We start from the raw sequence: 56,946 nt of genomic DNA, 5'->3' as shown, positions 1-56,946 counted from the left end.
CCACGATAATCAGCACTGCCTGTCCCTCACGAATGACCGGCGGGGAGACCGCCGTTAATCAGGTTTACGGCAGTCGGCAGGAAAACTTTGGCGGTCGCGCCGCGACCGCGCGGCGGTGTTTACCAGCAGGCCCCGGCCGGTTCGCGCGGCGCGCGGCAGGCGTGCGGAAGGCGTGCGGCTCCCGCCCGGCCCCGCCCGGCGGCGTTCAGGCCGCGGCGGTGGCCAGCCCGGCGCGTGCGGCGGCCGCCTTGCGGGTCTTGCCCGCGCGCGACGGCGGCTGGCACAGGCCGCACACGAAACCTTGATGCGGATCATGCGCATGCGCGACGAAATGGCCGCCGCAGCGCGTGCACGGCGTCATCTGCAGCATCCCCGAGTCGAAGAACCGCACCAGCGTCCACGCGCGCGTGAGACTCAGCGCGGCCTCGTCGCCGGACAGGTTCACGTGCTCCAGATAGAGCCGGTACGCCTTCACGATCGACTGGATCGGCTCGCAGCGGCCGTGGTCCTGCATGAACCGGTAGATGTTGTAGAACAGCGACGAGTGGATGTTCGGCTGCCACGTCATGAACCAGTCGGTCGAGAACGGCAGCATCCCCTTCGGCGGCGACGCGCCCTTCAGTTCCTTGTACAGCTTGATCAGGCGGTCGCGCGACAGGCTCGTCTCCGCCTCCAGCAGCTGCAGCCTGGCGCCCAGTTCGATCAGTTCGATGGCGAGGGTGATTTCCTTCACCTCGATCACGACGCTTTTGCTTGCCATGGTGAATAACCGTCCGCTTGACGTTGTTCGGATGAATCGCCAATACGCCGCCCGCCGACGCGGCGCGCCGGCACGAACGCAAGGCGGGGAGGGATCAGCGGACGCTTTCGACCGGCTGGCCGGCCATCAGGATCGCGGAATGCGCATGCGTGACGACGTCGCTGCGGCCTTTGTCGGCGAGCGACGACAGCAGCGCGTGATCGTCGAAGCGGAAACGGCACAACATCTGGTTCGATGCCGCGAGCTTCACGGTCTGGGCGAGCGTGAGATTCGCGAGCACGTCGGCCAGTTCCTGGGAAACTCCCATGCGGAACATGCCCATCGCCTTGTCTTCCCGCAGCAGGCGCTGCGCGAGGAGGAGGTACGACAGGTTGACCTCTTTGATCTCACTGAGCATTTCGCTGGTGGCGCTCATGATTCCCCCGTTAAGAGCTTTTGCTTTGGCCTTTCATTGTGAAAACGTTTGCTCGATCAGGCGCCTGCTGACGCGCTGCCGGCACGTTTATAGTCTTACAGGGCGAATTCTGGCCAAACGGCATTTATGCCGGTATCAGCGAAGTGGCGCACGCCACGCAGGAATTGTCTGTAAACCGTGTAGGAATTTTTCCGACAAGGCGAATTGAAAGGGAACGAACGGCGGGGGCGAATGGGGCGCGAATGCGTCGGCGATGCGGTCCGCATGGGACGAATCCGGCTGAAGGCCATCCGGCAAGGCTGCCGGAAGTTGAATCGGTAAAAATTATAGTGGTTTTTCATGATAGCGCAACAATTGTGGTGGCTATCTCGTTTTATGTTTTCGCACCCTTTTTATCGGGGTTTTCTCGTATTTCATGGTGTAACAAGCCTTAAGTGTTTGAAAAAACACTCGAACCCCTGAAGGCGATATCGATAATGGACTCAAATGGGCGGCGGCGGGAGCCGCGCCGGCCCGCCCCGCAGCTTGCCGCCCGGCGTCCCGCGCACCCCGCCACGGACCCGGCCACGCACCGCAGACAGCGTGCGTCGGCGAGTTCCGCAACCCTGCAGCGGACCAGCATGCGCGCTCGAGCGCTTTGCGCTGGTCGACACCGGAGAACGTCCATGCGTATTGCCCAGATCGCGCCGCTTTACGAAGCTGTCCCGCCGAAACTCTATGGCGGCACCGAGCGTGTCGTGTCCTACCTCACCGAGGCGCTCGTCGAGCTGGGGCACGACGTGACGCTGTTCGCGAGCGGCGACTCCGTCACGTCCGCCCGTCTCGAGGCAGCATGGCCGCGCGCACTGCGGCTCGACCCGTCGATCCGCGACTCGATGGCGCCCCATATGCGCCTGATCGAGCAGGTCGCCCGTGTCGCGCACGAATTCGACGTGCTGCACTTCCACCTCGACTACCTGCCGTTCCCGCTGATGTCGCGCCTCGACACGCCGTACGTGACGACGCTGCACGGCCGCCTCGACCTGCCGGAGCTGCAACCGGTGTTCGACGCGTTCCCGGACGCGCCGGTCGTGTCGATCTCGAACAACCAGCGCAAGCCGCTGCCGCAGGCCGCGTGGGCCGGCACCGTGTATCACGGGCTGCCCGACACGCTGCTCACGCCGCAACCGGACGTGAAGCCCGAATATCTCGCGTTCCTCGGCCGGATCTGCCCCGAAAAGCGGGTCGACACCGCGATCCGGATCGCCGCGCAAAGCGGGCTGCCGCTGAAGATCGCCGCGAAGGTCGACAAGGCCGACGCCGACTACTTCAAGGAAGTGATCGAGCCGCTGCTCGGCGAGGCGCATGTCGAATTCATCGGCGAGATCAACGAGGCGCAGAAGCCAGCGTTCCTGTCCGGCGCCAAGGCGCTGCTGTTCCCGATCGACTGGCCGGAACCGTTCGGCCTGGTGATGATCGAGGCGATGGCCTGCGGCACGCCGGTCGTCGCGTTCAACCGCGGCTCGGTGCCAGAAGTGATCGAGGACGGCGTGACCGGCTTCATCGTCGAGGACGTCCAGGGCGCGGTCGGTGCGCTGCACCGGATCGACAGCCTGTCGCGCGACGCGATCCGCGCGCGCTTCGATACGCGCTTCAGCTCGAAAGCGATGGCACGGCGCTATGTCGAAACTTACGAATCGCTTTGCGCGACGGCAAAGCGGCCGACCTTGCGTCGCGTCGCGAGCGCGTGACGGCGAAATTCGTCAGAAATATTCGGTGAAATTCGCGCCGAAATCGGCGCGTAAAACCCAAAGGCGCCAAAGAGCCGCAGTCGATGCGGCTCTTTCTTTTTGCGCGCTCATTCGATCAGGAAACGATCGCGGTTTTTTCCGACGATCCAATTCGGCGGCTTGCCGCGCCCGCTCCAGGTTGCACCCGACTTCGGGTCGCGGTATTTCGGGGGGAGCGGTGCCTTTTTCGGCGGACGGCCGCGCCGCGCTCGCTCCGCGAAGCCCAGATCCTGGGCCGTCAGGCCATATTCGGCAATCATTCGCTGGACGTCGGCGATCACCGCCGCCACTTCCTGGCGACGCACGTCATCCGCCTGGGCCTGCAGATCGGCGATCTGCGCCTTGAGTTTCGCGTATTGAGACATTTTTCGGCTCCCTTTTCCATGATGCGGCGCCGGCAGTTCCGGCCGGAACGCCAACACCCGTTACGTCATCCGCACTGCCGCCCTGCCCTTCAAAATTAATGCTGCCATCTTTAACCGAATCGGCTATATCGAGAATGCGGACTTATTCTAATAAAAGCCATTCGTCAGCCATTCGAATTTAACAATCGTTGACCCTCACCCAGCCGATTCATTTCCTATAATCCAGACCAATTCGGGGTGACGGAATAAATCATCCGGTCATCCGTTTGTCTTCAACCCACTTGAACGGGATCCTTACATGAATCTTTCTCAGCGTCTGGCTGCAGAGGTATTCGGCACGTTCTGGCTGGTGCTCGGCGGGTGCGGAAGCGCCGTGCTGGCCGCAGCCTTTCCGGGCCTCGGCATCGGCTTCGCCGGCGTCGCGCTCGCCTTCGGCCTGACCGTGCTGACGATGGCATTCGCGATTGGCCATATTTCGGGTTGCCACCTGAATCCGGCCGTCAGCGTGGGCCTGACGGTCGCCGGCCGCTTCCCGGCACGCGATCTCGCGCCGTATATCGTTGCGCAGGTCGTCGGCGCGACGCTCGGTGCGTTCGTGCTGTACCTGATCGCGACCGGCAAGCCGGGCTTCGACGTCGTCGGCAGCGGCTTTGCGACGAACGGCTTCGGCGAGCGCTCGCCCGGCCACTACTCGCTCGGCGCGGCGTTCATCTGCGAAGTCGTGATGACGGGCTTCTTCCTGTTCGTGATTCTCGGCGCCACCGACAAGCGCGCGCCGGCCGGCTTTGCGCCGATCGCGATCGGCCTGTGCCTGACGTTGATCCACCTGATCTCGATCCCGGTCACCAACACGTCGGTGAACCCGGCCCGCTCGACCGGCCCCGCGCTGTTCGTGGGCGGCGAGGCGATCGGCCAGCTGTGGCTGTTCTGGGTCGCGCCGATCATCGGCGCGGCAATTGCGGGGATCATCTACCCGCTGATCGCGGGGCGCGACGATGCCGTCGGCCTCGTGCCCGCATCCGCTCGCACTAGCGAATAAAACACTACGGGGTCACGCGAGCAGAGCAGCGAGCCTCACGCTGTCGAACAACATCGAGGCAGGTAATTTGAACGGGCGCCGCTGGCGCCCGTTTTTCATGGCCGCTCAGGAAGCGGCGACGCCGTCGAGCGTACCTTCCAGCGCGAACAGCGTGCGCAGGTGGCGGGCGACGCCCGCATCGAAGTTGTTGCCGATCCGCGGGATGTGCGGCAGGTGCGCGATCAGGTCGGGGTTCGCGTTGTTCATCATGAACGCGTGGCCGGCCGTTTCGAGCAGGTCGATGTCGTTCATGTTGTCGCCGAACGCGATGCAGTGGCCGGCGTCGACGCCGAGTCGCGCGAGCACCGTACGCAGCGCGCGGCCCTTCGACACGTTGGCGGTCATCACTTCGAGACAGTCCGGCAGCGAGTACGTGACGTACAGCGCATCGCCGAACCGCACGCGCATCTGCTCCGCGACCACCGCCAGATCGGCCGGCTCGCCGATGTACAGCACCTTCGCGATGTCGGCGCCGTCGTGCGCGGCCATGTCGATCACGTCGTACCGGAAGCCCGAATCCTGGTGGAATTCGAGCAGGTGCGGCGCGTCGCGGTCGATCAGCCAGCCGCGGTCGGTGAACAGGTTGACGATCACGCGCCCGTGCGCACCGGTCACGCCCGGCTGCACGAGGCTGCGGACGATCGCGGGATCGATGTCCTGCGCATGGATCGCCGTGTCGTCCGGCGCATGCACACGCGCGCCGTTCGACGTGATCAGGTACGGCCGGATGCCCAGCACGTCGCGGATGCCGGCGACGTCCGCGTAGTGACGCCCCGTCGCGATCACGAACTGCAGGCCGTCGCGGTCGAGCCGGCGGACGGTCTCGATCGTGTACGAATCGAGCTGGTGGTCGCTATTCAGCAGGGTGCCGTCGAGATCGGTGGCGATGACTTTGTACATGGGGATGGGGGAGTGGCGCGCAGGACGCTGCGGAGCCGCCATTTTAACGTCGTGCCCGGGGGCGCGCCGGGTGGCTGGGAAATGGGGGCGGGTTTCAGGCCGTTCGGGTTTCGGTGCGTCGCTGGTTCGGCCGGGGCAGGCTGTTTGCTCGGTTTGCTCGGTTTGCTCGGTTTGCTCGGTTTGCTCGGTTTGCTCGGTTTGCTCGGTCCAGTTTGTCCGCGCAACATGCCCGCCCGTCGCTTTACCCGATCCGCCCGATCGGCCCGCCCGGCCTGCTCGGCCCACTCACCGCACGCCGCCCACGCGCCTCTTTCACCCCGCTTCAGCCGCCCTCAACGCCTGCAGCGCGAGCCGCAACGCGCCGTGCGCGGAATCGTCGAGCGGCGCGCGCAGCCGCGCCGCATGGCGTGCCGGCACGGCCGGTGCCAGCGCGTCGGCCAGCCCGCCGCACAGCGCGACCGGCAGCGCCTGCTGCGGATCGAGCGCGTCGATCATCTTGCCGATCTCGTCGCCGGCCTGCGCGATCAGCGCCGCCGCATAAGAATGGTCGCGGTGCGCGAACACGATCGGCGCGAGGCGCGCGTAGATCGTCTGGTTCGCATCGCACGACCACTGGACGAGCGCGTCGCGATCGTGCGCGCCCGTTTCCGCGAGCAGCGCGCCGGCAAACGCGTCACGCGGCACGCGGCCGTCGAGCGCCTGCTGCGCGTACGCGAGCGCGCGCATGCCGAGCCACGCGCCGCTCGCCTCATCGCCGGACGGAAAGCCGAAGCCGCCCGCGATGCGGCAGTCGCCCGCGGCGTCGAGCGCCGCCGCGATGCTGCCCGTACCGAGCGCGACGATGAGCCCCGGCGCACCGCCGTGCGCGCCGACGACGGTCGTATAGGCGTCGCTCTCGATCGCCAGTGCGTCGAGCGGCGCCTGCGCGCGAAACGCGGCGAGCCACGCGGCATTGTTGACGCCCGCGAGCCCGCAGCCGAGCGCGCACTGCGACCAGTCGAACGCGAGCCCCGCCCGCGTGAATGCGTCGGCACAGGCCGCGCCGATCGATGCCCACGCGCGCTCGATGCCGAGGCCGAGCCCCGACGGGCCGCCGCGCCCCTGCGCGAGTTCGCGCCCGTGCCGGTCGGCGAGTACCACGCGGGTACCCGTGCCGCCGCCGTCGATGCCGATCGCAAAAAGGAATGCCGTCATGCGTTGATCCTGCTGATTCGAACAGGCGCCAAGCTTAACCGGATCGGCGCCGCGCGCCCATCTGCCGTTCGGCCAGCTATACCGTGAATGGGCGTTCCGCTATGCTGGCACGATCGAATCGACACTGGAACGAGGCCGGCGATGTCGCAGCGGTGCAATTGGGTAAAGACGGAAGCGGATGCTCACTATCACGATACCGAGTGGGGCGTGCCGTCGCATGACGATCGCCATCTGTTCGAAATGCTGATTCTCGAAGGCGCGCAGGCGGGGCTGTCGTGGTCGACGATCCTGAACAAGCGCGCCGGCTATCGCGAGGCGTTCGCCGACTTCGATGTCGACGCGGTCGCGCGCTTCACGCCGAAGCGCATCGAGAAGCTGCTCGAGAACCCCGGCATCGTCCGCAATCGCGCGAAGGTGGAATCCGCGGTCACCAATGCACGGGCCGTGCAGCGCATTCGCGAGGATCACGGATCGCTCGCGCAATTCCTGTGGTCGTTCGTCGACCACACGCCGGTCCAGAACGCGTGGCAGTCGTATCGCGACGCGCCCGCGTCGACTGCCCAGTCGGATGCGCTCAGCAAGGCGCTGAAGGAGTACGGCTGCAAATTCGTCGGCTCGACGATCTGCTATGCGCTGATGCAGGCGACCGGGATGTTCAACGACCATGAGACCGGTTGCCCGTGTCACGCCCAATGCGCGGCGCTCGGCGGCAAGCAGCAGCCGGCACGGCGCCGCAAGGCGGGCTGACGGCGAAGCTCACGGGCTGGTCGGCTTGCCGCACCGGCACGTCAGCACGCGCCGCCAGGTGATCCGCGCAAGGCGAGCCCGAACGCGGCGCCGATTTCCCGGTGAACACGTCGGCGGCCTTGCCCCGTTGGCTGCCGGCGGAACCGCCGTGCGGCCATTCGACCGTCCGGCAGTCGATCGGCCACTTTTCCGCCACGATCTGCAACCTTTTCCGGCCCCGAAAAGCAAAACGGCGGAGCGGCTTCTTTCGAAGCACGCTCCGCCGTTTCGCGGCGAACCGTAGACGCTCTTAGTGGAGCTTCTTCGGCAGCATCTGGCTGCGCAGGCGCTTGTGCAGGCGCTTGACGGCTGCTGCCTTCTTGCGCTTGCGGACTGCGGTCGGCTTTTCGTAGGACTGGCGTTCGCGCAGTTCAGCGATCAGGCCATTTTTTTCGATAGCACGGCGAAAGCGGCGAATCGCCACTTCGAACGGCTCGTTTTCCTTCAGAAGAATCGTCGTCATGTCGTTCCTAAATTGCTTAAACGGTCAAAAACGTAGCGGCCAAGCGCCACGCACCGGCCATCCGGGCGTCCCCACAACAGGCGAAACGAGCGGAAATACGGCCTCGGAGGCCGGAAAAGAGAGGCACAAAGCACCGCGGGTACGCTTCACAAGCCGCGTGCAGCGCCGCGTTTGACTGCCAGCAGGAATGCCGAGACGGCATAGGCGTGACAGAAAATCTCAATTCAGCCCGCCATCATACCAGTTAAACGCAGCTTCGCCTACAGGTTTACCGCTTTTCCGTTGCAATTCAGCACGAGCCGCTCGCCATGTCCGATCGGCGAAGGCCAGGCGCGCCCTCCCATGCGTGCCGACCTCACTGCCCGACGAAGCGCATTGCCGCGCCACGATGCGCCGCACCCCACCGAGGCGACACGCACGAGACACATGCGCGGCATCGCGCCGCAAGAATAGTGTTCGATGCGGCCCTAAAGTTTCCCCGAATCAGCGCCGACAACCAGGAAAGGCGGGCAGCGCGGGACACGGAAAGCGCGACGCCGAACCCCGAATCCAGTCAATCAAACGGCGTTTTCCAAACGAGGATCCAAATGCTGAACATCAACACCAACATCTATTCGCAGACCGCTCAAACGAACCTCTCGTCGACGCAGAACGCGCTGTCGCAAGCGATCAACCGCCTGTCGTCGGGCAAGCGCATCAACTCCGCGGCAGATGATGCGGCAGGCCTCGCGATCTCGACGACGATGCAAGCGTCGATCAACGCATACACGCAGGGTGTGTCGAACGCGAACAACGCCGTGTCGATGGCTCAGACCGCATCGAGCGGCCTGTCGGCAATCACCGCCAACCTGCAGCGTATCCGCCAGCTCGCTGTTCAGGCATCCGATTCGTCGATCGGCACCGCTGCTGCAAGCAACCTCGACACCGAAGTGCAAGCGCGTATCACCGAAATCGGCCGTATCGCGAGCCAAACGACGTTCAACGGCATCAACCTGCTCGACGGCAGCGCGAACGCCGCAGGCACGCCGCTGACCTTCCAGATCGGCGAAAAGTCCGGCCAGCAACTGTCGCTCGACCTGAGCGGCAAGTACGACACGACGACGCTCGCCCTGACCGGCGGCGTGACGACCGTCACCGCCGCGCAAACGATGATGAACACGATCGACACCGCGCTCGGCACCGTCAACACCGCGCAAGCTCAGCTCGGTTCCGACATCAACATCTATCAGGCAGCGATCTCGCAGACCACGGCGCAATCGACGAACCTGAACGCAGCAAGCGCGCAGATCACCGACGCGAACTTCGCGCAGGAGACCGCCAACCTGTCGAAGGCACAGGTGCTGCAACAAGCCGGCATTTCGGTTCTCGCACAAGCGAACTCGATGCCGCAGCAAGTGCTGAAGCTCCTGGGCTAAGCAAGCCGGACGGCGCGCGCCGCGGGATCGCGAACGACGCGGCGGCGCCATCGGAACGGGAATGCCCTTCCTCCCAATGCTTATCCGATTACGTCGGGTAAGCATTTTGCTTTTCGTGCTTCGCGCATTACGTCGCCCTGCCCGACCGTTGCGCAGGACTAATCTCATCGAATGGAGTCCTACATGTCGACGACTACCACCACATCGGCGAACAGCGCACTGGCGGCAGCCGCCCAATCGATCATCAGCGGTGTGACGAATTCGAATACGGACGTCTCGTCGCTCGTGTCCGCGCTGGTCGCAGCGAAGACGGCCGCACAAACGACCCAGAACACCAATCGGCAGACGCTCGACAACACGACGCTGTCCGCGATCGGTTCGCTCAAGTCGTCGCTTTCGTCGCTGCAAAGCGCACTGTCCGGCCTTACGGACGGCTCGGCGCTGTCAAAATTCACGGCATCCGCGAGCGGCAGCGGCCTCACGGCCACGACGTCGACGGGGGCGGTCGCGGGCAGCTATTCGGTCGCAGTGACGCAGGTAGCGACGGCGCAAAAGCTCTCGTCGATCACGGGAATTCCATCGACGAAACAGGTCGGCACCGGCAACCTGACGATCCAGCTCGGCAGCGGCACGCCGATGACCGTCGCGATCAAGTCCGGCACCAACACGCTCGCCGACATCGCAAATGCGATCAACACGGGAAGCGGCAATCCGGGCGTGACCGCCACGGTCGTTACCGGCACGGACGGCTCGCACCTCGTGCTGACGTCCAACGTCACGGGCGCGGCGAACACCATCAAGGTGTCGACCAATTCGACCGACGGGCTGGCTGCGCTGGCAACCGTCGATAACACGGGCGCAGCGACAAACAATTACAACGAGACGATCCCCGCGCAGGACGCGCAGCTTTCGATCGACGGCACCAGCGTGGTTAGCGCGAGCAACACCATCACGGGCGCGATTACGGGCGTGACGATCAACCTGTCTGCTTCGTCGGCCAAGACGACCCAAACGCTCTCGGTCTCGCCGGACAACACCTCCGCCACCAATACGATCAACGCGTTCGTCTCCGCATACAACTCGTTCGTCAGCACCGCATCGTCGCTGTCGAGCTTCAATTCGAGCGCAGCCGCCGGTAGCCAGGGGGGCCCGCTCATCGGCGACTCGATGCTGAATTCGATCGTCAACACGCTGGCCACCAAGGTGGCCCAGGGCGTAACGAGCGGCGGCAGCACGGTCAGCCTGAGCGCGATTGGCCTCAACCTTCAGCCGGACGGCACGCTCAGCGTCGACAGCGCGGCCCTGTCGTCGGCGCTGGCGAACAATCCGTCATCCGTGGCGACCGCGTTCAACGCGACCAACGGCGTAGGCGCGACGCTCAACAGCAACATCACGACATTCCTGCAGACGGGCGGCATCATCGACACGCGCGTCACGGCGTTGAACCAGGATCTCGCCGCTGCGAAAACGCAGGCCACGGCGCTGCAGGCATACGCCAGCCAGCTCACCGATCAGTACAATACGCAATTCACCGCGCTCAATACGCTGATGGCAAAGATGCAAAACAATTCGCAGTACCTGACGCAACTGTTCGGCGGCACCAACAGCGCGGGCGCGCTGGCCACGAACAAGGCATAGCGGCAGGCGATGCCGCGGCCGGATCAACATGGGAGAGAACATGACGACGGACCCGATCACTCTGCTGGAGCGCGTGTGGTCGCTCACGCAGGCAATCGAACATGCGGCATCGATGGCCGACTGGCCGGGCGCGGCGAGCCTCGTCGAACAGCGCTCGCCGCTGCTGATGTCCCTGGCCGCCCCGCAATCGCCCGACGCGCTGGCGATCCTGAAGCGCATCGAGGCGATCGACGCGGCCGTGATGGCGGACGCACAAACGACACAACGAGAGCTGCAGGCCGAGTTCAAGACGGCTATCGGCCGCACGGAAGCAGCGCTGCAATATCAGCGGATCGCGGGTTTCTAAACGAACGCCCCGGTGCCCGCCGCGCGTGATGATCTCGCGTCATCGCCCGGCGGGAATCGCTCGCCGGGCGAGCGGAGTCCACTCATTACCGGTTCATCGTGTTTACCGTCATCATCGCCACCCACGACCGGCCACTGCTGCTGCGCCGGACGTTGCAGTCCCTGATCGACCAGACGTGGCAGGACTTCACCGTCATCGTCGTCTCCGATAGCGCGACATACATGCCGCCATTCGAGGAGCTTTCCGCATTGCAGGGGCGCTACGTCCACGTGATCCGCAGCGGCGCGCCCGGGCCGGCCGAAAGCCGCAACATCGGACTCTCGCTCGCCAAATCGCGCTACGTCATGTTCCTCGACGACGACGACACGCTTGAGCCGACGCACCTCGACGCGCTGGCCCGAAGCATCGGCGCCGACGAGCCGGAAATCCTGTTTTGCGATTTCAAGGTGTGTTACGAGGATCGCACGACGCATCCGCCACGCACGACCTCGATCGAAACGGTGCGCATCGGCGATGTCGACGCGGACAGCGTCTACGTGCTGAATCGCGTGCCGAACAGCTGCATCGCGTATCGCGACGACGTCGTCGCGCGCGTCCGATATGCGACCGATCTCGAGATTTACGAAGACTGGGACTTCCTGCTCGCGTGTCTTTCCGGACGCGCAATGGTTCATGTCCCGCTCAGCTCAGTCGTCATTCACAAGAGCCCGGCCGGCGCGCAGGAGAATATGCGACGCGGCAATACACGCGACGACCTGATCGCCTCGACGATGCTCGCGCTTTACCAGCGGCATCCAGCCCCCAATACGGACGTCCGCCTGAACCGCCAGCGGCTGATGGCTTCGGCGGGCATCGTGCTGGATCTCGACCGCTTCTGACCTGCGGCGCGATCCGGCGATCGGCCTGCCCGGGGAGGCGGCCGACCGGCGCGCCGATCAGTCCAGCGCGCCGACGAGACGCGAAAAATGCGCCTCGAGATTGTTGACGAATCGCGGCGTGTCGAACAATACGCCATCCCTGCGCTCGGCGTTCAGCACCTTTCGCAGGCGCTCGCACTCATCCGGCGCACTGGCGAGCGCCACCGCCTTCTCCTCGTATGCGTGCAGATCGTAGGTGATCAATTCCTCGATGCCCGCGGCGGACAACATCGCACCCGCCATCCGCGATGCGAAGCTCCTGCCCGAGAGTGTCAGAACCGGCAGCCCCATCCAGAGCGCGTCGTTCGCCGTCGTGCCCGCGTTGAACGGGAAGGAATCGAGGAACAGATCCGCGACCGCAAACCGGGCAAGATAATTCTCGGGCGAGACGCGAGACGCAAACACGAGGCGTCCGCCGTCGATGCCGTGTCTGGCCGCTTCCTTTCGCAGATTGGCTTCGGCCCATGGATTGTCGGCAAGCAACCAGAGCACGCTTGCCGGCACCCGCTGCAGGATCCGCATCCAGGCGCCGAACACCTCGGGCGTGAACTTGTAATTGTTGTTGAACGAACAAAAGACGAAGCCGTCTTCCGGCAGGCCGCAGTTTGCGCGCGACGGCGCCGGCGCACTGACCCGCTTGCGATCGCTGACCTGGTAGATGTCCGGCATGTACAGCGGCTTCTCCGAGTAGAAGTGCGCGTACGCTTCCGGAATCAGGAACCGGTCGGCGATCACATAATCGATGTACGGCAGGCCGGTCGTGGCCGGCAAGCCCAGATACGTGATCTGGATGGGCGCCGGCCGATAGGCAAGCAAGTCCGTGCGTGCGCCGAGCGTCTGCCCGTGCAGGTCAACGACGATGTCGATCTCGTGTTCACGGACCAGCCGAGCGGCGGCCTCGTCGCTCATCGCGTCGATGCGATGGAAATGATCCATCGACTGGATAATCCGCTTGCGCAGCGCGGAGCCGTCGTCGCGCGACCAGCAATAGCCGTACACCTCGAAACGCCGCCGGTCGTGCAATTCGAACAGCTCGGCCGTGAGCATCGAAACGGGATGCAGGCAGAAATCCGACGAAAGATACGCGATCCTGATCTTCTCGTGACCATATGCCTTGTTGCCGGACAACGCGGGCACGTCGACGTTGATCTTGGTGTCGACGTAATGCCGGGCCGCCGACAATTGCTCCGCCGGATCGTCCGACTGGCTGATCATCGCCAGCGCGGAAGTCGACTGTCGCATGAGGTCCGGATCGACGCCCTCGACGGGCGCAAACACGGGCCACTCGCACTGCTTGCCCCGCAGGAACACCCAGTGGTGCAGCACGTCCGGCTGGTTCGGCTCCATCCGCAAACTTTCCGTCAGGCACGCCAGCGCATCGGCGTAACGCCGCTGGTTTTCATGGACGCGCCCGAGGTTGTTGAGCGCGGACAGCCGCAGCGGCCGTTGCTCGGGATGATCAGCCGACGCGTGCTCCACGACCCACGTCCATTCCGCGATCGCCGTGTCGAGCTCGTTGATGCGCTCGCACATGACACCCAGATTGAAATGCGGATGAATGAAATCGGGCGCGAGTTCGATGGCCGTGTAGTGTGCCTTTTTCGCGGCCTCGATGTCATTGGCGTTGAAAAGCGCGACGCCAAGGTTGAAGTACACGAAATGATTGAACGGCGCGACGTTGCGCTCGAGCCAGGTCCGGTAAAGGACCGCCGCCAGCTCGAACTGCCGGTTCGCTTCGAGCGCGCCCGCGCGCTCGAAGAGACCCGTCATGTCGATCTTGCCGTGCCACGCGAGCAGAAGATCGGCAGCAAAATTTTCTTCAGACGAAACCATGACTTCACTCATACGCAATACCGTAAAGTACGGCAGTCCGCCGGACGGCTGCCCGTCAGCCGCCGCGCGGGCACGACGGCGCGCCGCCTCCTCGCCTGCCCGTGACGCGCGGCTGCCGCCACGTCACGCGTGGCCGGCAGTTTAACCTGCCAGTACTCACGCCTTGCCCGATGCCGGCGAGGCGGGATGGCGCCGGGAACCCCGGCGCCATGCAACGCGACTGATCAGAAGTGGAGCTGCTGGATCTGATCGGTCGTCATTGCCCCCACCTGCGCCGACGTCAGCGCATGCACCTGGGTCGTCGTGAACGCAGCCACCTGATCGGTCGTCAGGTTATGCACCTGGGCCGTCGTCAGCGCAATCACCTGGCTCGTCTTCAACGCCACGATCGACGCCGTGGACAGCGCCGCGGTCTGCGTCGTCGTCAGCGCCGCGAGGTCAGCCGTCGTCAGTGCCGCCACCTGCCCCGTCGTCAGCGCCTTGACCTGATCGGTCGACAGGCCGTTCTGCACCTGGTTCGTCGTCAGCGACGCGATCTGCGTGTAGCTCAGCGCTGCCGCCTGAGCCGTCGTCAGGTTCTGCAGCTGGTCCGTGCGCAGTGCCGCAACCTGATTCGTCTTCAGCGCGGCCACATCAGCCGTCGTCAGCGCGCTCGATTGCGCCGTCGTCAGCGCCACGACGTCGGCCGTCGTCAACGCGGCCGCCTGCGCGGTCGTCAGCGCCTTGACCTGGTCGGTCGTCAGGCCGTTCTGCACCTGATTCGTCGTCAACGCTGCCACTTGTGCGGTCGTCAGCGCGCCGGCCTGCGCCGTGCTCAGGTTGGCGATCTGCGCCGTCGTCAGTGCCGCGACCTGCGTCGGCTTCAGCGCCGCGAAGGCGGCCGTCGTCAGCGCGTTCACCTGGTCGGTCGTCAGCGACTTGACCTGATCAGTCGTCAGCGACGTCACCTGCGCGGTCGTCAGTGCCTTGACCTGGTCGGTCGTCAGGTTCTGCACCTGCGTCGTCGTCAACGCTGCGATCTGCGTCGCCTTCAGCGCCGCGACGTCGGCCGTCGTCAACGCCGACGCCTGCGCGGTCGTCAGCGCCGCGACGTCAGCCGCCGTCAGTGCCGCTGCCTGCCCCGTCGTCAGCGCCTTGACCTGATCGGTCGACAGGCCGTTCTGTACCTGGGCCGTCGTCAGCGATGCGATCTGCGTGTAGCTCAGTGCTGCCGCCTGAGCCGTCGTCAGGTTCTGCAGCTGGTCCGTGCGCAGTGCCGCAACCTGATTCGTCTTCAGCGCGGCCACGTCAGCCGTCGTCAGCGCGCTCGATTGCGCCGTCGTCAGCGCGGCGACCTGCGCGGTCGTCAACGACGCCGCCTGCGCGGTCGTCAGCGCCTTGACCTGGTCGGTCGTCAGGCCGTTCTGCACCTGATTCGTCGTCAACGCAGCCACTTGCGCGGTCGTCAGCGCGCCGGCCTGCGCCGTGCTCAGGTTGGCGATCTGCGCCGTCGTCAGTGCCGCGACCTGCGTCGGCTTGAGCGCCGCGAAGGCGGTCGTCGTCAGCGCGTTCACCTGATCGGTCGTCAGCGACTTGACCTGATCGGTCGTCAGCGACGTCACCTGCGCGCTCGTGAGTGCCTTGACCTGGTCGGTCGTCAGGTTCTGCACCTGCGTCGTCGTCAACGCTGCGATCTGCGTCGCCTTCAGCGCCGCGACGTCGGCCGTCGTCAACGCCGACGCCTGCGCGGTCGTCAACGCCGCGACGTCAGCCGCCGTCAGTGCCGCTGCCTGCCCCGTCGTCAGCGCCTTGACCTGATCGCTCGACAGGCCGTTCTGCACCTGAGCCGTCGTCAGCGCCGCCACCTGCGCGCTCGTCAGCGCACCTTCCTGCGCCGCGCTCAGATTGGCGATCTGCGCCGTCGTCAGTGCCGCGACCTGCGTCGGCTTCAGTGCCGCGAAGGCGGCCGTCGTCAGCGCGTTCACCTGGTCGGTCGTCAGCGCCGCGACTTGCGCCGTCGTCAGCGCGCCCGCCTGCGCGGTCGTCAGCGCCTTGACCTGATCGGTCGTCAGGTTCTGCACCTGCGTCGTCGTCAGCGCGACGATCTGGGGCGTTTTCAGCGCCGCGATGTTCGCCGTCGACAGCGCCGTGACTTGCGCAGTCGACAGCGCCGTTACGTCAGCGGCCGTCAGCGCCGCGGCCTGCGCGGTCGTCAGCGCCTTGACCTGATCGGTCGTCAGGCCGTTCTGCACCTGAGCCGTCGTCAGCGCGGCCACCTGCGCGGTCGTCAATGCACCTTCCTGCGCCGCGCTCAGATTGGTGATCTGCGCCGTCGTCAGCGCCGCGACCTGCGTCGGCTTGAGCGCCGCGAACGCGGCCGTCGTCAGCGCGTTCACCTGGTCCGTCGTCAGCGCCGCCACTTGCGCCGTCGTCAACGACTGCGCCTGCGCGGTCGTCAGCGCCTTGACCTGATCGGTCGTCAGGTTCTGCACCTGGGCCGTCGTCAGCGCCACAATCTGGCCCGTCTTCAGCGCCGCCACGGCGGACGTCGTCAGTGCGGTCGCTTGCGCGGTGGACAACGCCGTCACGTCAGCCGCCGTCAGCGCCGCGGCTTGCGCGGTCGTCAGCGCCTTGACCTGATCGGTCGTCAAGCCGTTTTTCACCTGCGCGGTCGTCAATGCCGCGACCTGGGCAGTCGTCAGCGCGCCTTCCTGCGCCGCGCTCAGGTTGGTGATCTGCGCCGTCGTCAGTGCCGCCACCTGCGTCGGCTTCAGCGCGGCGAATGCGGCCGTCGTCAGTGCGTTCACCTGGTCCGTGCTCAGCGCCGCGATCTGCGCCGTCGTCATGGCCGACGCCTGCGCCGTCGTCAGCGCCTTGACCTGATCGGTCGACAGGCCGTTCTGCACCTGCGCCGTCGTCAGCGCGGCGATTTGCGTGCTCGTCAGCGCCGCAGCCTGAGCAGTCGTCAGGTTCTGCACCTGGGCCGTCGTCAGCGCCGCAATCTGAGTCGCTTTCAACGCGACCACATCGGCCGTCGTCAGCGCGCTCGACTGCGCCGTCGTCAGCGCGGCGACCTGCGCCGTCGTCAACGCCGCGGCCTGTGCCGTCGTCAGCGCCTTGACCTGGTCGGTCGTCAGGCCGTTCTGCACCTGATTCGTCGTCAGCGCCGCCACCTGCGCGCTCGTCAGCGCACCTTCCTGCGCCGCGCTCAGATTGGCGATCTGCGCCGTCGTCAGTGCCGCGACCTGCGTCGGCTTCAGCGCCGCGAACGCGGCCGTCGTCAGCGCATTCACCTGATCGGTCGTCAGCGCCGCCACTTGCGCCGTCGTCAGCGAGGCCGCCTGCGCGGTCGTCAGCGCCTTGACCTGATCGGTCGTCAGTTTTTGCACCTGCGTCGTCGTCAACGCAGCGACCTGGTTCGTCTTCAGCGCCGCGACATCGGCCGTCGTCAGCGCCGTGACTTGCGCCGTCGTCAGCACCGCGACGTCGGCCGTCGACAAGGCAGCGGCCTGCGCCGTCGTCAGCGCGTGAATCTGGTCCGTCGTGAGGCCGTTCTGTGCCTGGCTGGTCGTCAGCGCCGCCACTTGAGCGCTCGACAGCGCACCGGCCTGGGGCGCGCTCAGCTTCGAGAGTTGATCGGACGTGAGTGCTGCAATCTGGTTCGTCTTGAGCGCGGCAATGTCCGCCGTATTCAGCGAGCCGAGCTGGTCGGAGCTGAGAATCGCGACAGCCGTCGTGCTGAGGCTGACGACTGCCGACGTGGTCAGCGCAGCCACCGAGTCGGTCGTCAGCGCCTTGACCTGGTCGGTCGTCATTGCACCGATGTCAGTCCCTGTAAGCGCGTGCGCCTGCGCCGTCGTAAGCGCCGCGATTTGCGCCGTAGACATGCCCGTTACGATCGAAGTCATGCTTCATCCTTTCCAAGTTCGTTGTTCAGAAGCGGCATGTCCGAGACTGCCCCCCGTCAGCCGACGCTTTACTTTGATTTGGCCCTATCCTGCACCCGACTGATTAACGACCATGGAGCGACAAACTTTAGATAGATCAGGCGATCGATCGCATGTCACCGGGACATGCGCGAGACGCTGCCGATGCAGCGGCAGGATTTGAATGCGTTCTGAAAGATTTCACGAGCGCGTGACGGCCATTTCGCATCCGGTGTCGGCGGGTGGCTGCGTGCGCAGGCTTGTGTTGAAGTGAAGCGGCGGAAGCGTCTGGATCGCTCGCGCACGGGCTAGCGGCGCGGCGCAAGCTGCCGTATCAGTGACTCGCGCGCTGTCGATGCCCGAGCCAACCGGCGCGCGTTGCCCTCACGTTGCCGTGGTCAGGCACGCGAGATGAACGATCAAAAAAAGGAAATCGATACGAAGAATGCTCGATCAGGCTTGGCGCGCCCGGCTGGGATCGAACCAGCAACCCCTGCCTTCGGAGGGCAGTACTCTATCCATTGAGCTACGGGCGCATATGACAGTGACGACAGTGAAACGACCCCAATAAACTGGCCGCCCACCATTGACAAGACCGCAAGGATACCCGGTTTCCCAAAACGCGTCCACCTTGCCCGCCGAAACCTCGTCAGACCCGCAATTCGTGCGGGTAAACACGCGCCTTCGCGCCGCTCGCCGTGATGTAAACGTTCCGTCTATAATCGTCCGGACTCATTGGATCGCCAGCCATTTTGCCGTTGCACCGCGCTCACAATTCCTAATCACGGAGACGAGGCAAGCATGAGCGAAGCACCCCACGAATCTCCCGTCAAAACACCCGGGCAGCTGATTGCCGTCGTCATCGCCTCATTCGCGATTCCGATCGCCCTGATCGTCCTGTTTGCCACTTATGCCAACCATGCGTTCCGTTCGGGCGCCGGCACGGATGCGCTATCCGACGAACAGGTCGCCGCGCGGATCGCACCGCTCGCGAAAGTCGACGTGAAGGACGCCAATGCGCCCCGCACGTACAAGACCGGCGAGGAAGTCTACAAGGCCGTGTGCGTGACCTGTCACGGCACGGGCGCCGCGGGCGCGCCGAAGTTCGGCAACAAGGACGACTGGGCACCGCGCATCTCGCAGGGCTTCGACACGCTGCTGAAAACGGCGCTGTCGGGCAAGGGCGCGATGCCGCCGCGCGGCGGCACGAGCCCCGACGACGTCAGCGACTATGAAATCGCGCGTGCGATCGTCTACATGGCGAACAACGACGGCGCGAACTTCCCCGAACCGGCTGCCCCGGCCGCCAATGCGGCACCGGCGGCGAGCGGCGCAGCGGGTGCGGCAGGCGCTTCGGGCGCCGATGCATCGAACGCGCAGGCCGCCGCTGCAATGGCCGCGATCGCCGCGATTCCGAAGGCCGGCGAAAAGCCCGCGGCCGCGCCGGCCAGCGCCGACGCCGCCTCCGCCGGCAAGGCGCTGTACACGCAGGTCTGCCAGGCGTGCCACGCGGCCGGCGTGCTCGGCGCGCCGAAGTTCGGCAGCAAGGAAGACTGGGCGCCGCGCCTGAAGGACTCGATGGATACCGTCTACAACTACGCGCTGCACGGCAAGGGCGCGATGCCGCCGAAGGGCGGCTCGAGCGCGTCCGACGCCGACGTGAAGGCGGCCGTCGACTACATGGTCAACGCGTCGAAGTAACGCCTGCCGGCCAGAAAAAACCCCCGCGGCGCACACGCGTCGCGGGGGTTTCGTTTATCCGGATCGCCGGGGCGTCCGTGCGCCGAAGCGCGCCGCCTCACTTCTGCAACAGCGCCTTCAGGCTCGCGAGCCGGTCCTTCGGCGTCATCGGCGCTTCCTCCGGCGTCGGCGGCGGCGCTTCGTCGAGCCCCATCTCGGGAATGAAGCGCGACGGCTCGCACACGACCGTCTCGCGCGCCCGCTTGCGCTTCTTGCACCAGTTCAGGTGCAGGCTGCGCTGCGCGCGCGTGATCGCGACGTACATCAGCCGGCGCTCCTCCTCGATCCGCTCGTTGTCGATCGGGCCGTCGTCCTCGCTGCCGCCGCGGTGCGGCATGATGCCCTCCTCGACGCCGACCAGGAACACGTGCGGATACTCGAGCCCCTTCGACGCATGGACGGTCGACAGCCGCACGGCGTCCGGATCCTCGTCCTTGCCTTCGAGCATCGACATCAGCGCGACGGTCTGGATCAGGCCGAGCAGGTTCTTGCCGGTATCCGCAAGCCCGTCCGCGTTGTGGAAGCCGTCGGCCTCGCCGTCGACGGCTTCGGTCTCGGGCTTGGTGCCCTTGCGCTTCAGCCATTCGAGGAATTCGAGCACGTTCTGCCACTTCGACTGCGCCTGCCGCTCGTCGAACGCATCGTACAGGTAGGCCTCGTAGTGAATGGCCTCCATCATGTCGTCGAGCACGACGGTCGCGGGCTCCTTGTCCGCGCGATCGGTCAGGCGCTGGATGAAGTCGCAGAACATCCTGAGCGGCTCGACCTGCCGCGCGGACAGCCGCGCCTCGATCCCGCCCATGTACACGGCCTCGAACAGCGACACCTTCGCCTGGCCCGCGAACGAGCCGAGCGCCTCGAGCGTCGTGTTGCCGATGCCGCGGCGCGGCGTCGTGACCGCGCGGATGAACGCGGGATCGTCGTCGGCGTTCGCAATCAGCCGCAGGTACGCGCACAGGTCCTTGATCTCGGCCTTGTCGAAGAACGACTGGCCGCCCGACAGCACGTATGGAATCCGCTCGCGCCGCAGCACCTGCTCGAAGATCCGCGCCTGGAAGTTGCCGCGATACAGGATCGCGTAGTCGCGGAACTGCGCGCGCCGCTCGAACTTGTGCGCGGACAGCCGGAACACGACCGATTCGGCCTCATGCTCCTCGTCGTTGCACGGCGTGACGGTGATCGAGTCGCCCATCCCGTGCTCGGACCACAGCTTCTTCTCGAACAGCTTCGGGTTGTTCGCGATCACGTTGTTGGCAGCGGTCAGGATCCGCACCGTCGACCGGTAGTTCTGCTCGAGCTTGATCACGTGCAGCTTCGGGAAATCCTTGCCGAGCTGCGCGAGGTTCTCGAGCGTAGCGCCGCGCCAGCCGTAGATCGCCTGGTCGTCGTCGCCCACCGCCGTGAACGCGGCGCGCGGGCCGGCGAGCAGCTTCAGCAGCTCGTACTGGCACGCGTTGGTGTCCTGGTATTCGTCGATCAGCAGGTAGCGCAGCTTGTTCTGCCAGCGGTCGCGCACCTGCTCGTTCTTCGCGAACAGCTCGGCCGGCAGGCGGATCAGGTCGTCGAAGTCGACCGCCTGGTACGCATGCAGCGTCGCGACGTAGTTGCGGTAGACGAGCGCCGCCTGGTGCTCGTCCTCGTTGGCCGCGATCGTCATCGCCTCCTCGGGCATGATCAGGCCGTTCTTCCACAGCGAGATGGTGCTCTGGATCTTGCGGATCAGGCCCTTGTCGGTGGTGCCGATCTGCTCCTGGATCATCCCGAAGCAGTCGTCCGAATCCATGATCGAGAACTGCGGCTTCAGGCCGACGTGCTCGGCCTCCTGGCGCAGGATCTGCACGCCGAGCGAGTGGAACGTACACACGGTGAGCTGGTTGACGGGCACCTTGCGGCCTTCCTTGCCGGGCGTGGTGAGCGTCTTGCCCTCGAGCAGCTTCGACACGCGCTCGCGCATTTCGGCGGCGGCCTTGTTCGTGAACGTGACGGCCGCGATGTGGCGCGGCTCGAAGCCTTTCGCTTCGATCAGGTGCGCGATCTTCTGCGTGATCACGCGGGTCTTGCCGCTGCCCGCGCCGGCGAGCACGAGGCAGGGACCGTCGAGGTAGCGCACCGCTTCGTTCTGAGCGGAGTTGAGGCCTGCGGACATGATGGCGGATGATGTTGCGGTTGACGGCGAACGCCGGGAGGATGCCGCGCGCGACAGGCCTGGAATGCAGGCGGACACGCGGGGCAGGACGCGCATGTTAACACGTCGGCGACGCGCTTTTCGGGAGCGCCGCCAGACGGGGCCGGGCGGGCAGGCGGTCGTTTCTCGGGCGGGCGTGTGCCGGCTTTTCGTGCGGGCAAGCTGCCGTTTCGCCTTCTTGCCGGGTTCTTTATCCAGTCCTCGCCGATCCTTGCCCGGACGGCCAATCCGGCCCCATCCACGGCCCGATCGGTCACAATGGGCGGTCGTCGCGGTGGCAAGCCCGCGGCGGGACGCGCCCCCAACGCCGCCCGCGGGGTCGATGCGCGCAGCGCCGGCGGCCCGACGCAAATTGCGGGCTGCGGCCGCGCACATGCCGTGTCCTGCCGGGCATTTTGCCCAACGCGTCGGTGTGCGCCGCCGCGCCATGCCAAAATAGCCGGTCGTCCTCGCGCCCCAGCGGCGCGCCCTCTTTTCGTTTCGTACGCAGCCAGGGATTGCCATGTCGTCATTGCTCAGGATTGGTTTGATGGGTTTCGGTTTCGCCGGCGCGACGTTCCACGCGCCCGTGATCGCCACGAGCGGCCGCACCGAGGTCGCCGCGATCGCGACGGGGCAACCCGATCGCGCGCGCGCCGCCTTTCCGGGCGCCCGCATCGTCCCCGATCTCGACACGCTGCTCGGCCTCGACGATATCGACTGCGTGGTGATCGCCACGCCGAACGACACGCACTTCGCACTCGCGCGCCAGGTGCTCCAGGCCGGCCGCCACGTCGTCGTCGACAAGCCCGTCACGCTCACGGCCGACGAAGCGCTCGCGCTCGCGCGGCTCGCGAATGCGCGCAGCCGCCTGTTCGCACCGTTCCACAACCGCCGCTGGGACGGCGACTTCCTCACCGTGCGCCGCATCGTCGAATCCGGCGAACTCGGCCGGCTCACCTATTTCGCGTCGCACTTCGACCGCTTCCGGCCGACGCCGCGCACGCGCTGGCGCGAGGAGCCCGCACGCGGCGGCGGCCTGCTGCTCGATCTCGGCCCGCACCTGATCGATCAGGCGCTCGCGCTGTTCGGGCTGCCGGAAACGGTCAGCGCCACGGTCAAGACACGCCGCGACAACGGCACGGCGCCCGATTTCGTGCACCTGCTGCTCGGTTATCCGGACAAGGACGTCGCGCTGCATGCGAGCGCGCTGTCGGCGATCGAGCCCGCGCGCTTCACGCTGCACGGCACGCGCGGCAGCTACCAGAAGTTCGGGCTCGACACGCAGGAAGACCAGTTGAAGGCCGGCCTCACGCCGGATCACGTCGAGTTCGGCGGCGGCAACCCGCCCGGCGTGCTGCGCGTGCTCGACGGCGAGGTCGAGGTCGAGCGGCCGGTGCCGACGCTCGACGGGCAGTACGCGGAGTTCTATCGCGCGCTCGCCGCGTCGGTCCACGACGGCGCGCCGTTCCCAGTCACGCCGCAGGACGCCGTCGACGTGATGACGATCATCGAGCTCGCCGCGCAGAGCGAGCACGAAGGCCGCCGGGTACCGTTCGTGCGTCGCACCGTCTGACGGCCGCGGGCCGGGTCGTCGCCCCGGCCGCAGCCGCCAGCTCGCGCCGCGCCGCGCCCGGCTGCGCGCCCCCGTCAGCCGCCACGGCGCCACGATCCCGAACATTCCGTTACAAATGGTGCGGGAACGAAAGTCAGCGGTCGTCCGGTCTGACGCGTTTCTCAAAATGTCGATCCGACACCAAACCGTCAGGAGAATGTGATGCAACGGTTGATTCGCGCAGCGGCATGCTGCGTCCTGGTTTCCTCGCTCGCGGCCTGCGTCGTGCAGCCGCAGCGGCCGGCCCGACAGGCGCCCCCGCCCCCGCCGCGGCCGAATCCGCAGGTCGTCGCGAACGATCGCCTGCAGGAGGTCCAGGGCCGGATCGACAACCTGCACCGCCGCATCGACGCGCGCGTGAACGGCGGCTACTACCCGCCGCCGTACGGCGCGCAGCTGCACCACCGCCTCGACGTGATCCGCCAGGAAGCGAACGACATGTCGGGCCAGCACAACGGCGGCCTGTCCGGCGACGAGCAGCGCGTGCTGAACCAGGAACTCGACACGGCCGCGCGCGCGATCGGCGAGTAATCCCGGCCATGCCGGCGCCCGCCGGTGCCGGCAGAAGCGGCGGCGCTGCACGCCGCCGCTTGTCGCGAAGCGACATTCTTTTGCTCAAATTGACAATGCCCACCCGCTCGCGTACAGTCGCCCGCACGCGTCGGGAGAGCGTGTGACCGCGTAGCAGCAACGCCGGTCGCGCCGCCGAAGGGGCACACCCGCAAACTCTCAGGCAAAAGGACCGACCGCGTCGGGGAATCCCGTCCGCGCATTGCGCGGGCCGCACTCCCCGCACTCTGGAGAGCGGCAGTAGCCCGCAGCACATTGGCTGCGCGGGCAGGCTGCCCACCGAAGGGGCGCGCGTTCGCCGGCTTGTGGCCGCGGCGCAATCTCTCAGGTATCGAGGACAGAGGGGCATGTACCGGATCGTTTCGCAGGCCCCCAAGGCCGCCGCGACGGTCGGCACATGGCCGTTCTGACCCGCGCGCAAGCGCCTTGCCTGAGGCCTCGATGACTGCACTGAATCAAACCCCGCTCAACGCCGCGCACCGCGCGCTCAATGCCCGCATGGTCGACTTCGGCGGCTGGGACATGCCCGTCAACTACGGCTCGCAGATCGAAGAACACGAAGCCGTGCGCACCGACGCCGGCATGTTCGACGTGTCGCACATGTGCGTCGTCGATTTCACCGGCAGCCGCGTGCGCGCGTTCTTCGAGCACGCGATCGCGAACAACGTCGGCAAGCTCAAGATCCCCGGCAAGGCGCTCTACTCGTGCCTGCTCAATCCGCAGGGCGGCGTCATCGACGACCTGATCGTCTATTACTTCACCGAAGACTTCTTCCGCGTCGTCGTCAACGCCGGCACGGCCGAGAAGGACATCGCGTGGTTCAACCAGCTCAACGAACAAGGCGGCTACGGCCTGACCATCGCGCCGCGCCGCGATTTCGCGATCGTCGCCGTTCAGGGCCCGAACGCCCGTGAAAAGGTCTGGACGACGGTGCCCGCCGCGCGCGCCGCGACCAGCGAGCTGAAGCCGTTCAACGCCGCGCAGGTCGCCGGCACGCCGTTCGGCGACCTCACCGTCGCGCGCACCGGCTACACCGGCGAAGACGGCTTCGAGGTGATCGTCCCGGCCGTGCACGTCGAAGCGCTGTGGAACGCGCTCCAGCAAAACGGCGTGCGCCCGTGCGGGCTCGGCGCGCGCGACACGCTGCGCCTCGAGGCCGGCATGAACCTGTACGGTCAGGACATGGACGACACCGTGTCGCCGCTCGACGCGGGCCTCGCATGGACGGTCGACCTGTCGGCACCGCGCGAGTTCGTCGGCCGCGCCGCGCTCGAGGCAAACGGCACGCGCGCCGCGTTCGTCGGCCTGATCCTGCAGAAGGAAAACGGCAAGGCGGGCGGCGTGCTGCGCGCGCACCAGAAGGTCGTCACGCCGCACGGCGAAGGCGAGATCACGAGCGGCACGTTCTCGCCGTCGATGCAGGAGTCGATCGCATTCGCGCGCGTGCCGGCGGCCGTCCAGGTCGGCGACACGGTCCATGTGCAGATTCGAGACAAGCAACTTCCCGCGCGCGTGGTAAAACTGCCGTTCGTGCGCAACGGCAAGGTCCTCGCTGCGTAACGACCGGGAGGCGACCGGGAGGCCGCCTGCCGCGAAGCCGGGAAATGGCGCCCGGCGCAACCACACCCGGCGCGCCCCGGCGGCGCGCCAGCATAACGAACACACCCTTTTATCCAGGAGCATCCGATGAGCAACGTCCCGGCCGATCTGAAGTACACCGACGAACACGAGTGGGTCCGCACCGAAGCCGACGGCACGCTGACGGTCGGCATCACCGATCACGCGCAGAGCACGCTCGGCGACATCGTCTTCCTCGAGCTGCCGCAAGTCGGCAAGTCGGTGAACGCGGGCGACGCCGTCGGCGTCGTCGAATCGGTGAAGGCGGCATCCGACATCTACTCGCCGGTGTCCGGCGAAGTCGTCGCCATCAACGAAGAAGCCGCCGACTCGCCGGAAGAAGTGAACAGCGACGCATACGGCGTGTGGCTCTTCAAGATCAAGCTCGCGGCCGGCGCGTCGACCGACAAGCTGATCGACGCTGACGCCTACAGCAAGCTGATCGACTAATTTTCCTTACCCGAACCGCGCGGGGCCGGCCTCGGCCCGCGCGGGACCAGAGTCACGCCATGAAGCTCGAACACCCGGACCGCCTGATGAACCGCACGCCCCTCTCGCTCGCCGCGCTCGAAACGCACGACGCGTTCGCAGAACGCCACATCGGCCCCGATGCCGCCAGCCAGCAGGCCATGCTCGACACGCTCGGCTTCGCGTCGCGCGCCGCCCTGATCGACGCCGTGATCCCGGCCTCGATCCGCCGCGCCGAAACGCTGCCGCTCGGCCCGTTCGCGCAACCGAAGAGCGAGGCCGAAGCCCTCGCCGCGCTGCGCGCCCTCGCGGACAAGAACCAGGTGTTCCGCTCGTATATCGGCCAGGGCTATTACGACTCGCACACGCCGGCCGTGATCCTGCGCAACGTGCTCGAAAACCCGGCGTGGTACACGGCCTACACGCCGTACCAGCCCGAAATTTCCCAGGGTCGCCTCGAGGCGCTCCTGAACTTCCAGCAGATGGTCGCCGACCTCACGGGCCTCGCGATCTCGAACGCCTCGCTGCTGGACGAAGCAACCGCCGCGGCCGAAGCGATGACGCTGCTGCAGCGCACCGGCAAGCCGGCGTCGAACGTGTTCTACGTCGCCGACGACGTGCTGCCGCAGACGCTCGAAGTGATCCGCACGCGCGCGCTGCCGATCGGCATCGAGGTCAAGACGGGCCCGGCGGCCGACGCCGCGCAGGCGAACGCGTTCGGCGTGCTGCTCCAGTACCCGGGCGTATACGGCGACGTGCGCGACTGCCGCGCGCTCACCGAAGCGATCCACGCGGCCGGCGGCCATGTGGTCGTCGCGGCCGACCTGCTCGCCCTGACCGTGCTGACGCCGCCCGGCGAATGGGGCGCGGACGTCGCGGTCGGCAACACGCAGCGCTTCGGCGTGCCGATGGGCTTCGGCGGCCCGCACGCCGCGTACATGGCCGTGCGTGACGAATTCAAGCGCCAGATGCCGGGCCGCCTGGTCGGCGTGACCGTCGACGCGCAGGGCAAGCCCGCGCTGCGCCTCGCGCTGCAGACGCGCGAACAGCACATCCGCCGCGAGAAGGCGACGTCGAACGTGTGTACCGCGCAGGCGCTGCTCGCGATCATGGCGAGCATGTACGCGGTCTACCACGGCCCGCACGGCCTGAAGACGATCGCGCTGCGCGTGAACCGCATCGCGGCGCTGTTCGCCGCCGGCGTGAAGCAGCTCGGCTTCACGACCGTCAACGACACGTTCTTCGACACGCTGACGATCGACACCGGCGCGCGCACCGCGCAGGTCCACGAATTCGCGAAGGCCAAGCGCATCAACCTGCGTCGCGTGAGCGACACGCAAGTCGGCGTGTCGGTCGACGAAACGACGACCCGCGACGACCTCGCCGATCTCCTCGCCGTGTTCGCGCAGGCCGCGGGCGGCACCGCGCCGGCCGTGGACGCGCTGGACGCGGGCCTCGGCGGCGTCGCCGTGCTGCCGGCCGGCCTCGAGCGCACGAGCGCGTACCTGACGCACCACGTGTTCAACCGCCACCATTCCGAAACCGAAATGCTGCGCTACCTGCGCAGCCTGTCGGACAAGGATCTCGCGCTCGACCGTTCGATGATCCCGCTCGGTTCGTGCACGATGAAGCTGAACGCGACGTCGGAAATGCTGCCGGTCACGTGGCCCGAATTCGGCCGGATCCATCCGTTCGCACCGGCCGAGCAGACCGTCGGCTACCGCGAGATGATCGACCAGCTCGAGCAGATGCTCGTCGCCGCGACCGGCTATGCGGCCGTGTCGCTGCAGCCGAACGCCGGCTCGCAGGGCGAATACGCGGGCCTCTTGATCATCCACGCTTACCACGCATCGCGCGGCGAAGCGCATCGCGACGTATGCCTGATCCCGGCCTCCGCGCACGGCACGAACCCGGCGTCGGCGCACATGGCCGGCATGAAGGTCGTGGTCGTCGCGTGTGACGCGCAAGGCAACGTCGACATCGCCGACCTGAAGGCGAAGGCCGAGCAGCACGCGAACGACCTCGCGGCGATCATGATCACGTATCCGTCGACGCACGGCGTGTTCGAGCAGAACGTCCGCGAGATCTGCGAGATCGTGCATGCGCACGGCGGCCAGGTGTACGTCGACGGCGCGAACATGAACGCGATGGTCGGCCTGACCGCGCCGGGCCAGTTCGGCGGCGACGTGTCGCACCTGAACCTGCACAAGACCTTCTGCATCCCGCACGGCGGCGGCGGCCCGGGCGTCGGCCCGGTCGCGGTCGGCGCGCACCTCGCGAAGTTCCTGCCGAACCAGCGTTCGACCGGCTACGCGCGTGCGGAAGACGGCATCGGCGCGGTGTCGGCCGCGCCGTACGGCTCGGCGTCGATCCTGCCGATCTCGTGGATGTACATCGCGATGATGGGCGCGAAGAACCTGACCGCCGCGACGGAAACCGCGATCCTCAACGCGAACTACATCGCGAAGCGCCTCGCGCCGCACTATCCGGTGCTGTATTCGGGCCCGGGCGGGCTGGTCGCGCACGAGTGCATTCTCGACCTGCGTCCGCTCAAGGAAACGAGCGGCATCAGCGTCGACGACGTCGCGAAGCGCCTGATGGACTACGGCTTCCATGCGCCGACGATGAGCTTCCCGGTGCCGGGCACGCTGATGGTCGAGCCGACGGAATCGGAATCGCAGGAAGAACTCGATCGCTTCATCGCCGCGATGATCGCGATCCGCGAGGAAATCCGCGCGGTCGAGGAAGGCCGCGCCGACCGCGAGGACAACCCGCTGCGTCACGCGCCGCACACGGCAGCCGTCGTCACCGCGAACGAATGGCCGCACGCGTACTCGCGCGAGCAGGCGGCGTACCCGGTCGCCTCGCTCGGCACGAACAAGTACTGGCCGCCGGTCGGCCGTGCGGACAACGCCTACGGCGACCGCAACCTGTTCTGCTCGTGCGTGCCGGTGTCGGACTACGCATAACGCTCGCCGGCTCCGGAGTCCGGCCGTGACCACACCGCACGCAACCCTCGGTTGCGTGCGGTTTTTGCGTCCGCTGCCTGCCCGATCGATTCACGTTTGCCCGCCAATCCGGCTAACATCACACGCGATCCAGCCAATCAAGGAGTTCCGCATGGTGCGTCCGATGTTTCCGGGCCAGGGTGCCACGCAGGAGCGGCCGCGCACGCGCCGCGTCGTGCCGCTGCTCGTCGCGTCGCTGTCGTTGGCCGCCGGCCTCGGCACGGCCGGCAGCGCGCGCGCGGCGATGAATTTCTGCGCGGCGCCCGCGTTGCAGGCGAGCGAGACGACGCAGGCCGAGCCGGGCGTGCAGGCACTGATCCGCAGCGTCGACGCGCGCATCGGCGAGCAGCCGAAGGCAATGGCGCGCGTGCACACCGAGGGCACGCTGCCGCACGAAGGCATCTACGACCAGAGCGCCGACGCGCTGAAGGACATGGAGCTGATGCGCGACGCCGCGCTCGCGTGGCGCGTGACCAATGCGCCGCGCTACCTGCAGCTCGTCGACCGCTTCCTGTCCGCGTGGGTGTCGACCTATCAGCCGGGCTTCAACCCGATCGACGAGACGCGCTTCGACAGCCTGATCATCGCGTACGACATGACGGCGAGCGCGCTGCCGGTCAAGACGCGTAACGCGACGGCGGCGTTCATCGCGAAGCTCGGCGCCGGTTACGTCGCGCAGATCGACGCGCAGAAGCGCCCGCTCGCCGGCATCTGGCGCAACAACTGGCAGAGCCACCGGATCAAGCTGATCGCGCTGTCCGCGTTCACGCTCGGCGACCGCAAGATGATGAACGCCGCGCAGCGGCTGTTCGTCGAGCATCTCGCCGACAACATCGGCCCGGACGGCAAGACCTGGGATTTCGAGGAACGCGATGCGCTGCATTACGCGGTGTACGACTTGCAACCGCTGGTGACGGCCGCGCTCGCCGCGCGCCGCTTCAACCGCAACTGGCTGCGCGAGCGTGGCGCGAACGGCGCGACGCTCGCGGCCGCGCTCGACTGGCTCGTGCCGTACGCGCTCGGCGAAAAAACGCACGAGGAATTCGTGAATTCGCCGGTGCCGTTCGACGCGAAGCGCCGCGAGGCCGGCTTGCCGGGTTATACGGGGCAGTGGGACCCGAAAAACGCCACCGAACTCTTTCATCTGGCCGCGCGTCTCGACGGGCGCTATGCCCGCGTCGCGCGGCAACTCTCCCCCATGCCGCCCGCATGGCTCGCCGCGTGCCTGCCATTGCAGGCGCGCTAGCATTATTCTTAAAGCAAGGCAGGTATCAAGATGGCAGTCAGCGTGTTTGACCTCTTCAAGATCGGCATCGGCCCGTCCAGTTCGCATACGGTCGGACCGATGCGCGCGGCGCTGATGTTCGTGCAGGGCCTCGAGCGCGACGGGATGCTCGACGCGACGGCCAGTGTGAAGGTCGAGCTGTACGGCTCGCTCGGCGCGACCGGCAAGGGCCACGGCACCGACCGCGGCGTGATGCTCGGCCTGCTCGGCGACGCGCCCGACACCGTCGATCCCGAGACGATCGACGCGCGTCTGGAAGATGTCCGCAAGTCGAAGAAGCTCGCGCTGCTCGGCACGCATCCGGTGCCGTTCGTGCTGAAGGAGAACATCGCGTTCTACCGGCAGGCGCTGCCCGAACACCCGAACGGCATGAAGCTGCGCGCGTCCGACGCGAACGGCGACGTGCTGGTCGAGCGCACCTACCTGTCCGTCGGCGGCGGCTTCGTCGTGACGGCCGGTGCGCCGAACACGAAGGTGCTGAGCGCGGCCGAGCAGATGACGCATCCGTTCCGCACCGGCGCCGAGCTGCTCGCGCTGACCGAGTCGACCGGCAAGTCGATCGCGCAGCTGATGTGGGAAAACGAGCGCGCGTGGCACACCGAGGAAGAGACGCGCGACGGGCTGCTGAAGATCTGGGCCGTGATGCAGTCGTGCGTGTCGCGCGGCTGCGGGATCGGCAACCCGGAAGCCGACGGCAACCTGCCCGGCCCGTTCCAGGTCAAGCGCCGCGCACCGCAACTGTATCGCGCGCTGACCGGCCATCCGGAGCGCGCGCTGCAGGATCCGCTGTCGATGGTCGACTGGATCAACCTGTATGCGATCGCGGTCAACGAGGAAAACGCGGCCGGCGGCCGCGTCGTCACCGCGCCGACCAACGGCGCAGCCGGCATCATCCCGGCCGTGCTGCACTACTACACGCGCTTCACGCCAGGCGCGAACGAACAGGGCGTAATCGACTTCCTGCTGACCGCCGCCGCGATCGGCATCCTGTACAAGCTCAACGCGTCGATTTCGGGTGCGGAAGTGGGCTGCCAGGGCGAAGTGGGCGTCGCGTGCTCGATGGCGGCCGGCGCGCTCGCGGCCGTGCTCGGCGGCACGCCGCGCCAGGTCGAGAACGCGGCCGAGATCGGGATGGAGCACAACCTCGGCCTCACCTGCGACCCGGTCGGCGGGATGGTGCAGATCCCGTGCATCGAGCGCAACGCGATGGCGTCGGTGAAGGCCGTCAATGCAGCGCGCATGGCGCTGCGCGGCGACGGCTCGCACTACGTGTCGCTCGACTCGGTGATCAAGACGATGCGCGAGACGGGCGCCGACATGAAGACGAAATACAAGGAAACGTCGCGCGGCGGGCTGGCGGTGAATATCGTCGAGTGCTGATGCAGGGTCCGGCGGTCATGCGGGTGGATCGATATCCCGCATGACCGTCGGACACAATCACCGCCATCAATCGTTCAGCCAGTTCTCCAGCCGCAATCCCGGATAGCTGACGAAATCCCGCTCGTTGTTGGTCACGAGCGCGACGTCGAGCGACACCGCGTGCGCGGCGATCAGCTTGTCGAGATGATCCCTCCTCCGCTCCCGGGTTGCGTCGCGGACCGGACCGTACGCTTGCGCCGCCGCGACGTCGAACGGAGCAACGGGGATATCGTCGATCAGCGCGGCGAGATGGCGACGCTCCCGCGCAGGATTCGCACATGCGGCGACGCCGTACTCGAGCTCGGCATACGTGATCGCCGACATCACCACATCTCCCGTGTAGCACTGCGCAAATCGTTTCGCGACTTGCTCAGGCTGGTTCTTCATCAGATAGATGCACATGTTGGTGTCGAGCATGTAGCGCGGCATTACAGCTCCTCGCGATCGGCCTGCTCCTGGTCGCCGCGCCCTTCGGCCATGAAATCCGGCCCGAATTTCGCGAATTTCTCGAGTACGCGGGTCAACGGCCGCCGTATCGGTCGAATACGGATTTCGTCACCGATACGCTCGATTTCCAGTTCGATATCGCTGCGCTCGTAGGCGAGGTCGGCAGGAATTCGCACGGCCTGCGAGTTGCCGTTCCGAAATACCTTCGTCGTGTGCATGTCGATCTCCGCATGGATGTACATGGGATGTACATTATCCGATGCGGTCTGCGATGTAAATCCATGTGTGTACATAACATGCGTTCCCTTGAAATCCTTCATCCGCCGCTCGACGCCGACTTGCGGATATCGGGCATCACGGCCACTGCCGTCGCGCATGCAGCACGCGGAGGATCTCGACGATCCCCTCAGCCGGTCTGATGCGATACACGAGCACGTAGTTCGGCGCGACCACCAGTTCGCGCGTGCCGGCCACTCGCCCTTGCCGATACAGCTCTGCACGGGCCGGCAACGTGGCGGCCCTTTGTTCCAGCAGTTCGTCGAGTTCGATTGCGGCCTGCGGGTCGTCCTCGCCGATGTAGTCCATGATCACGGCGCGATCCTCGTACGCCTTCGGATTCCAGTGCAGCGCGAAGGTCAAGAAGCATCCCCTCGCCTGCCCGCGAGCCGTTCACGCAGCGCCGCACGGCGCGACGCGAAGTCGGCGCTCACCTCCGCGTCGGGAATCGACGCGCGCGGATCGTCCAGCGCCTGCTGCACCTGCTCGCGAAACCAGCGATCGTGGGCCGCTGCCTCGTGTGCCGCCCTCATCGCGGCCGCCCGATCGGGCCGGGTCGCCCGGCCGGCCGCATCCGGGTCGAACTCCGACGCATCCACATCGAAACGGCTGATGCCGATGTCGCGCAGAAAGCCGACCAGCGTTTCAAAGCGGCGAAACACCCGCACGTCGCCGCGTTTGGCCGACAGAAAGCGTTCGTTCGTGCCGCAACGAGCCGAGATCGTCCACCCGCTGCCGCAGCCAACTACACGGGCCGCGTGCACGGCGCCGGCTTCGACCAGTTCCGTCAGCGTCTTTTGATCGATCGTTTCGGTTGCCATGGTGATCCTCGATCCAGTTAACCATCCGTTGGCCAAAAATTTTACTATTGAATGGCATCCCACTTTATTATTGCTTGGGGTTCGATTTCCCTGCCGGGACAAGCATTCATCCCGACTCCCATCGTGTCCACTTTTCACTCTTGGCCCAGCGCGCACAAGCTGGCCGTTCGGCGAGCCGCACCGGCGAACGTGCAACATCCACGACCCGAGCTCCCCGCGTTCCGACACTTTTCACCGGCCAGCGTGCCGGCGCCCCGACAACAGGCGTAATCTGTACATCCCGCTACCCAGGGAGACGGCAGCCCATGTCGCATTCCAAGGATCTCGAGCCGCGCGCCACCACCGGCGCGCGACTGCTCGTCGATGCGTTGCTCGCCAATCACGTCGAACGCGTGTTCTGCGTGCCGGGCGAGAGCTTTCTCGCCGTACTCGATGCGCTGGCGGACGACACCGCGCGGATCCAGACGGTCGTCTGCCGCCACGAGGCGGCGGCCGCGAACATGGCGGAAGCGGTCGGCAAGCTGACCGGCCGCCCCGGCATCGCGTTCGTCACGCGCGGGCCCGGCGCGACCCACGCGTCGATCGGCGTGCACACCGCGTTCCAGGATTCGACGCCGATGATCCTGTTCGTCGGCCAGTGCGCGCGCGAGCACCTCGACCGCGAAGCCTTCCAGGAAATCGACTACCGCCGGATGTTCGGCCAGATGGCGAAATGGGTCGCGCAGATCGACGACCCGCGCCGCATCCCCGAATACCTGAGCCATGCCTTCCACGTCGCGACGTCCGGCCGGCCCGGCCCGGTCGTGCTCGCGCTGCCCGAGGACGTGCTGTCCGACGCGTGCGCGCCGCAGCCCGTCGTGCCGGCCGCGAAACGCGTCGCGGCGTCGCCGTCGGCCGCGCAGGTCGACGAGCTGCGCGAACGGCTCGCGCGCGCCGAGCGGCCGTTCGCGATCGTCGGCGGCAGCGGCTGGACGCCCGACGCATGCGCGAACCTGCGCACCTTCGTCGAGCGCTGGCAACTGCCGGTCGCGTGCGCGTTCCGCTTCCAGGACACCTTCGACAACGCGCACCCGAACTACGCGGGCGACGTCGGCCTCGGGATCAATCCCGCGCTCGCCAAGCGGATCCGCGACGCCGACCTGCTGCTGGTGCTCGGCCCGCGTCTCGGCGAAGCGACGACGGGCGGCTACACGCTGCTCGACATCCCGAAGACGCGCCAGACGCTGATCCACGTGCACCAGGGCGCGGACGAGCTCGGCCGCGTGTATGCGGCCGACCTGCCGATCGTGTCCGGGATGCCGGAAATCGCGGCGCCGCTCGCGGCGCTCGAACCGCCGGCGCACCCCGCGTGGGCCGGCACGGCCGCCGACGCGCACCGCGCGTACCGCGAATGGCACGCGCCGCTGCCGATGCCCGGCGACGTCCAGCTCGGCGACGTGATGGTGCAGTTGCGCGAGCGCCTGCCGCACGACGCGATCCTGACCAACGGCGCCGGCAACTACGCGATCTGGCTGCATCGCCACTTCGCGTACCGGCACTTTCGCTCGCAGCTCGCGCCGACCAGCGGCGCGATGGGCTACGGGCTGCCCGCCGCGCTCGCCGCGAAGTCGCTGTATCCGTCGCGGGCCGTCGTCGCGCTCGCCGGCGACGGCTGCTTCATGATGGCCGGCAACGAACTCGCGACCGCGATGCAGTACGGGCTGAACATCGTCGCCATCGTCGTCAACAACGGGCATTTCGGCACGATCCGCATGCATCAGGAGCGCAACTACCCCGGGCGCGTGCACGGCACCGGGCTCACGAACCCCGATTTCGCCGCGTATGCGCGCGCGTTCGGCGCGCATGGCGAGACGGTCGAGCGCACCGCCGACTTCGCGCCGGCACTGGAGCGCGCACTGACCTGCGGGCTGCCGGCGCTGATCGAGATCCGCATCCCGCAGGACGCCAGCACGCCGGCCGCGACGCTCGAGCAGATCCGCGAGCAGGGCCGCCGCGCGCGCGGCGCGTGACCATGGAAATGCGCGCCGCGCCGGCCAGCCTCGCGCTGTCGCGCGACGACGCGCTGACGCATCCGGGCACGCTGCTCGCGCCCGACGGCACGCTCGTCGCCCCCTACGACCTCGAGCACGGCGGCGCCGCCGCGGAGGATCACGTGCCGGCCGCGCCGGCGCTCGGCCTGCTGCACGCCGCCCACCGTCCGTTCCGGCTCGACTACGGCCGCACGGCGGACGTGTACGTGATCAACGGAATGGGCGTCGCGCTCGGCGACTCGGTAATCGGGCTGACCGCGCTCGCCGCGCTGCGCGCGATGCATCCCGGCCTGCGCTTCACGCTCTACCGGCCGGCCCGCGCGCCGCGCTACGTCGCCGCGCTGTATGCGCTCGCCGCCGACGTCGTCGCGCCGTCGCGTGCGCTGCCGTGCGCCGCCGACACACTGCCCGAGCACGCGCCGCGCATCGATCTCGGCAATCACCTGTACTGGCCCGCTTTCGCGCGACAGCCGATGATCGATTTCTTCCTCGACGCGCTCGGCGCGGACCCGGCCACGGTGCCGGCCGCCGCGAAGCGCAATCGCTGGCTCGCGCGACTGCCCCTGCCTGCCCTGCCGGCCGAATGGCGGCGGCCGTACGTGCTGTTCTGCCCGAGCGCGAGCACCGCGGTGCGCAGCGTGCCGCCGGCGCTGCGCGCGGCTTTCGTGGAGCGGCTCGCGCGGCGTTACGGGCTGCCGGTGGTCGGCTTCGGCCCCGTCGCGCATCCGGCCTATGTCGACGTGAGCCGCGACGCGGCCGATACCGCGCGCTTCATTGCCTGGGTCAGGGGGGCGAGCGTGCTGTTCGCGCCCGACACGGCCGCGCTGCATCTCGCCGACGGTTTCGACGTGCCGACGCTCGGCTGTTTCACGACGATCGGCCCGGCGCTGCGCGTGCGCGACTATCCGCACTGCGTACCGGTCGCGCTCGATGTGCCGGACGCATTGCACGGGCTGCATCGCAGCGAGCGGCCGGACGACCTCGCGGCGGTCGAAGCCGCTTACCGGGCGATCGACTGGGATGCCTTGCCGTGGCCTGCGCCGCGCGAAGCGGCGGCTACCGCCGGATAGGGATGGAGAAAAGGGAGTCGCCCGGATGACCGGACGCACCGCGGCATCCGCGCGCCGCCGCCCGCCTCACCCGGCTGCCACCGTCACCGCCCGCTCGCGCAGCGTCTCCGACGGCCGCTTGCCGAACAGCCGCCGATAGTCGGTCGCGAACTGGCTCAGGTGCCAGAAGCCCCACGCCTCCGCGACGTCCTGCACGGAACCGGCCGCCCGCCCGCACAAATCGCGCCGCGCGCCGTTCAGCCGCAGCGTGCGCAGATAGGTCGCGGGCGCCATGCCGAGCACGTCCTGGAAACAGTACTGCAGCGTGCGCCGGCTCACGTGCAACTGCTCGCACAGCTCGGGCACGCCGACCGGGCGCGTGCGGTGTGCGAGCACGTACTCGCGCGCCTGCTCGACAATCCAGCGCCGTGTCGACGGGGCGCCGCCCGCGCCGTCGTCAGCCGGTTGCGCGCACGCGTCGAACAGCGCGGCCAGCACCTCGGCCTGCAGGTCGTCGCGCTGTGCGTCGGGCAGCGGCCCGCCCGCGGCCGCCGCGCCGTCGAGGCGGCCGCCGAGCAGCGCACACAGGCGCGCGAGCCGCATATCGCCGATCTGGATCACGCGCTGCGCGAACAGCCGCTCGTCGAGCGCACGGTGTTCGACTTCCTCCGCGTAGCGGCGCAGCACGTCGCCGCGCACGACCACGCCGTAGATCGAGAACTGCGCGGGTGTCAGCAATTCGAATTCGACGTTGCCGGGCCGGAACGCGAGCGCGCCGGGGCCGATGCGGCACGCATCGACCCGCGCGGTGCCGTCGCTCGTCAGCGGGATGCCGAACCAGTATGCGTCGCCGCGCACCTCGCACGCCTGCCGCAGCAGGTGACTCGTCGATTCGCGAAACAGCTTCATCGTGTCGAGCGGCAGCTCGGTCAGCGTGCCGACGAAGCGGCCGGCCGCGAGCTGGTCGTAGGTCTGCCGCCAGCCGATCAGGTTGCGCGCCTGCTCGTCGGCGTCGTGCGCGACGCTGACCACGGCCTGGCCGGCCAGCGCGTCGTCGCCCTGCGCGCTGCACCGCGTGTCCTCGGCCGTCGGCTCGGCCATGCACTCCACTCGTTGACCCATCATGTTCTCCTCACCCGCCCGGGACCACGTCCAACACGCAAGTCCCGTGCCGATCCGCGTTCTCCGGCGACAAGCCCGTCATTCAACGCCGTGCGGCCGATGCGCGCCATGCGGGCGCACCCGGAGGCGGCATGCCGCGCACCGCGCGGGTGCGGCATGCGTGCCGCCGGCCGCCCGGCGACGCGCTACGCGCCCGGCCGCAACCGCACGACCCGCGTGCCGCAGTTGCCGTACGCCTGCGCGACCGCCAGTTCGACGATCGGACTGCCCGCCGGCCAGGGCGCCGCGTCCGCTTCCGGCAGATCGGTGCGCAACGTCGCGCGGCCGTTGATCCGGTAGCGGATGCCGCGCACGAAATCGATGAACAGCAGCCCGACGCCGCAGCCGTCGCACGCCAGCGCATCGAGCCGGTGGCCGCCGTGCGCCGGCAGCGCGAAGCGCAGCGTCTTCGTGTCGATCACGCGCACGACCGGCCATAGATCGCCGTTCGCGTCGCGCATGCCCTGCACGATGTCGCAGGTCATGCGCGCCGGGGCCGGGCCGCCGCTCGTCGTGCCGACGAACATGAACGGCTGCGATTCGACGAACTGGCGCACACCGATGCTCAGCCGCGTCGTCACGACGTCGCTCATCCGCTCGGCTTCGTCGGCGACGCCGAAGCGGTGATGCGCGTCGAGCTCGCCCGCGTGAAACACCGGGTGACGCGGATAGGATCCGGGCAGTTCTGACATGCTGGTTTCCGTCGGGGCCATCGGGGTGCGATACGGGCACGATACGGGCGCGAACGCGCACCGGCCGGTGCGAATGCCGACGCCCGTATCGAAGGTCGGAACACGAAAACGGCGAAGTGCCGGACGAACCGGCGCCAGCGCATTGCCGCCTCGCCGCGGACGCCGCCCGACGGCCGAAGGCTGGACAGCCAGCGCCCGACCGCCGCACCTTCCACGGCAAGCCGGCACCGGACGCGTCGCCGTCGTCCGGCACCGGCCGCCGTACCGGGCAGCGTTGCGCTGCCGCCCGTCCGGCCCCGGCACTTCGCCCCCTGCTGCGGCGATCAGAAGAACCCGAGCGCCTCGGCCTGGTAGCTGACCAGCAGGCACTTCGTCTGCTGATAGTTCGACAGCGCCATCTTGTGCGTCTCACGGCCGATGCCGGACTGCTTGTAGCCGCCGAACGCCGCGTGCGCCGGGTACAGGTGGTAGCAGTTGGTCCACACGCGGCCGGCCTCGACCTCGCGGCCCATCCGGTACGCACGCGTGCCGTTGCGCGTCCACACGCCCGCGCCGAGCCCGTAGAACGTGTCGTTCGCGAGTTCGATCGCCTCCTGCTCGTCCTTGAACGTCATCACCGACGCGACCGGCCCGAAGATCTCTTCCTGGAACACGCGCATCTTGTTGTTGCCGAACAGCATCGTCGGCTTCACGTAATAGCCCGTGCCGAGGTCGGCGGCCGGTGCCGTGCGCTCGCCGCCCGTCAGGCATTGCGCGCCTTCGTCGCGGCCGATGTCGATGTACGACAGGATCTTGTCGAGCTGCTGCTGCGACGCCTGCGCGCCGATCATCGTCTGCAGGTCGAGCGGGTGGCCGCCCTTGATGCGCTCGACGCGCGCGACAGCCTTCTCGATGAAGCGTTCGTAGATCGATTCCTGGATCAGGATCCGCGACGGGCACGTGCACACTTCGCCCTGGTTGAGCGCGAACATCGCGAGGCCTTCGAGCGCCTTGTCGAGGAACGCGTCGTCCTGGTCGAGCACGTCGGCGAAGAAGATGTTCGGGCTCTTGCCGCCCAGTTCGACCGTCGACGGGATCAGGCTCTCGGCCGCCGCGCGCAGGATGTGCTTGCCGACCGGCGTGGAACCGGTGAACGCGATCTTCGCGATCCGCTTGCTGGTCGCGAGCGCCTCGCCCGCTTCCTTGCCGAAGCCGCTGACGATGTTGATCGTGCCGGCCGGGAACAGGTCGCCGATCAGCTCCATCAGCACCAGCACCGACGCGGGCGTCTGCTCGGCCGGCTTCATCACCACGCAGCAGCCGGCCGCGAGCGCCGGTGCGAGCTTCCACGCGGCCATCAGCAGCGGGAAGTTCCACGGGATGATCTGGCCGACGACGCCGAGCGGCTCGTGGAAGTGATACGCGACGGTGTTGTCGTCGATCTCGGAAATGCCGCCTTCCTGCGCGCGGATACAGCCCGCGAAATAGCGGAAGTGGTCGATCGCGAGCGGCAGGTCGGCCGCCATCGTCTCGCGCAGCGGCTTGCCGTTGTCGATCGTCTCGGCCACCGCGAGCAGCTTCAGGTTCTTTTCCATCCGGTCGGCGGCGGCGAGCAGCAGGTTCGCGCGCTCGGTGACCGACGTCTTGCCCCACTTGCGGCGCGCGGCGTGCGCGGCATCGAGTGCGACCTCGATGTCGTCGGCGCTGGAGCGCGGCACGCGGCAGAACGGCTTGCCGTTGATCGGCGACACGTTCTCGAAATACTCGCCCTTCACCGGCGGAACCCACTTGCCGCCGATGTAGTTGTCGTACTGCTGACGGTACGGGTATTCGACGTCGAGGCCCAGTTGTTTCAGGTCAAACGGGTTCATACATGTCTCCTGTTCATCGTGCTTGTGTGAATGCAGCGCCGGTTGGATCGCGCTGCACGGTTTACGCAACATGCGTGCCAAACCGGGCGAAAACGGAACAGGAGCGGTGCGTCCGGGCGCCCGCCGGGGGCGATGCCGGCGCATCGAACACAAGTGTCCCGATTCTGAACACCGGGACGGCACAGCGGGTACGACGGGTGTTCGGATTTTTCACAGCGCAGCTGCGCAGGCACCGCTGCGCGCCACGCTCGCCGCATGGCATGTCGCTTGCGTACGGAACGCGGATCCGCACGCATCGGCCACGCGCCGACCGAACCATGAACCAACCGGGCCCCTTGAGCGACGATGTCGTCGCGTTCATCCATGAACAGGCATTCCTGATCGTCGCGACCGCGAACGCGGCGGGCGACGCCGACTGCTCGTATCGCGGCCGGCAGCCGCGCGCGGACGGTTCGTTCGCCCCGCTCGTCGACCTGCCCGATCGCCGCACGCTCGTGCTGCCCGACTTCGCGGGCAACAACCTGTTCAACACGATCGGCAACCTGCTCGTGAATCCGGCGATCGCACTGCTGTTCGTCGATTTCGTCCGGCAGACGACGTGGCTCGTGCAGGGGCGCGCGACGATCGACGAAGAGGCGGGAAGCCGCGCGCAGCTGTGGCCGGATGCGCTGCGTTATGTGGTCGTTGACGTGGAAAGCGCGCACGCGCGGGCCGATGCGGAATTGCCGCCGCTCGTGCTGGCGTGAGGCGCCGCACCATGCCGCCGTCGCGGCAAGGCGGGCGCGCATGAGGCGCTGCGGCCGCTTGCGCAAACGCGCCCGCTCACCGCACACTCACCGCCCGCTTGCTTCCACGCAAGCCGGTTCGGTCCGGCGACGCGCCCGCGCGTCGGTATGCGCCTGTTCGCCGTCATCGCCGCGCGCTTCCGCCACCGCCGGCCGTGCACCGAGAAACGCGAACACCACCACCGCACACAGCACCGTGACGACCGCGAGCCCGATCAGCAGCCGATCGAATGCATGCACATAGCTCGCGAGCAGCGCCGCACGACCGACGCCCGGCAACCCGGCCGCCGCACCGGCGAGATCACCGGTCGCGAGGCGCGCGGCCGCCCGCAGCGTCGCGTCGGAGGTCCCCGCCGCCGCCTGCCGCAAATCGGCGTGCGCGAGGGTCGCCAGCACCGCGCCGGCGATCGCTAACGCGATCCCTTCGCCCGCCACGCGCGTCGTGCTGAAGATCCCGGTCGCCATCCCCGCGCGCTCCTTCGGCACGACGCTGACCGACAGCCCGTCCATCAGCCCCCACGGCATGCCAGCCCCGACGCCGATCGCGAGCATCGGCGCGATCGCCGCCGGCCCCGCGCCGCCGCGCAGCGCGACGCCCAGCCATACGAGGCCCGCCGCCGCGAGCAGGAGCCCGAGCCCCGAGATCACGCCGGCCGACAGCCAGCGCGTGAGCGTCGCCGCGACGAGCGGCACGACGAGCATCGGCGCGGAGATCGCGAGCATCAGCCAGCCCGCGTCGATTTCGCTGAAACCGTCGATGCCGATGAAGCGCAGCGGCAGCACGACGAGCAGCACGATGTAACAGCAGCAGGTCGACACCGGCAGCACCTGCACGCCGACGAAGCGCGGAATCCGGAACAGCGACAGGTCGAGCATCGGCCGCGCGACGCGCGTCTCGATCGCGACGAATGCGCACGCGCCGAGCGCCGCGCCCGCCAGCAGCACAACGACGAGCGGATGCGTCCAGCCGCGCGCGGGTGCCTCGATCACGCCGAACGTGAACAGCGTGAGCGCGGCGGTGAACGCTGCGGTGCCGGGCCAGTCGAGCCCCGTCGCGTGCGGATCGCGCGACTCGTGCATGCGCGGCAGCCCGAACCCGAGCGACGAGGCGCCCGCCGCCGCGCCCGTGACGAAGATCGCACGCCAGCCACCGTGCGCGATCAGCCAGCCGGCGAGCACCGGCCCGAACGCGAGCCCGATGCCGAAGGTCGTGCCGAGCAGGCTGAACGCACGCGTGCGCGCCGCGCCGTCGAACTCCTGCGCCAGCGCGGCCGTGCCGCCCGCGAGCGCCGCGGCCGCCGCGAGCCCTTGCGCGGCACGCAGCAGGTCGACCGCGAGCATCGACGGCGCGAACGCGAGCGCAACCGACATCAGCGTGAAGCCGCCGACGCCGATCGCGAACACGCGCTTGCGGCCGAACTGGTCGGCCAGCGCGCCCGCCGCCATCAGGAAACTGCCGAACGCGAGCATGAACGCGTTGGTGATCCAGTTCATCGCGACCGGGCCGCCGTGCAGGTCGCGGCCGATCGCGGGCGTCGCGACCGCGCCGCCCGAAAACGACAGCGGCAGCGCGACGGCGGCCATGCAGACCGCGGCCAGCACCCACGCGCGCCGGCGTGCCGACGTGGCTGAATCGGCTGAAAACGGGTGATCCATCATTGCTCCTCGAAAAGCCGGCGCGGATGCGCCTCAAGCGCGATCAAGGATAATTTCGATTCAATCACCGAAAAACAACGCGTTGCTCCGTATATAACGGACTAAAATTCCTCAATTCACCGCATCGCATCCGCTCGCCCGCCTACGTCGATGGAAAACCTGAACGGCATCGCCGCCTTCGTCCGCACCGCCGAAGCGCTCAGCTTCGTCGCGGCCGGCCGCGCGCTCGGCATCTCGGCGTCCGCCGTCGGCAAGACGATCGCGCGGCTCGAGCAGTCGCTCGGCGTGCGCCTGTTCAACCGCACGACGCGGCGCGTCACGCTGACCGACGAAGGGCGCCATTTCTACGAACGCTGCCAGCGGATCCTCGAGGATTTTCGCGACGCGGAGGCGACCGTGACGGCCGCCGCGCAGCACCCGCGCGGCAAGCTGCGCGTGAGCCTTCCGGTGATCGGCTACCGGTTCCTGCTGCCGGTGCTGCCCGAATTCAGGCAGCGCTATCCGGACGTCGAGCTCGACCTGGATTTCAACGACCGGATGGTCGATGTCGTCGAAGGCGGCTTCGACGCGGTGATCCGCAGCGGCCCGCTGTCGGATTCGAGCCTGATGTCGCGGCGGCTCGGCCCGTTCGCGTTCGTGCTGTGCGCGACGCCCGCGTATCTTGCGCAGGCCGGCACGCCGCGGGCGCCGCGGGATCTCGAAGCGCACGATTGCGTGCGCTACTGTTTCCCGACCACCGGCAAGCTGCAGGACTGGGCGCTCGCCGCCGACGACGGCACGCCGCTGAAGCTGCGCACCGCGATGACCTGCAACAACATGGAAGCGCTGCGCGGCGCGGTGATGGCGGGGCTCGGCATCGGCTACATGCCCGATTTCCTCGCGCGCGACGCGCTGGACACAGGTGCGCTCGTCACGGTGCTCGACGACTACCGGATCGCGCCGGGGCAGTTCTCGATCGTGTGGCCGTCGAGCCGGCGGCTGTCGCCGAAGCTGCGCGTGTTCGTCGACTTCCTGTGCGAGCGGCTGTTCAAGTAGACGGACGGCGCGGTCGCGCCATCGATCCGCATCAATCCGCGCCAATCCGCCTCAATCCGCGCCGATCCGCTCCGCTTCCGCCTGCGGCAACAGCGCATCGCTGTCGTCCTTCAGCCCGACGCCCGTGAGGCCGAGCCGGCGCGCGTGCGTCATCAGGTAATGCAGCTTGTGCGCGGCCGCGGCGTGCGGCAGCCCTTCGGGCCGCACGTTCGAGATGCAGTTGCGCAGCGCGTCGTGACAGCCGACCTTCGGCGCCCAGGTCAGGTACACGCCGAGGCTGTCCGGCGAGCTGAGCCCCGGCCGTTCGCCGATCAGCATCGCGACGACCTGTGCGCGCAGCAGTTCGCCGATCTCGTCGCCGAGCGCGACGCGCGCCTGCGTCGCGACCACCACCGGGCCGATCCGCCAGCCGTCCGCTTCGAGCCGCGGGCACACGGCCTGCAGCAGCGGCAGCGCCTGCTTCGCGGCCGCGAACGCCGACAGCCCGTCGCCGACCACGAACACCACCTCCGGCGCGTCGTCGAGCGCCGCGCCGTAGCCGGCCAGCAGCGCGCGTCCGTCATCGGACAGCTTGCGGCCGAGATCGGGCCGGCGCAGGTAATGCTGGCGGTCGGGCGCCGCGCTCTGCACGCCGAGCGTCGCGAAGCCGGCCGCGTCGATCTCGCGGCGCAGCGCGTCCGCGTCGAGCGGCTGGTGCACCGCGTCGCGCGCCTGCGCGTGCGACAGGTTGAACGCGAGCAGCGGCGCGGTCGGCAGGCTGCTGCCCGCGCGGCCGAGCGCGATCCGCGCGTTCGTGAACGACTTCAGCTGCGCCCACGGGTTCTTTTCGACGGCGTCGCTCATGCCGAAATCCCCATCCAGTCGTTCGCGCCCGCGAGCAGCGGCACGCGCGCGCTCGCGGCGCGCAGCGCGCCGCGCGCGTCGGCGATCTCCATCGTCTCCAGCCATTCCTCGAACTCGGGCGCGCGGCGCAGGCCGAGCACCTCGCGCACGTAGAGCTGGTCGTGAAACGACGTGCTTTGATAGTTCAGCATCACGTCGTCCGCGCCCGGGATGCCCATGATGAAGTTGATGCCGGCCGCGCCCAGCAGCGTCAGCAGCGTGTCCATGTCGTCCTGGTCGGCTTCCGCGTGATTCGTGTAGCAGATGTCGCAGCCCATCGGCACGCCGAGCAGCTTGCCGCAGAAGTGATCCTCGAGCCCCGCGCGGATGATCTGCTTGCCGTCGTACAGGTATTCGGGCCCGATGAAGCCGACCACCGTGTTCACGAGGAACGGATCGAACTTGCGCGCGACCGCATACGCGCGCACCTCGCAGGTCTGCTGGTCGACGCCGAAATGCGCGTTCGCCGACAGCGCGCTGCCTTGCCCCGTCTCGAAGTACATCAGGTTGTTGCCGACGGTGCCGCGCTTGAGCGACAACGCGGCCTCGCGCGCCTCGCCGAGCAGCGCGAGCGAGATCCCGAAGCTCGCGTTCGCCTTCTCGGTGCCCGCGATCGACTGGAACACCAGGTCGACCGGCGCGCCCTTCTCGATCGCCGCGATCGTGTTGGTCACGTGCGTGAGCACGCACGACTGCGTCGGCACGCCGTAGCGTTCGCGGAACCCGTCGATCATCGCGAGCAGCTTCACGATCGCCGCGAGGCTGTCGGTCGCCGGGTTGATGCCGATCATCGCGTCGCCGCAGCCGTACATCAGCCCGTCGAGCATCGACGCGGCAATGCCCTTCACGTCGTCGGTCGGATGGTTCGGCTGCAGCCGCACCGACATCCGGCCGGCCAGCCCGACCGTGTTGCGAAAGCGCGTGACGACGCGGCGCTTGCGCGCGGCCGCGATCAGGTCCTGGTTGCGCATCAGCTTCGACACGGCCGCGACCATCTCGGGCGTGAGGCCCGGCGCGATCCGTTCGAGCGCGGCACCGTCGGCCGCGGGCGACAGCAGCCAGTTGCGGAAGTCGCCGACGGTGAGGTGCGAGATCTCCGCGAACGCGGCCGCGTCGTGATCGTCGAGGATCAGGCGCGTGACCTCGTCGTGTTCGTACGGAATCAGCGCTTCGTTCAGGAACGCCTTCAGCGGCACGCCCGCGAGCGCGATCTTCGCGGCCACGCGCTCCTCCTCGCTCGCCGCCGCAACGCCGGCGAGCTGATCGCCCGAGCGCAGCGGGCTCGCCTTCGCGAGCAGCGTCTTCAGGTCCGCGAAACGGTACGTGCGCGGACCGATCGTCTCCGTGTAGGACATCGTTCGAATCTCCTTGCCAGTCCTTGCCTTGCCTGACGCCGACGGCGCGCCCGTTCGACGGGGCGCGCCGCATGCCGTCACGAACGGCCGTTCGGGTCGGCCATCCTCATTCCTCGAGCAGCGCGTCGCCCGGTGCGCTCGCACGCTGCGAACGGGTCGCGAGGAAGTACGCGTAGCCGAGCGCGAGGAACGCGATGAACACCATCGCCACCAGCCCGTTGAAGTACACCATCGTCGCAAGGCAAATCAGGGCTGCAACGATCGCGAACGCCGGGAAGAACGGGTACAGCGGCGCGCGGAACGGTCGCTCCAGGTTCGGCTGCGAGCGGCGCAGCTTGAACAGCGCCGCCATGCTTACGATATACATCACGATCGCGCCGAACACCGACATCGTCACGATGTTCGCGGTGAGCGTCTGGCCGCCGAACTGGATCAGCTCGTCGCTGTAGATCGCGGCGATGCCGACCACGCCGCCCGCGAGAATCGCGCGATGCGGCGTCTTGAAGCGCGGATGCACCTTGCCGAGCCATTCCGGCAGATAACCTTCGCGGGCCAGCGCGAAGATCTGGCGCGAATAGCCGAGGATGATCCCGTGGAACGACGCGACGAGCCCGAACAGCCCGAGCCACACGAGCATGTGCATCCAGCCGCTGTTCGCGCCCACGATGTACTTCATCGCCTGCGGCAGCGGGTCGTTGATGTTCGCGAGCTTGGTCCAGTCGCCCGCGCCGCCGGCGAACACCATCACGCCGATCGCGAGCGTGACGAGCGTCAGGATGCCGGCCACGTATGCGATCGGGATCGAGCGCTTCGGGTTCTTCGCCTCCTCGGCGGCCATCGCGACGCCTTCGATCGCGAGGAAGAACCAGATCGCGAACGGGATCGCGGCGAACATGCCGTGGAATGCGCCGACGCTGAAATGATCGGCGCCCGACCAGCCGCCCTTCATGAAGTTGCCCCACGCGAAGCCCGGCGACACGACGCCCATGAACACCAGCAGCTCGAAGATCGCGAACAGCGTGACGACCAGCTCGAACGTCGCGGCGATCTGCACGCCGACGATGTTCAGCGCCATGAACACGAGATACGCGCCCATCGCCGCGTGTTTCGGTTCGAGCCCCGGAAACTGCACGTGCAGGTACGCGCCGATCGCGAGCGCGATCGCGGGCGGCGCGAACACGAACTCGACGAGCGTCGCCGCGCCGGCGAGATAGCCGCCCGCCGGGCCGAATGCGCGGCGCGCATACGCGAACGGGCCGCCCGCGTGCGGGATCGACGTCGTCAGCTCGGTGAAGCTGAAGATGAAGGTGGTGTACATCGCCGCGACGAACAGCGCGGTGACGACGAAGCCCAGCGTGCCGGCGCTCGCCCAGCCGTAGCTCCAGCCGAAGTATTCGCCTGAAATCACGAGGCCGACCGCGATGCCCCACAGTTGCCAGGTCCCGAGCGTCTGCTGCAGCGCGGGCTGGCCGGACGACTTGGCGCCGGCGGCGGGCCGGCCATTCGACTCTGCTTTCATCGGATTCTCCTGAAAGGCGCCGGCCTGCGGGCCCGCGCGACTGAGAATCGATGCTAGAGAGTCATTAAACGACGTGTTATCGAAATTCGGCAAAGATGACGGCTGACGTTTCGCTGACGGCAACGGTGGGCGGTGGGCGGTGGGCGGCTCTCCACGAGCGTCGTGCACACACCGTCCGGCCGCGCGAAGCGGCCGGACGGCCGACGCGTCACCGGCGTTACTGACCGCCGCCGCGCTGGTTGAACCAGCGGTCGAGCAGCTTGCCGGCCGCCTCGCGGCCGCCGAGGCCGAACGACAGCGCGACCGCCACCGCGATCGCGCCGAGCACGAGACCGAACGCGAGCTGCACGATCTCGTTGGCGATGCCCATCGCGCGCAACCCCATCGCGAACACCAGGCCGAGGATCGCGAACTGCGCGATCCGTGCGAACAGCACGCTGTGCTCGCGGTCGGCCTGCTCGATCACGCGGCGCGCGAGGCCCGCGAGCCACACGCCGATCACGAGGATCACGCCGCCCGTCAGCACATGGCCGCCGAATTCGATGAACAGCGTGACGACGTCGCGCACCTGCGTGAAGCCGAGCCGGTTCGCGGCCTCCACCGATGCGAACAGCATCGCGAAGAACACGATCAGCCGCGCGACCAGCACCGACGGCTGCAGGATCCCCGAGAACACGCGCTCGACGCCGAGCACGGCCGGCAGCCCGTCGGCGCCGGCGGCTTCCAGCAGCTTCTGCGCGAGCGACGCGACGAAGCGCGCGAAATAGAACGTGACGAGCACGATCACGATCGCCGCGACGATGTCGGGCACCGCGCCGAGGAACTGGTTCAGCATGTTGGTGGCGGGAATCGAGATCGCGTCGATCTTCAGCGCGTCGAGCGCGGAGATCAGCGTCGGCACGAACACGAACACGTAGACGATGGTGCCGATCAGGCTCGACACCCGCACCGGCGTCGGGCTGTCGAGACCCTGCGTGAGGCGATCGGCGCCGGCGGCAACCAGCAGGTTCGTCACGAGGCCGCGCAGCACGCGCGCGACGACCCAGCCGACGAAGCCGATCACCGCGGCCGCGAACAGGTTCGGCACGATCGCGAGCAGCCTGTCGACCATCCCCTGCACCGGCGACAGCAGGCCGGACAGCGCGAACGACGCGAGAATCGCCGGCAGGAACATCAGGATCACGAGCCAGAACAGCACGTCGCCCAGATAGCCGCTCATCGGCTGCATGCCCGCGCTTTCGGACAGCTTGTCGTCGACCTTGCTCGCCTTCAGCGCACGGTTCGCGAGGCTGCGCAAGAGCGACGCGATCAGCCACGCGATCAGCGTCAGCGCCGCGCCGCCGATCAGGTTCGGCAGGTAGTTGACGATGTGGGTGACGAGGAGCGAGAACGGATTGGACACCGCGTACAGGTTGAGCACGTTGAAGATGCCCACCGCGGTGACGAGCAGTACGAGCCAGAACAGCCCGCCGGCGATGATCCGCTCGACGCACGCGCCCTGGCCGGTGCTTTCGTTGATCCGCTGATCGACCTTCAGCGCGTTGAGCAGCCGGAGCGCGCCGGCCCGCACCGCGACGGCGATCAGCCAGCCGATCACCAGGATGCCGATCGCGCCGGCAATCTTCGGCAGGTATCCGCCTAGCGTGGTCTGCAGCGACGTGATGAAGCTGGAAGCATCCATTTCTTCTTCTCCCGAAAAACGTGGCGTTGCGATTGAACATCGACGAACTACCTGCGTACTTCGAAAACCGTGCGTTGCCGCCCCAAGCAACTTACCCGAGAAAAATGACGCGATCACCCGATTTCACCGTCTTTAACTTTAGACATATCTCGACGGGGACGAGACCCCATTTCGGCGAAATTAAAAAGGGGCAGATTTTGTTGGCCTACGCATCTCCGCAAGATTTATCAATCGGCGGCGTGCTACCGTGACGTCGATTCCTGCCGGGGGACGCACGCATGACCGTCGACACGAAAGCCGAAACGCCCGCGTGGGCCCGCTATGCAGCACGCATCGCGCGCGTTCACGACCACATCCGCACGCACCTCGACGACACGCTCGACCTGAACCGGCTCGCCGACATCGCGTGCCTGTCGCCGTATCACTGGCAGCGCGTCTATCGCGCGCTGTACGGCGAGTCGATCGTGCTGACGGTGCGGCGGATGCGGATCGTGCGCGCATCGGAGGACCTCGTCTGCACGGCGCTGCCGCTCGACGCGATCGCCCGGCGCGCCGGCTACGGTTCGACGCACGCGTTCGCACGCGCATTTCGGGATGCTTACGGCGTGCCGCCCGCGCAGCACCGGCGCGCCGGGGTCCACCGGCCGATCTATCCGTTACAGCGAGGAGAGGAAGACATGTTCAAGCATGAAGTCGAGATCCGGCGGCAGCCGGAATTGTGCGGTTATGCGGTGGCGCATACGGGCGCTTACCTGAAGGTCGGCGACGCGTTCGGGCAGATCGGCGCGTGGGTCGGGCAGCACGGGTTGATCGGCCCCGGCGCGAAGATGATCGGGATCTTCTACGACGATCCGGACACCACGCCCGAAGCGCAATTGCGAGCGAAAGCGTGCTTCGTGCCGGCTGGCGGCGCGCCGGACGTCGAGCCGACGCCGCCGGTCGAGCGCATCACGATCGCGGGCGGCGAGTATGCGGTGCTGCTGCATACCGGGCCGTATGCGGACCTCAAGACCGCTTACCAGTGGCTGTATGGCGACTGGCTGCGTCACTCGGGCCGCGAAGCCGCCGATGCGCCGCCGTTCGAGCTGTATCTGAATACGCCGATGGATGCGGCGCCGGCCGACCTGCGCACCGAGATTCATTTGCCGCTGCGTTGAGCGGCAGGTCCCAGGTTCGGAGGCTCGGGGCTCGGGGCTCGGGGCTCGGAACTCGGGGCTCGGAACTCGGAACTCGGAACTCGGAGACTCGGAGACTCGGAGACTCGGAGACTCGGAGACTTGGAGACTCGGAGACTCGGAGACTTGGAGACTCGGAAGCTCGCTCGGAGCGAGCCCGCACGCCGTGGCCCGGCGACGCCCGTTGCAGGCGCCACGCCGCCCTTGGAGATCGGCCGTCACGCCGGCATCGAGGCCGACGCTCGAGCCTTACCCGGCCTGCGTGCCGCAGCCCGGACAGAAGCGCCCGTCAGCGGCCAGCGCCGCGTGGCAGCGGCTGCATGCCTTGCCCCGCTGCGCTACACCACACTGCGCGCAGAATCGCGCATCCGCCGCGTTGATGGCGCCGCAGCCCGCACAGGCGAGCTGACGCAGCGGCACGTTGCTGCCCGGGCCGCCCTGCGCATCGGCCGACGGCTGCCAGCCCCAGCCGTGACGATCGCGGACGCGCGCATCGTGGCCGCCATGGCCTTCCCGGCCCGCTCCGCCATGATGCCCGCCGCTACCGTGGCCGCTACCGTGGCCGCTACCATGCCCACCGCCATGACCGCCAGCGTGGCCACCCAGGATCCGTTTCAGAAAGCTCATCGCCCGCTCCTCGTCACTGCGTCCGCGCGCTGTCGAACACGCCCGTCTTCGACAGCAGCCGCAAGCCGTTGCCGACGACGATCAGGCTCGCACCCGCATCGGCGAACACGGCCATCCACATCGTGCCGAGCCCGGCGACCGTCAGGCCGAGGAACACGATCTTCACGCCGAGCGCGAAGCCGATGTTCTGCACCAGCACGCGGTGCGTCGCGCGCGACAGCCGCACGAACGCGGGAATCTTGCGCAGGTCGTCGTCCATCAGCGCGACGTCGGCCGTCTCGATCGCCGTGCCGGTGCCCATCGCGCCCATCGCGAAGCCGATGTCGGCGCGCGCGAGCGCCGGTGCGTCGTTGATCCCGTCGCCGACCATCCCGACCGCGCCCGCGCCGCCCGCCGACAATTCCTCGACCGCCGCGAGCTTGTCCTCGGGCAACTGGTTGCCGCGCGCATCGTCGATACCGGCCTGCTGCGCGATTGCCTGCGCGGTGTGCGGGTTGTCGCCGGTCAGCATCGCGGTGCGGATGCCGAGCGCGTGCAGGTCGGCGATCGCCGCGCGGCTGGTGTCCTTGATCGTGTCGGCCACCGCGAAGATGCCGAGCACGCGCGTGTCGTCGACCAGCATCACGACGCTCTTGCCCTGCCGCTCGAGTGCGTCGAGCTTCGCCTCCAGCGCCGGCGAGCAGCGTTCGAGCTCCTCGACGAGCCGGTGGTTGCCGAGCCAGTAGCGCGCGCCGTCGATCGTGCCGCGCACACCGCGCCCGACGATTGCTTCGAATTCCTCAACATCAGAGAACGCTGCCGTCTGCGCGTCACGCGCCGCCGCGGCGATCGCCTGCGACACCGGATGATCGGAGCGCGCCGCGAGGCTCGCGCCGAGATGACGCACGCGCGCCGCGTCGACGTCCGTCGCATACAGGTCGAAATCGGTCTGCACCGGCTTGCCGTGCGTGATCGTGCCGGTCTTGTCGAGCGCGAGCCACGCGAGCTTGCGGCCTTCTTCCAGATACACGCCCCCCTTCACGAGAATCCCGCGCCGTGCGGCGGCCGCGAGCCCCGACACGATCGTCACCGGCGTCGAGATCACCAGCGCGCACGGGCACGCGATCACGAGCAGCACCAGCGCGCGGTAGATCCAGTCGTGCCACGCGCCGCCCATGACGAGCGGCGGTGCCACCGCGACGAGCAGCGCGACCGCGAACACGATCGGCGTATAGACGCGTGCGAACCGGTCGACGAAGCGCTGCGTCGGCGCCTTCGCGCCCTGCGCTTCCTCGACCGCGTGGATGATCCGCGCGAGCGTCGAGTTGGCGGCAACCGCCGTCACGCGATAGTCGAACGAACCCGCCTCGTTGATCGTGCCCGCGTACACCGCATCGCCTGCCGTCTTGTCGACCGGCAGGCTCTCGCCGGTGATCGGCGCCTGGTTCACCGTCGAGCGGCCCGCGACCACTTCGCCGTCCAGCCCGATCCGCTCGCCCGGCTTCACGCGCACGATCGCGCCGAGCGCGACCCGCGCGGCCTCGATCGTGCGCCACGTGCCATCGATGTCCTGCACGGTCGCGGTGTCCGGTGCGAGCTGCATCAGGCCCTGGATCGCATTGCGCGCACGATCGAGCGACTTCGCCTCGATCAGCTCGGCGATCGTGAACAGCACCATCACCATTGCGGCTTCCGGCCACTGGCCGATCGCCATCGCGCCCGTCACCGCGATGCTCATCAGCGCGTTGATGTTCAGGTTGCCGTTACGAATCGCGATCCATCCTTTCTTGTAGGTGGTCAGCCCGCACGTGAGCACGGCAGCGAGCGCCAGCACCGCCGACAGCCACACCGGCAGGCCGGCCCAGCTCACGGCCTCGGACGCGATCGCGGCGACGCCGGCGACCGCGAGCGGCCACCACCGCTTCGCGGGCGGCGGCGCGACCGGCGTTGCCGGCGCGTCGGCCGACGCGGCCTCCGGCGTCATCCCGAGCGTACGGATCGCGCTTTCGATTGCAGGCTGCGCACCGGCCACGTGGTCGACGGTCAGCATCCGCTGCATCAGGTTGAATTCGAGCGCCGACACCTGCTGCATCCCGCCGAGCTTCTTGCGGATCAACGTTTCCTCGGTCGGGCAGTCCATCTGCATGATCCGGAACGCGGAGCGCACGTGACCCGACGCGGTCGCCCGCGCGGCCGGCAGCGGTGCGAGCGTCATCGCGGCCGGCGCGCAGCAGGCACCGGCCGCGTGGTCGTGATCGTGGTCGTGATCGTGGTCGTGATCGTGGTCGTGATCGTGGTCGTGATCGTGATCGTGATCGTGATCGTGATCGTGATCGTGATCAGCATGGTCATGCGCGGCATGGTCGTGTGCCGCGTGGTCGTGCGAGCACGCCGCGCCGTGCCCGTGCCCGTCGTCGTGCGCGTGGCCGTGCGCATCGCCATGCCCGTCGCCGTGCGCGTGGCCGGCACGGTCACCGTGGTCGTGCCCGGCGAGGTTCGCAGATGCCTGATCGTGGTCATGGTCGTGGCCGCATCCGCGCGACTGCCCGTCGCGCGCCGCCGCGTCGCCGTGCGCGTGCTCGCCGGCCGCCGACGCCGCGTCGCCAACGGTCGCCGCCTGCGGGTCGCGCGCATCGGCGCAGCAGGTCTCGGCGCCGCCGGCATGACGGTGTCGTGGGTCGTGGGTACGCTGCGCGTCGGTCATGACAACCTCCTCTATGGCTTGACGGAGTACAGTTAACACCCTGAAGCCACTACAAGGTCAACCCTTGCAAAGGAGAAAGCCATGAAGATCGGCGAACTGGCCAAGGCGGCCCGCTGCACGCCCGAGACGATCCGCTTCTACGAGAAGGAGGGGTTGATGCCGGATGCGGAGCGCACCGATTCGAACTACCGCAACTACACCGACGTGCACGTCGAGCGGCTGCGCTTCATCCGCAACTGCCGCGCGCTCGACATGGCGCACGACGAAATCCGCGCGCTGCTGCAGCTCACCGACACGCCGGCCGACCCATGCGATTCGATCAATGCGCTGCTCGACGAACACATCGGCCACGTCGATGCGCGCCTCGCGGAACTGACGCATCTGCGCGACCAGCTCACCGAATTGCGCCGCCAGTGTGTCGGCGAACATTCGGTCGAGGACTGTGGAATCGTGCACGGTCTCGCGACGATGGAAACCGTCGCGCCGGCCGCAAAGCGCTCGCACCTCGGCTGAAACCCTTGCGGAATATGATAGTCTAGTGGATACTAGTTATATTATTACTAGACATAACATAACTATTCATGTCGACAAGCCGCCCGTCTCCGCTCACACTCGCGGTCCTCGCGACGCTCACCGAAACGCCGATGCATCCATACGGAATGCTGCAGCAGTTGAAGGCCCGCGGCTACGACGAAGTCGTCAACGTGCGGCAGCGCACGAGCCTGTATCAGACGATCGACCGGCTGCTGCGCGACGGGTTGATCGCCGTGCACGACACCGAGCGCGACGGCGCGTTTCCCGAGCGCACGCTGTACACGCTGACCGAAGCCGGACATACGGCCGGCCAGGCATGGCTGCATGCGCTGCTCGCGGAGCCCGCGCGCGAGTTTCCGGCATTCGGCGCCGGCCTCGCGTTCCTGCCGCTGCTCGATGCCGACGATGCACGCCGGCAACTCGAGCGACGCATCGCCGCGCTCGAAGCCGAACGCGAACGTCTCGAGTCGCTGCGCAACGCCGCGCAGAACGACCAGGTGCCGCGCCTGTTCCTGCTGCACAACGAGCATGCGCTCGTGCTGCTGAACGCGGAACTCGACTGGGCGCGCAGCGTCGTCGAACACCTGAAGATCGGCGCGCTGCGCTGGGTCGACGGCTGACGCGCAGCCATCGACGCGCGTCGCTCAAAGCACCTTGCCGGGGTTGAGCACGCCGACGGGATCGAGCGCGGCCTTCAGGCGCCGCATCAGGCCGATTTCCGCTTCGCTGCGCGTGTGCGCGAGATAGGCGCGCTTGAGCATGCCGATGCCGTGCTCCGCCGACACCGAGCCGCCCATGTCCCGGACGACCGTGTACACGCAGCGATCGATCGCATCGGCGTTGGCGTCGCCCATGCCGTCGAGCGATACGCCGACATGCACGTTGCCGTCGCCGACGTGGCCGAAGAAGAGACACACGATGTCGGGCCAGGCCGCGCGCAATGCCGCTTCGCAGCGCTCGGCGAACAGGCCGAGTTCGCCCGTCGGCAGGCTCACGTCGAAGTTCACCAGATGCGGCAGCGCATCGATTGCGAGCCCTTCGCGCAGCGTCCACAAGTCGCGCGCCTGCCGCTCCGACGTCGCCAGCGCCGCATCGTCCACGAGCCCCGCGTCGATCGCATCCGCCAGGCCGTTTTCCAGCGCCGCGCGCGCATCGCCGCCCGGTGCGCTCGTCGCGCACTCGATCAGCACCGCGAAGCCGCCGTCGCCCGCGAACGGCGCGACGACGCCGGGCGTATGACGCGCCACGTAGTCGTAGAAGGCCGGCCACATCGCTTCGAAACTGACGAGCTCGGGCAGTGCGCGCAGACGGTTCCACAACCCGACCACGGCATCGTAGCCGTGCACGCGACAGAGCGCGGTGGCCGGCGCGGCCAGCTTCGGATGCAGCCGCAGCACGGCACGCGTGACGATGCCGAGCGTGCCTTCGCTGCCGATGAACAGCTGCTTCAGGTCGTAGCCCGCGTTGTTCTTCAGCATCCGGTTCATCGACGACACGACGGTGCCGTCGGCGAGCACGGCTTCCAGGCCGAGCACCTGCTCGCGCATCATGCCGTAACGGATCGCGCGCGTGCCGCCCGCGTTGGTCGCGAGCATGCCGCCGATCTGGCACGAACCGCGCGCGCCGAGATCGACGCCGAACGTGAAACCCGCCGCGTCCGCTGCCTCCTGCACCGTCTGCAGCGGCGTCCCGGCGCGCACCGTCATCGTGCCCGCCGCCGCGTCGATCGACTCGACGCCCGCGAAACGCTCCATCGACAGCACGATCTCGCCGCCCAGCGCGACCGCGCCGCGCGCGAGCCCGGTGAGGCCGCCCTGCGGCACGACCGGCTGCCCGAGCCGCGTGCACAGCGCGAGCGTGCGCGACACGTCGTCGACGCTGCGCGGCCGCACCAGCGCACGCGGCCGCACGCCGGCCGGCTCGTTGTACGCGGTGAAGTAGCGCGGATCGATCTCGGCCGCCCGCGTGACCAGCGTGTCGCCCAGCGCGGCGACGAGCGCCGCCTCGAGCGCGTCGGCCGCCGGCGCGGCTACATCGTGGCCGCCACGCGCGGCGGCCGTCTCCAGGCTCTGCATCGTGCGCGTCCGCTTACTTGGTGGAGATGTCGATGTCGCCGAAGTACTTCTGGCCGAGCGACTTCACCGTGCCGTCCGCCTTCAGCTTGTCGATCGCCGCATCGAGCTTCCCCTTCAGCGCGTCGTCGCCCTTGCGCAGGCCGAACGCGATCCCGCTGCCGAGAATCCGGTCGTCGCGCACCGGCTGGCCGACGAACGTGAAGCCCTTGCCGTCCGGGCGCGACAGGAAGCCGCGCTGGCCGGCCGGCGCGAGCACCAGCGTCGCGTCGAGGCGGCCCGACACGAGGTCGGTATACACCTGGTTCTGGTCCTGGTACGCGACGATCGACACGCCGGCCGGCTCCCAGTGCGCCTTCGCGTAGGTTTCCTGGATCGACGCCTGCAGCACGCCGACGCGCTTGCCCTTCAGCGCTTCCGGCGTCGGCAGCAGGCCGCTGCCGGTGCGCGCGATCAGCTGCGTCGGCACGCGGTAGATGATCGTCGTGAAGTCGATCGCCTGGCGCCGCTGCTCGGTCGCGTTCATCGCCGAGTTGATCGCGTCGAACTTGCGGCCCTGCAGCGCGGGAATGAGCCCGTCGAACGACGTCTCGACCCACTTGCACGACAGCTTCGCGGTCTGGCAGACGGCGTTGCCGACGTCGATGTCGAAGCCCTGCAGGTCGCCGTTCGGCGCCTTCGACTCGAACGGCGGATATTGCGCCTCGAGGCCGAAACGCAGCGTTTGCCCGTCGGCCGATGCCGCGCCGGAGCCGAGCGCGCACGCGAATGCGAACGCGAGTTTGAGGGTGTGTGCATGCTTCATCGTGATCTCCTGGCTGGCCGGTCGGCGCCGCGCTTCGGCACGTGCGCCGGTCCCGTCCGTGACTTTCGGTGCGACGTACACGTCGCCTGCTTGGGTGCGGGCCGCGCCCGCGATTACAGCGAACGCAACCGCCGCGCGCCC

50 protein-coding genes, 1 tRNA gene and 2 riboswitches (2 of these 53 only partly in view) are annotated in these 56,946 nt (G+C 67.7%); of the genes, 23 read left to right on the top strand and 28 right to left on the bottom strand.

From position 1 onward, the window contains the following. From motA to flhD, 3 genes are all read right to left on the bottom strand, one after another. A protein-coding gene (gene motA / locus U4012_RS24950; RefSeq protein ID WP_124486860.1) for a flagellar motor stator protein MotA crosses the window boundary here: on the bottom strand, positions 1-16 show its beginning. The gene continues 845 nt to the left of window position 1, outside the view; the window shows 16 of its 861 coding nt (coding positions 1-16); the start codon lies at positions 14-16; its stop codon lies off the left edge, out of view. Between the two features lie 189 nt (positions 17-205). Then, positions 206-760: a flagellar transcriptional regulator FlhC gene (gene flhC, locus U4012_RS24945; protein WP_124520474.1), complete on the bottom strand. Its 555-nt coding sequence runs from the start codon at positions 758-760 to the stop codon at positions 206-208. Between the two features lie 94 nt (positions 761-854). Then, positions 855-1,175 carry a flagellar transcriptional regulator FlhD gene (flhD, locus tag U4012_RS24940; protein ID WP_014895554.1) on the bottom strand — a complete coding sequence of 107 codons (321 nt, stop codon included), beginning with the start codon at positions 1,173-1,175 and terminating at the stop codon, positions 855-857. Positions 1,176-1,840: 665 nt separating this feature from the next. Here flhD and U4012_RS24935 point away from each other — a divergent pair. Further along, the gene (locus U4012_RS24935) at positions 1,841-2,905 is read left to right on the top strand and encodes a glycosyltransferase family 4 protein (protein WP_044849179.1); all 1,065 of its coding nucleotides are present in this window, start codon (positions 1,841-1,843) and stop codon (positions 2,903-2,905) included. Positions 2,906-3,012: 107 nt separating this feature from the next. Here the strand turns inward: U4012_RS24935 and U4012_RS24930 are convergent, their stop codons facing one another. Then, positions 3,013-3,309, bottom strand: coding sequence for an H-NS histone family protein (locus U4012_RS24930; protein ID WP_006489320.1), 297 nt, complete (start codon positions 3,307-3,309; stop codon positions 3,013-3,015). A gap of 298 nt (positions 3,310-3,607) precedes the next feature. Here U4012_RS24930 and aqpZ point away from each other — a divergent pair, with 298 nt between their 5' ends. Further along, complete coding sequence (gene aqpZ / locus U4012_RS24925) at positions 3,608-4,348, top strand: aquaporin Z (protein WP_321802070.1); 741 nt, start codon at positions 3,608-3,610, stop codon at positions 4,346-4,348. Between the two features lie 105 nt (positions 4,349-4,453). On the opposite strand, the gene U4012_RS24920 is transcribed toward aqpZ, so the two are convergent. Next, entirely contained in the window at positions 4,454-5,287 is an 834-nt protein-coding gene (locus U4012_RS24920) for a Cof-type HAD-IIB family hydrolase (RefSeq protein ID WP_321802069.1), read from the bottom strand. A gap of 312 nt (positions 5,288-5,599) precedes the next feature. Then, complete coding sequence (locus tag U4012_RS24915; protein ID WP_321802068.1) at positions 5,600-6,481, bottom strand: BadF/BadG/BcrA/BcrD ATPase family protein; 882 nt, start codon at positions 6,479-6,481, stop codon at positions 5,600-5,602. Between the two features lie 141 nt (positions 6,482-6,622). On the opposite strand from U4012_RS24915, the gene U4012_RS24910 reads away from it, so the two are divergent. Further along, positions 6,623-7,228 (top strand): DNA-3-methyladenine glycosylase I, encoded by a 606-nt coding sequence (locus U4012_RS24910; protein ID WP_321802067.1) that lies wholly within the window; start codon positions 6,623-6,625, stop codon positions 7,226-7,228. Positions 7,229-7,517: 289 nt separating this feature from the next. Here the strand turns inward: U4012_RS24910 and rpsU are convergent, their stop codons facing one another. Further along, positions 7,518-7,730: a 30S ribosomal protein S21 gene (rpsU, locus tag U4012_RS24905; RefSeq protein ID WP_006401410.1), complete on the bottom strand. Its 213-nt coding sequence runs from the start codon at positions 7,728-7,730 to the stop codon at positions 7,518-7,520. Positions 7,731-8,317: 587 nt separating this feature from the next. Here rpsU and U4012_RS24900 point away from each other — a divergent pair. The 4 genes from U4012_RS24900 (at position 8,318) to U4012_RS24885 (ending at position 12,007) form a co-directional block, all read left to right on the top strand. Then, positions 8,318-9,145 carry a flagellin gene (locus U4012_RS24900; protein ID WP_321802066.1) on the top strand — a complete coding sequence of 276 codons (828 nt, stop codon included), beginning with the start codon at positions 8,318-8,320 and terminating at the stop codon, positions 9,143-9,145. A gap of 171 nt (positions 9,146-9,316) precedes the next feature. Beyond that, positions 9,317-10,783 (top strand): flagellar filament capping protein FliD, encoded by a 1,467-nt coding sequence (gene fliD / locus U4012_RS24895; RefSeq protein ID WP_321802065.1) that lies wholly within the window; start codon positions 9,317-9,319, stop codon positions 10,781-10,783. 40 nt (positions 10,784-10,823) lie between these two features. Continuing rightward, entirely contained in the window at positions 10,824-11,129 is a 306-nt protein-coding gene (locus U4012_RS24890) for a flagellar protein FliT (RefSeq protein WP_044849186.1), read from the top strand. Between the two features lie 98 nt (positions 11,130-11,227). Next, positions 11,228-12,007, top strand: coding sequence for a glycosyltransferase family 2 protein (locus U4012_RS24885; protein ID WP_321802064.1), 780 nt, complete (start codon positions 11,228-11,230; stop codon positions 12,005-12,007). 57 nt (positions 12,008-12,064) lie between these two features. On the opposite strand, the gene U4012_RS24880 is transcribed toward U4012_RS24885, so the two are convergent. The 3 genes from U4012_RS24880 to U4012_RS24870 all read right to left on the bottom strand — a co-directional run bounded on the left by U4012_RS24880 (position 12,065) and on the right by U4012_RS24870 (position 18,320). Then, entirely contained in the window at positions 12,065-13,879 is a 1,815-nt protein-coding gene (locus U4012_RS24880; protein ID WP_321802063.1) for a tetratricopeptide repeat protein, read from the bottom strand. A gap of 224 nt (positions 13,880-14,103) precedes the next feature. Continuing rightward, positions 14,104-17,673, bottom strand: a complete 3,570-nt coding sequence (locus U4012_RS24875; protein ID WP_415750402.1) for a beta strand repeat-containing protein — start codon at positions 17,671-17,673, stop codon at positions 14,104-14,106. A 571-nt stretch (positions 17,674-18,244) separates the two neighbouring features. Further along, positions 18,245-18,320, bottom strand: a tRNA-Arg gene (locus U4012_RS24870). A gap of 265 nt (positions 18,321-18,585) precedes the next feature. On the opposite strand from U4012_RS24870, the gene U4012_RS24865 reads away from it, so the two are divergent. Beyond that, on the top strand, positions 18,586-19,485 hold the full coding sequence (locus U4012_RS24865) for a c-type cytochrome (protein ID WP_124571376.1): 900 nt from the start codon (positions 18,586-18,588) through the stop codon (positions 19,483-19,485). Positions 19,486-19,582: 97 nt separating this feature from the next. Here the strand turns inward: U4012_RS24865 and U4012_RS24860 are convergent, their stop codons facing one another. Then, complete coding sequence (locus U4012_RS24860) at positions 19,583-21,670, bottom strand: UvrD-helicase domain-containing protein (RefSeq protein ID WP_124486852.1); 2,088 nt, start codon at positions 21,668-21,670, stop codon at positions 19,583-19,585. Between the two features lie 541 nt (positions 21,671-22,211). On the opposite strand from U4012_RS24860, the gene U4012_RS24855 reads away from it, so the two are divergent. The 7 genes from U4012_RS24855 to U4012_RS24825 all read left to right on the top strand — a co-directional run bounded on the left by U4012_RS24855 (position 22,212) and on the right by U4012_RS24825 (position 31,631). After that, positions 22,212-23,264 (top strand): oxidoreductase, encoded by a 1,053-nt coding sequence (locus U4012_RS24855; RefSeq protein WP_044848371.1) that lies wholly within the window; start codon positions 22,212-22,214, stop codon positions 23,262-23,264. Positions 23,265-23,465: 201 nt separating this feature from the next. Beyond that, a complete protein-coding gene (locus U4012_RS24850; protein ID WP_044848372.1) occupies positions 23,466-23,834 on the top strand; it encodes a hypothetical protein in 369 nt (122 codons plus the stop codon). Positions 23,835-23,955: 121 nt separating this feature from the next. Then, positions 23,956-24,059: riboswitch (glycine riboswitch) on the top strand. A 31-nt stretch (positions 24,060-24,090) separates the two neighbouring features. Further along, positions 24,091-24,224, top strand: a riboswitch (glycine riboswitch). A gap of 90 nt (positions 24,225-24,314) precedes the next feature. Next, the gene (gene gcvT, locus U4012_RS24845; protein WP_321802062.1) at positions 24,315-25,433 is read left to right on the top strand and encodes a glycine cleavage system aminomethyltransferase GcvT; all 1,119 of its coding nucleotides are present in this window, start codon (positions 24,315-24,317) and stop codon (positions 25,431-25,433) included. A gap of 126 nt (positions 25,434-25,559) precedes the next feature. After that, positions 25,560-25,940: a glycine cleavage system protein GcvH gene (gene gcvH / locus U4012_RS24840; RefSeq protein ID WP_044848374.1), complete on the top strand. Its 381-nt coding sequence runs from the start codon at positions 25,560-25,562 to the stop codon at positions 25,938-25,940. Between the two features lie 59 nt (positions 25,941-25,999). Further along, positions 26,000-28,927, top strand: a complete 2,928-nt coding sequence (gene gcvP, locus U4012_RS24835; protein ID WP_321802061.1) for an aminomethyl-transferring glycine dehydrogenase — start codon at positions 26,000-26,002, stop codon at positions 28,925-28,927. A 151-nt stretch (positions 28,928-29,078) separates the two neighbouring features. Beyond that, a complete protein-coding gene (locus tag U4012_RS24830; RefSeq protein WP_321802060.1) occupies positions 29,079-30,212 on the top strand; it encodes an alginate lyase family protein in 1,134 nt (377 codons plus the stop codon). A gap of 30 nt (positions 30,213-30,242) precedes the next feature. After that, positions 30,243-31,631, top strand: coding sequence for an L-serine ammonia-lyase (locus U4012_RS24825; protein ID WP_124486848.1), 1,389 nt, complete (start codon positions 30,243-30,245; stop codon positions 31,629-31,631). Positions 31,632-31,697: 66 nt separating this feature from the next. Here the strand turns inward: U4012_RS24825 and U4012_RS24820 are convergent, their stop codons facing one another. The 4 genes from U4012_RS24820 to U4012_RS24805 all read right to left on the bottom strand — a co-directional run bounded on the left by U4012_RS24820 (position 31,698) and on the right by U4012_RS24805 (position 33,214). Then, positions 31,698-32,099, bottom strand: coding sequence for a type II toxin-antitoxin system VapC family toxin (locus tag U4012_RS24820; protein WP_321802059.1), 402 nt, complete (start codon positions 32,097-32,099; stop codon positions 31,698-31,700). Then, entirely contained in the window at positions 32,099-32,335 is a 237-nt protein-coding gene (gene vapB / locus U4012_RS24815) for a type II toxin-antitoxin system VapB family antitoxin (RefSeq protein WP_044848395.1), read from the bottom strand. Before vapB ends, U4012_RS24820 begins: the two co-directional genes overlap by 1 nt. A gap of 136 nt (positions 32,336-32,471) precedes the next feature. Next, complete coding sequence (locus tag U4012_RS24810) at positions 32,472-32,756, bottom strand: type II toxin-antitoxin system RelE/ParE family toxin (RefSeq protein ID WP_321802058.1); 285 nt, start codon at positions 32,754-32,756, stop codon at positions 32,472-32,474. Further along, a complete protein-coding gene (locus U4012_RS24805; protein WP_044848380.1) occupies positions 32,753-33,214 on the bottom strand; it encodes a hypothetical protein in 462 nt (153 codons plus the stop codon). The genes U4012_RS24810 and U4012_RS24805 overlap by 4 nt, the downstream gene beginning before the upstream one ends. 305 nt (positions 33,215-33,519) lie before the next feature. On the opposite strand from U4012_RS24805, the gene U4012_RS24800 reads away from it, so the two are divergent. Further along, positions 33,520-35,223: a thiamine pyrophosphate-binding protein gene (locus U4012_RS24800; RefSeq protein WP_321802057.1), complete on the top strand. Its 1,704-nt coding sequence runs from the start codon at positions 33,520-33,522 to the stop codon at positions 35,221-35,223. 2 nt (positions 35,224-35,225) lie between these two features. Then, positions 35,226-36,314 (top strand): ADP-heptose--LPS heptosyltransferase, encoded by a 1,089-nt coding sequence (locus U4012_RS24795; protein WP_321802056.1) that lies wholly within the window; start codon positions 35,226-35,228, stop codon positions 36,312-36,314. Positions 36,315-36,380: 66 nt separating this feature from the next. On the opposite strand, the gene U4012_RS24790 is transcribed toward U4012_RS24795, so the two are convergent. The 3 genes from U4012_RS24790 to U4012_RS24780 all read right to left on the bottom strand — a co-directional run bounded on the left by U4012_RS24790 (position 36,381) and on the right by U4012_RS24780 (position 39,996). Further along, entirely contained in the window at positions 36,381-37,415 is a 1,035-nt protein-coding gene (locus tag U4012_RS24790; protein ID WP_044848383.1) for a helix-turn-helix domain-containing protein, read from the bottom strand. A 185-nt stretch (positions 37,416-37,600) separates the two neighbouring features. Then, a complete protein-coding gene (locus U4012_RS24785; protein ID WP_321802055.1) occupies positions 37,601-38,146 on the bottom strand; it encodes a hypothetical protein in 546 nt (181 codons plus the stop codon). 323 nt (positions 38,147-38,469) lie between these two features. Continuing rightward, entirely contained in the window at positions 38,470-39,996 is a 1,527-nt protein-coding gene (locus U4012_RS24780) for an aldehyde dehydrogenase family protein (protein WP_124486843.1), read from the bottom strand. Positions 39,997-40,313: 317 nt separating this feature from the next. On the opposite strand from U4012_RS24780, the gene U4012_RS24775 reads away from it, so the two are divergent. Further along, complete coding sequence (locus U4012_RS24775; RefSeq protein WP_124486842.1) at positions 40,314-40,742, top strand: pyridoxamine 5'-phosphate oxidase family protein; 429 nt, start codon at positions 40,314-40,316, stop codon at positions 40,740-40,742. A gap of 87 nt (positions 40,743-40,829) precedes the next feature. On the opposite strand, the gene U4012_RS24770 is transcribed toward U4012_RS24775, so the two are convergent. After that, on the bottom strand, positions 40,830-42,437 hold the full coding sequence (locus U4012_RS24770; protein ID WP_321802054.1) for an MFS transporter: 1,608 nt from the start codon (positions 42,435-42,437) through the stop codon (positions 40,830-40,832). Between the two features lie 150 nt (positions 42,438-42,587). On the opposite strand from U4012_RS24770, the gene U4012_RS24765 reads away from it, so the two are divergent. Beyond that, positions 42,588-43,472 carry a LysR family transcriptional regulator gene (locus tag U4012_RS24765; protein ID WP_321802053.1) on the top strand — a complete coding sequence of 295 codons (885 nt, stop codon included), beginning with the start codon at positions 42,588-42,590 and terminating at the stop codon, positions 43,470-43,472. A 51-nt stretch (positions 43,473-43,523) separates the two neighbouring features. Here U4012_RS24765 and eutC read toward each other — a convergent pair whose 3' ends face one another. The 4 genes from eutC to U4012_RS24745 all read right to left on the bottom strand — a co-directional run bounded on the left by eutC (position 43,524) and on the right by U4012_RS24745 (position 48,909). Continuing rightward, positions 43,524-44,315: an ethanolamine ammonia-lyase subunit EutC gene (gene eutC, locus U4012_RS24760; protein ID WP_044848389.1), complete on the bottom strand. Its 792-nt coding sequence runs from the start codon at positions 44,313-44,315 to the stop codon at positions 43,524-43,526. Beyond that, entirely contained in the window at positions 44,312-45,709 is a 1,398-nt protein-coding gene (locus U4012_RS24755) for an ethanolamine ammonia-lyase subunit EutB (RefSeq protein ID WP_321802052.1), read from the bottom strand. Before U4012_RS24755 ends, eutC begins: the two co-directional genes overlap by 4 nt. Before the next feature lie 106 nt (positions 45,710-45,815). Continuing rightward, positions 45,816-47,228, bottom strand: a complete 1,413-nt coding sequence (eat, locus tag U4012_RS24750) for an ethanolamine permease (protein ID WP_321802051.1) — start codon at positions 47,226-47,228, stop codon at positions 45,816-45,818. Positions 47,229-47,445: 217 nt separating this feature from the next. After that, positions 47,446-48,909 carry a mechanosensitive ion channel gene (locus U4012_RS24745; protein WP_044848392.1) on the bottom strand — a complete coding sequence of 488 codons (1,464 nt, stop codon included), beginning with the start codon at positions 48,907-48,909 and terminating at the stop codon, positions 47,446-47,448. Positions 48,910-49,187: 278 nt separating this feature from the next. On the opposite strand from U4012_RS24745, the gene U4012_RS24740 reads away from it, so the two are divergent. Beyond that, complete coding sequence (locus tag U4012_RS24740) at positions 49,188-50,066, top strand: AraC family transcriptional regulator (RefSeq protein WP_321802050.1); 879 nt, start codon at positions 49,188-49,190, stop codon at positions 50,064-50,066. A gap of 267 nt (positions 50,067-50,333) precedes the next feature. Here U4012_RS24740 and U4012_RS24735 read toward each other — a convergent pair whose 3' ends face one another. Then, positions 50,334-50,711 (bottom strand): zinc ribbon domain-containing protein, encoded by a 378-nt coding sequence (locus U4012_RS24735; protein WP_321802049.1) that lies wholly within the window; start codon positions 50,709-50,711, stop codon positions 50,334-50,336. Positions 50,712-50,724: 13 nt separating this feature from the next. Further along, positions 50,725-52,905 (bottom strand): heavy metal translocating P-type ATPase, encoded by a 2,181-nt coding sequence (locus tag U4012_RS24730; protein ID WP_321802048.1) that lies wholly within the window; start codon positions 52,903-52,905, stop codon positions 50,725-50,727. Positions 52,906-52,935: 30 nt separating this feature from the next. Here U4012_RS24730 and U4012_RS24725 point away from each other — a divergent pair, with 30 nt between their 5' ends. The 3 genes from U4012_RS24725 (at position 52,936) to U4012_RS24715 (ending at position 54,548) form a co-directional block, all read left to right on the top strand. Next, positions 52,936-53,430 carry a hypothetical protein gene (locus tag U4012_RS24725; protein WP_321802047.1) on the top strand — a complete coding sequence of 165 codons (495 nt, stop codon included), beginning with the start codon at positions 52,936-52,938 and terminating at the stop codon, positions 53,428-53,430. Positions 53,431-53,475: 45 nt separating this feature from the next. After that, positions 53,476-53,907 (top strand): Cd(II)/Pb(II)-responsive transcriptional regulator, encoded by a 432-nt coding sequence (gene cadR, locus U4012_RS24720; protein WP_014895515.1) that lies wholly within the window; start codon positions 53,476-53,478, stop codon positions 53,905-53,907. Positions 53,908-53,975: 68 nt separating this feature from the next. Then, positions 53,976-54,548 carry a PadR family transcriptional regulator gene (locus U4012_RS24715; protein ID WP_321802046.1) on the top strand — a complete coding sequence of 191 codons (573 nt, stop codon included), beginning with the start codon at positions 53,976-53,978 and terminating at the stop codon, positions 54,546-54,548. Between the two features lie 24 nt (positions 54,549-54,572). Here U4012_RS24715 and U4012_RS24710 read toward each other — a convergent pair whose 3' ends face one another. The 3 genes from U4012_RS24710 to U4012_RS24700 form a co-directional block, all read right to left on the bottom strand. After that, the gene (locus tag U4012_RS24710) at positions 54,573-56,003 is read right to left on the bottom strand and encodes an FAD-binding oxidoreductase (protein ID WP_321802045.1); all 1,431 of its coding nucleotides are present in this window, start codon (positions 56,001-56,003) and stop codon (positions 54,573-54,575) included. A 13-nt stretch (positions 56,004-56,016) separates the two neighbouring features. Beyond that, on the bottom strand, positions 56,017-56,805 hold the full coding sequence (locus U4012_RS24705) for an ABC transporter substrate-binding protein (protein ID WP_321802044.1): 789 nt from the start codon (positions 56,803-56,805) through the stop codon (positions 56,017-56,019). A 113-nt stretch (positions 56,806-56,918) separates the two neighbouring features. Next, positions 56,919-56,946 carry the 3' end of a pyridoxal phosphate-dependent aminotransferase gene (locus U4012_RS24700; RefSeq protein WP_124667288.1) on the bottom strand. Its footprint extends 1,127 nt past the window's final position, so the window shows 28 of its 1,155 coding nt (coding positions 1,128-1,155); its start codon lies off the right edge, out of view; the stop codon is at positions 56,919-56,921.

The sequence above is a fragment of the Burkholderia sp. BCC1988 genome, assembly GCF_905339895.1.
Classification (GTDB): domain Bacteria; phylum Pseudomonadota; class Gammaproteobacteria; order Burkholderiales; family Burkholderiaceae; genus Burkholderia.
The sequence above is the reverse complement of the archived record's forward strand: the minus strand, read 5'-3'. Positions and strand labels throughout refer to the sequence as shown.

Bases quoted from the DNA above. Each gene is read 5' to 3' on its own strand.
- U4012_RS24735 (WP_321802049.1), bottom strand. From the start codon at position 50,711: ATGAGCTTTCTGAAACGGATCCTGGGTGGCCACGCTGGCGGTCATGGC.
- U4012_RS24880 (WP_321802063.1), bottom strand. From the start codon at position 13,879: ATGGTTTCGTCTGAAGAAAATTTTGCTGCCGATCTTCTGCTCGCGTGG.
- U4012_RS24890 (WP_044849186.1), top strand. From the start codon at position 10,824: ATGACGACGGACCCGATCACTCTGCTGGAGCGCGTGTGGTCGCTCACG.
- flhD (WP_014895554.1), bottom strand. From the start codon at position 1,175: ATGAGCGCCACCAGCGAAATGCTCAGTGAGATCAAAGAGGTCAACCTG.
- U4012_RS24780 (WP_124486843.1), bottom strand. From the start codon at position 39,996: ATGAACCCGTTTGACCTGAAACAACTGGGCCTCGACGTCGAATACCCG.
- U4012_RS24740 (WP_321802050.1), top strand. From the start codon at position 49,188: ATGACCGTCGACACGAAAGCCGAAACGCCCGCGTGGGCCCGCTATGCA.
- U4012_RS24855 (WP_044848371.1), top strand. From the start codon at position 22,212: ATGTCGTCATTGCTCAGGATTGGTTTGATGGGTTTCGGTTTCGCCGGC.
- U4012_RS24785 (WP_321802055.1), bottom strand. From the start codon at position 38,146: ATGTCAGAACTGCCCGGATCCTATCCGCGTCACCCGGTGTTTCACGCG.
- U4012_RS24910 (WP_321802067.1), top strand. From the start codon at position 6,623: ATGTCGCAGCGGTGCAATTGGGTAAAGACGGAAGCGGATGCTCACTAT.
- U4012_RS24715 (WP_321802046.1), top strand. From the start codon at position 53,976: ATGTCGACAAGCCGCCCGTCTCCGCTCACACTCGCGGTCCTCGCGACG.
- flhC (WP_124520474.1), bottom strand. From the start codon at position 760: ATGGCAAGCAAAAGCGTCGTGATCGAGGTGAAGGAAATCACCCTCGCC.
- rpsU (WP_006401410.1), bottom strand. From the start codon at position 7,730: ATGACGACGATTCTTCTGAAGGAAAACGAGCCGTTCGAAGTGGCGATT.
- U4012_RS24825 (WP_124486848.1), top strand. From the start codon at position 30,243: ATGGCAGTCAGCGTGTTTGACCTCTTCAAGATCGGCATCGGCCCGTCC.
- aqpZ (WP_321802070.1), top strand. From the start codon at position 3,608: ATGAATCTTTCTCAGCGTCTGGCTGCAGAGGTATTCGGCACGTTCTGG.
- U4012_RS24920 (WP_321802069.1), bottom strand. From the start codon at position 5,287: ATGTACAAAGTCATCGCCACCGATCTCGACGGCACCCTGCTGAATAGC.
- U4012_RS24710 (WP_321802045.1), bottom strand. From the start codon at position 56,003: ATGCAGAGCCTGGAGACGGCCGCCGCGCGTGGCGGCCACGATGTAGCC.
- U4012_RS24865 (WP_124571376.1), top strand. From the start codon at position 18,586: ATGAGCGAAGCACCCCACGAATCTCCCGTCAAAACACCCGGGCAGCTG.
- U4012_RS24795 (WP_321802056.1), top strand. From the start codon at position 35,226: ATGGAAATGCGCGCCGCGCCGGCCAGCCTCGCGCTGTCGCGCGACGAC.
- U4012_RS24860 (WP_124486852.1), bottom strand. From the start codon at position 21,670: ATGTCCGCAGGCCTCAACTCCGCTCAGAACGAAGCGGTGCGCTACCTC.
- eat (WP_321802051.1), bottom strand. From the start codon at position 47,228: ATGAAAGCAGAGTCGAATGGCCGGCCCGCCGCCGGCGCCAAGTCGTCC.
- U4012_RS24930 (WP_006489320.1), bottom strand. From the start codon at position 3,309: ATGTCTCAATACGCGAAACTCAAGGCGCAGATCGCCGATCTGCAGGCC.
- eutC (WP_044848389.1), bottom strand. From the start codon at position 44,315: ATGAGCGACGCCGTCGAAAAGAACCCGTGGGCGCAGCTGAAGTCGTTC.
- U4012_RS24935 (WP_044849179.1), top strand. From the start codon at position 1,841: ATGCGTATTGCCCAGATCGCGCCGCTTTACGAAGCTGTCCCGCCGAAA.
- U4012_RS24875 (WP_415750402.1), bottom strand. From the start codon at position 17,673: ATGACGACCGACCAGGTCAAGGCGCTGACGACCGACTCGGTGGCTGCG.
- U4012_RS24745 (WP_044848392.1), bottom strand. From the start codon at position 48,909: ATGGATGCTTCCAGCTTCATCACGTCGCTGCAGACCACGCTAGGCGGA.
- U4012_RS24800 (WP_321802057.1), top strand. From the start codon at position 33,520: ATGTCGCATTCCAAGGATCTCGAGCCGCGCGCCACCACCGGCGCGCGA.
- U4012_RS24775 (WP_124486842.1), top strand. From the start codon at position 40,314: ATGAACCAACCGGGCCCCTTGAGCGACGATGTCGTCGCGTTCATCCAT.
- U4012_RS24730 (WP_321802048.1), bottom strand. From the start codon at position 52,905: ATGACGCTCGCACCGCTGCCGGCCGCGCGGGCGACCGCGTCGGGTCAC.
- cadR (WP_014895515.1), top strand. From the start codon at position 53,476: ATGAAGATCGGCGAACTGGCCAAGGCGGCCCGCTGCACGCCCGAGACG.
- U4012_RS24765 (WP_321802053.1), top strand. From the start codon at position 42,588: ATGGAAAACCTGAACGGCATCGCCGCCTTCGTCCGCACCGCCGAAGCG.
- gcvP (WP_321802061.1), top strand. From the start codon at position 26,000: ATGAAGCTCGAACACCCGGACCGCCTGATGAACCGCACGCCCCTCTCG.
- gcvH (WP_044848374.1), top strand. From the start codon at position 25,560: ATGAGCAACGTCCCGGCCGATCTGAAGTACACCGACGAACACGAGTGG.
- U4012_RS24850 (WP_044848372.1), top strand. From the start codon at position 23,466: ATGCAACGGTTGATTCGCGCAGCGGCATGCTGCGTCCTGGTTTCCTCG.
- U4012_RS24705 (WP_321802044.1), bottom strand. From the start codon at position 56,805: ATGAAGCATGCACACACCCTCAAACTCGCGTTCGCATTCGCGTGCGCG.
- U4012_RS24755 (WP_321802052.1), bottom strand. From the start codon at position 45,709: ATGTCCTACACGGAGACGATCGGTCCGCGCACGTACCGTTTCGCGGAC.
- U4012_RS24805 (WP_044848380.1), bottom strand. From the start codon at position 33,214: ATGGCAACCGAAACGATCGATCAAAAGACGCTGACGGAACTGGTCGAA.
- U4012_RS24900 (WP_321802066.1), top strand. From the start codon at position 8,318: ATGCTGAACATCAACACCAACATCTATTCGCAGACCGCTCAAACGAAC.
- fliD (WP_321802065.1), top strand. From the start codon at position 9,317: ATGGAGTCCTACATGTCGACGACTACCACCACATCGGCGAACAGCGCA.
- U4012_RS24820 (WP_321802059.1), bottom strand. From the start codon at position 32,099: ATGCCGCGCTACATGCTCGACACCAACATGTGCATCTATCTGATGAAG.
- U4012_RS24915 (WP_321802068.1), bottom strand. From the start codon at position 6,481: ATGACGGCATTCCTTTTTGCGATCGGCATCGACGGCGGCGGCACGGGT.
- U4012_RS24790 (WP_044848383.1), bottom strand. From the start codon at position 37,415: ATGGGTCAACGAGTGGAGTGCATGGCCGAGCCGACGGCCGAGGACACG.
- U4012_RS24830 (WP_321802060.1), top strand. From the start codon at position 29,079: ATGGTGCGTCCGATGTTTCCGGGCCAGGGTGCCACGCAGGAGCGGCCG.
- gcvT (WP_321802062.1), top strand. From the start codon at position 24,315: ATGACTGCACTGAATCAAACCCCGCTCAACGCCGCGCACCGCGCGCTC.
- vapB (WP_044848395.1), bottom strand. From the start codon at position 32,335: ATGCACACGACGAAGGTATTTCGGAACGGCAACTCGCAGGCCGTGCGA.
- U4012_RS24770 (WP_321802054.1), bottom strand. From the start codon at position 42,437: ATGGATCACCCGTTTTCAGCCGATTCAGCCACGTCGGCACGCCGGCGC.